The sequence below is a fragment of the Peribacillus sp. NPDC096540 genome (genome assembly GCF_050278525.1).
Classification (GTDB): domain Bacteria; phylum Bacillota; class Bacilli; order Bacillales; family DSM-1321; genus Peribacillus.
The window spans coordinates 115,343-173,013 of sequence record NZ_JBNNTG010000006.1 but is presented as its reverse complement, the minus strand read 5'-3'; the positions used below and the strand labels follow the sequence as shown (position 1 = coordinate 173,013).

Annotated in this window: 55 protein-coding genes, 1 pseudogene and 1 riboswitch (2 of these 57 running past the window's edge); of the genes and pseudogenes, 24 read left to right on the top strand and 32 right to left on the bottom strand. The window is 38.3% G+C overall.

What is annotated here, in order from left to right; translation table 11 throughout:
• Positions 1-521, bottom strand: the 5' portion of a protein-coding gene (locus ACQKMR_RS08710) for an ATP-binding cassette domain-containing protein (protein ID WP_427696942.1). The gene continues 385 nt to the left of window position 1, outside the view; 521 of the gene's 906 nt are visible here — the first part of the coding sequence; it begins with the start codon at positions 519-521; its stop codon lies off the left edge, out of view.
• The gene (locus tag ACQKMR_RS08705) at positions 518-757 is read right to left on the bottom strand and encodes a PLD nuclease N-terminal domain-containing protein (protein WP_427696941.1); all 240 of its coding nucleotides are present in this window, start codon (positions 755-757) and stop codon (positions 518-520) included. Before ACQKMR_RS08705 ends, ACQKMR_RS08710 begins: the two co-directional genes overlap by 4 nt.
• Positions 758-1,228: 471 nt before the next feature.
• Between ACQKMR_RS08705 and ACQKMR_RS08700 the strand changes: the two genes are divergently transcribed.
• Positions 1,229-1,774: a helix-turn-helix domain-containing protein gene (locus ACQKMR_RS08700; RefSeq protein WP_427696940.1), complete on the top strand. Its 546-nt coding sequence runs from the start codon at positions 1,229-1,231 to the stop codon at positions 1,772-1,774.
• Positions 1,775-1,998: 224 nt separating this feature from the next.
• On the opposite strand, the gene ACQKMR_RS08695 is transcribed toward ACQKMR_RS08700, so the two are convergent.
• Positions 1,999-2,559, bottom strand: coding sequence for a thioredoxin family protein (locus tag ACQKMR_RS08695; protein ID WP_427696939.1), 561 nt, complete (start codon positions 2,557-2,559; stop codon positions 1,999-2,001).
• Between the two features lie 589 nt (positions 2,560-3,148).
• Here ACQKMR_RS08695 and ACQKMR_RS08690 point away from each other — a divergent pair.
• Positions 3,149-3,361, top strand: a complete 213-nt coding sequence (locus ACQKMR_RS08690) for a hypothetical protein (protein WP_053344397.1) — start codon at positions 3,149-3,151, stop codon at positions 3,359-3,361.
• Positions 3,362-3,455: 94 nt separating this feature from the next.
• Here ACQKMR_RS08690 and ACQKMR_RS08685 read toward each other — a convergent pair whose 3' ends face one another.
• The gene (locus tag ACQKMR_RS08685) at positions 3,456-4,820 is read right to left on the bottom strand and encodes an FAD-binding oxidoreductase (RefSeq protein WP_427696938.1); all 1,365 of its coding nucleotides are present in this window, start codon (positions 4,818-4,820) and stop codon (positions 3,456-3,458) included.
• Between the two features lie 347 nt (positions 4,821-5,167).
• Here ACQKMR_RS08685 and ACQKMR_RS08680 point away from each other — a divergent pair, with 347 nt between their 5' ends.
• From ACQKMR_RS08680 to ACQKMR_RS08665, 4 genes are all read left to right on the top strand, one after another.
• A complete protein-coding gene (locus ACQKMR_RS08680; protein WP_427696937.1) occupies positions 5,168-5,851 on the top strand; it encodes a hypothetical protein in 684 nt (227 codons plus the stop codon).
• A gap of 711 nt (positions 5,852-6,562) precedes the next feature.
• Positions 6,563-6,641: riboswitch (glycine riboswitch) on the top strand.
• A 178-nt stretch (positions 6,642-6,819) separates the two neighbouring features.
• On the top strand, positions 6,820-8,160 hold the full coding sequence (locus ACQKMR_RS08675; protein WP_427696936.1) for an amino acid permease: 1,341 nt from the start codon (positions 6,820-6,822) through the stop codon (positions 8,158-8,160).
• A 188-nt stretch (positions 8,161-8,348) separates the two neighbouring features.
• The gene (locus tag ACQKMR_RS08670; RefSeq protein WP_427696935.1) at positions 8,349-8,549 is read left to right on the top strand and encodes a DUF3311 domain-containing protein; all 201 of its coding nucleotides are present in this window, start codon (positions 8,349-8,351) and stop codon (positions 8,547-8,549) included.
• Positions 8,546-10,009 (top strand): sodium:solute symporter family protein, encoded by a 1,464-nt coding sequence (locus ACQKMR_RS08665; RefSeq protein ID WP_427696934.1) that lies wholly within the window; start codon positions 8,546-8,548, stop codon positions 10,007-10,009. The genes ACQKMR_RS08670 and ACQKMR_RS08665 overlap by 4 nt, the downstream gene beginning before the upstream one ends.
• 331 nt (positions 10,010-10,340) lie before the next feature.
• Here the strand turns inward: ACQKMR_RS08665 and ACQKMR_RS08660 are convergent, their stop codons facing one another.
• The 6 genes from ACQKMR_RS08660 to ACQKMR_RS08635 form a co-directional block, all read right to left on the bottom strand.
• On the bottom strand, positions 10,341-10,934 hold the full coding sequence (locus ACQKMR_RS08660) for a MepB family protein (protein WP_427696933.1): 594 nt from the start codon (positions 10,932-10,934) through the stop codon (positions 10,341-10,343).
• 289 nt (positions 10,935-11,223) lie between these two features.
• Positions 11,224-12,708 carry an argininosuccinate lyase gene (gene argH, locus ACQKMR_RS08655; RefSeq protein WP_427696932.1) on the bottom strand — a complete coding sequence of 495 codons (1,485 nt, stop codon included), beginning with the start codon at positions 12,706-12,708 and terminating at the stop codon, positions 11,224-11,226.
• Positions 12,709-12,723: 15 nt separating this feature from the next.
• Positions 12,724-14,412 carry an ABC transporter permease gene (locus ACQKMR_RS08650; RefSeq protein ID WP_427696931.1) on the bottom strand — a complete coding sequence of 563 codons (1,689 nt, stop codon included), beginning with the start codon at positions 14,410-14,412 and terminating at the stop codon, positions 12,724-12,726.
• Entirely contained in the window at positions 14,409-15,521 is a 1,113-nt protein-coding gene (locus tag ACQKMR_RS08645) for an ABC transporter ATP-binding protein (RefSeq protein WP_427696930.1), read from the bottom strand. Before ACQKMR_RS08645 ends, ACQKMR_RS08650 begins: the two co-directional genes overlap by 4 nt.
• Before the next feature lie 15 nt (positions 15,522-15,536).
• A complete protein-coding gene (locus ACQKMR_RS08640; RefSeq protein ID WP_427696929.1) occupies positions 15,537-16,628 on the bottom strand; it encodes an extracellular solute-binding protein in 1,092 nt (363 codons plus the stop codon).
• Complete coding sequence (locus tag ACQKMR_RS08635) at positions 16,628-17,854, bottom strand: ROK family transcriptional regulator (protein WP_427696928.1); 1,227 nt, start codon at positions 17,852-17,854, stop codon at positions 16,628-16,630. Before ACQKMR_RS08635 ends, ACQKMR_RS08640 begins: the two co-directional genes overlap by 1 nt.
• Before the next feature lie 270 nt (positions 17,855-18,124).
• On the opposite strand from ACQKMR_RS08635, the gene ACQKMR_RS08630 reads away from it, so the two are divergent.
• Positions 18,125-20,632 (top strand): NEW3 domain-containing protein, encoded by a 2,508-nt coding sequence (locus ACQKMR_RS08630; RefSeq protein WP_427696927.1) that lies wholly within the window; start codon positions 18,125-18,127, stop codon positions 20,630-20,632.
• Between the two features lie 397 nt (positions 20,633-21,029).
• On the opposite strand, the gene ACQKMR_RS08625 is transcribed toward ACQKMR_RS08630, so the two are convergent.
• From ACQKMR_RS08625 to ACQKMR_RS08615, 3 genes are read right to left on the bottom strand one after another with little or no spacing between them, the layout of a single operon-like run.
• Positions 21,030-21,764 (bottom strand): amino acid ABC transporter ATP-binding protein, encoded by a 735-nt coding sequence (locus tag ACQKMR_RS08625; RefSeq protein ID WP_427696926.1) that lies wholly within the window; start codon positions 21,762-21,764, stop codon positions 21,030-21,032.
• Entirely contained in the window at positions 21,761-22,405 is a 645-nt protein-coding gene (locus tag ACQKMR_RS08620) for an amino acid ABC transporter permease (RefSeq protein WP_427696925.1), read from the bottom strand. Before ACQKMR_RS08620 ends, ACQKMR_RS08625 begins: the two co-directional genes overlap by 4 nt.
• A 57-nt stretch (positions 22,406-22,462) precedes the next feature.
• The gene (locus ACQKMR_RS08615; RefSeq protein ID WP_427696924.1) at positions 22,463-23,239 is read right to left on the bottom strand and encodes a transporter substrate-binding domain-containing protein; all 777 of its coding nucleotides are present in this window, start codon (positions 23,237-23,239) and stop codon (positions 22,463-22,465) included.
• 596 nt (positions 23,240-23,835) lie between these two features.
• Here ACQKMR_RS08615 and exaC point away from each other — a divergent pair.
• The 3 genes from exaC (at position 23,836) to ACQKMR_RS08600 (ending at position 28,045) form a co-directional block, all read left to right on the top strand.
• Positions 23,836-25,356 carry an acetaldehyde dehydrogenase ExaC gene (gene exaC / locus ACQKMR_RS08610; RefSeq protein WP_379154879.1) on the top strand — a complete coding sequence of 507 codons (1,521 nt, stop codon included), beginning with the start codon at positions 23,836-23,838 and terminating at the stop codon, positions 25,354-25,356.
• Between the two features lie 21 nt (positions 25,357-25,377).
• The gene (locus ACQKMR_RS08605) at positions 25,378-25,740 is read left to right on the top strand and encodes a DUF779 domain-containing protein (protein WP_427696923.1); all 363 of its coding nucleotides are present in this window, start codon (positions 25,378-25,380) and stop codon (positions 25,738-25,740) included.
• Between the two features lie 529 nt (positions 25,741-26,269).
• Entirely contained in the window at positions 26,270-28,045 is a 1,776-nt protein-coding gene (locus tag ACQKMR_RS08600) for a sulfatase-like hydrolase/transferase (RefSeq protein ID WP_427696922.1), read from the top strand.
• A gap of 7 nt (positions 28,046-28,052) precedes the next feature.
• Here ACQKMR_RS08600 and ACQKMR_RS08595 read toward each other — a convergent pair whose 3' ends face one another.
• From ACQKMR_RS08595 to ACQKMR_RS08565, 7 genes and pseudogenes are all read right to left on the bottom strand, one after another.
• Positions 28,053-28,490 (bottom strand): hypothetical protein, encoded by a 438-nt coding sequence (locus ACQKMR_RS08595; protein ID WP_427696921.1) that lies wholly within the window; start codon positions 28,488-28,490, stop codon positions 28,053-28,055.
• Positions 28,491-28,492: 2 nt separating this feature from the next.
• Positions 28,493-28,753: pseudogene (locus tag ACQKMR_RS08590) on the bottom strand (alcohol dehydrogenase catalytic domain-containing protein); the annotation flags it as partial.
• A 311-nt stretch (positions 28,754-29,064) separates the two neighbouring features.
• Positions 29,065-29,589: a DUF1456 family protein gene (locus ACQKMR_RS08585; RefSeq protein ID WP_427696920.1), complete on the bottom strand. Its 525-nt coding sequence runs from the start codon at positions 29,587-29,589 to the stop codon at positions 29,065-29,067.
• A 117-nt stretch (positions 29,590-29,706) separates the two neighbouring features.
• Positions 29,707-31,089 carry a 23S rRNA (uracil(1939)-C(5))-methyltransferase RlmD gene (rlmD, locus tag ACQKMR_RS08580; RefSeq protein ID WP_427696919.1) on the bottom strand — a complete coding sequence of 461 codons (1,383 nt, stop codon included), beginning with the start codon at positions 31,087-31,089 and terminating at the stop codon, positions 29,707-29,709.
• Positions 31,086-31,970, bottom strand: coding sequence for a DNA-3-methyladenine glycosylase family protein (locus ACQKMR_RS08575; RefSeq protein WP_427696918.1), 885 nt, complete (start codon positions 31,968-31,970; stop codon positions 31,086-31,088). Before ACQKMR_RS08575 ends, rlmD begins: the two co-directional genes overlap by 4 nt.
• A 123-nt stretch (positions 31,971-32,093) precedes the next feature.
• Entirely contained in the window at positions 32,094-32,879 is a 786-nt protein-coding gene (gene pdaA, locus ACQKMR_RS08570; protein ID WP_427696917.1) for a delta-lactam-biosynthetic de-N-acetylase, read from the bottom strand.
• 272 nt (positions 32,880-33,151) lie between these two features.
• Positions 33,152-33,337 (bottom strand): hypothetical protein, encoded by a 186-nt coding sequence (locus tag ACQKMR_RS08565; RefSeq protein ID WP_427696916.1) that lies wholly within the window; start codon positions 33,335-33,337, stop codon positions 33,152-33,154.
• Positions 33,338-33,448: 111 nt separating this feature from the next.
• Between ACQKMR_RS08565 and ACQKMR_RS08560 the strand changes: the two genes are divergently transcribed.
• Positions 33,449-33,586, top strand: coding sequence for a hypothetical protein (locus tag ACQKMR_RS08560; protein WP_427696915.1), 138 nt, complete (start codon positions 33,449-33,451; stop codon positions 33,584-33,586).
• Positions 33,587-33,633: 47 nt separating this feature from the next.
• Here the strand turns inward: ACQKMR_RS08560 and ACQKMR_RS08555 are convergent, their stop codons facing one another.
• Both ACQKMR_RS08555 and ACQKMR_RS08550 read right to left on the bottom strand, forming a co-directional pair.
• Positions 33,634-35,202 (bottom strand): fumarate hydratase, encoded by a 1,569-nt coding sequence (locus ACQKMR_RS08555; RefSeq protein WP_427696914.1) that lies wholly within the window; start codon positions 35,200-35,202, stop codon positions 33,634-33,636.
• Positions 35,203-35,519: 317 nt separating this feature from the next.
• Complete coding sequence (locus tag ACQKMR_RS08550; RefSeq protein ID WP_427696913.1) at positions 35,520-35,708, bottom strand: SE1561 family protein; 189 nt, start codon at positions 35,706-35,708, stop codon at positions 35,520-35,522.
• Between the two features lie 155 nt (positions 35,709-35,863).
• Between ACQKMR_RS08550 and yfkAB the strand changes: the two genes are divergently transcribed.
• Complete coding sequence (gene yfkAB / locus ACQKMR_RS08545) at positions 35,864-36,985, top strand: radical SAM/CxCxxxxC motif protein YfkAB (protein WP_427696949.1); 1,122 nt, start codon at positions 35,864-35,866, stop codon at positions 36,983-36,985.
• Positions 36,986-37,029: 44 nt separating this feature from the next.
• Here the strand turns inward: yfkAB and ACQKMR_RS08540 are convergent, their stop codons facing one another.
• Complete coding sequence (locus tag ACQKMR_RS08540; protein WP_427696912.1) at positions 37,030-37,845, bottom strand: YfkD family protein; 816 nt, start codon at positions 37,843-37,845, stop codon at positions 37,030-37,032.
• A gap of 470 nt (positions 37,846-38,315) precedes the next feature.
• Positions 38,316-39,383 (bottom strand): calcium/proton exchanger, encoded by a 1,068-nt coding sequence (gene cax, locus ACQKMR_RS08535; RefSeq protein ID WP_427696948.1) that lies wholly within the window; start codon positions 39,381-39,383, stop codon positions 38,316-38,318.
• Positions 39,384-39,573: 190 nt separating this feature from the next.
• Here cax and ACQKMR_RS08530 point away from each other — a divergent pair, with 190 nt between their 5' ends.
• Complete coding sequence (locus tag ACQKMR_RS08530; protein WP_427696911.1) at positions 39,574-40,743, top strand: MFS transporter; 1,170 nt, start codon at positions 39,574-39,576, stop codon at positions 40,741-40,743.
• A 321-nt stretch (positions 40,744-41,064) separates the two neighbouring features.
• The gene (locus tag ACQKMR_RS08525) at positions 41,065-42,999 is read left to right on the top strand and encodes a heavy metal translocating P-type ATPase (RefSeq protein WP_427696910.1); all 1,935 of its coding nucleotides are present in this window, start codon (positions 41,065-41,067) and stop codon (positions 42,997-42,999) included.
• Positions 43,000-43,225: 226 nt separating this feature from the next.
• On the opposite strand, the gene ACQKMR_RS08520 is transcribed toward ACQKMR_RS08525, so the two are convergent.
• Both ACQKMR_RS08520 and ACQKMR_RS08515 read right to left on the bottom strand, forming a co-directional pair.
• Positions 43,226-44,065 (bottom strand): YihY/virulence factor BrkB family protein, encoded by an 840-nt coding sequence (locus tag ACQKMR_RS08520; RefSeq protein ID WP_427696909.1) that lies wholly within the window; start codon positions 44,063-44,065, stop codon positions 43,226-43,228.
• Positions 44,066-44,081: 16 nt separating this feature from the next.
• Positions 44,082-44,483, bottom strand: coding sequence for a YtxH domain-containing protein (locus tag ACQKMR_RS08515; RefSeq protein WP_427696908.1), 402 nt, complete (start codon positions 44,481-44,483; stop codon positions 44,082-44,084).
• Between the two features lie 232 nt (positions 44,484-44,715).
• Between ACQKMR_RS08515 and ACQKMR_RS08510 the strand changes: the two genes are divergently transcribed.
• The 4 genes from ACQKMR_RS08510 to ACQKMR_RS08495 all read left to right on the top strand — a co-directional run bounded on the left by ACQKMR_RS08510 (position 44,716) and on the right by ACQKMR_RS08495 (position 47,068).
• Entirely contained in the window at positions 44,716-44,940 is a 225-nt protein-coding gene (locus tag ACQKMR_RS08510; protein ID WP_053344366.1) for a DUF1128 domain-containing protein, read from the top strand.
• Between the two features lie 104 nt (positions 44,941-45,044).
• Positions 45,045-46,310, top strand: a complete 1,266-nt coding sequence (locus tag ACQKMR_RS08505; RefSeq protein WP_427696907.1) for a molybdopterin molybdotransferase MoeA — start codon at positions 45,045-45,047, stop codon at positions 46,308-46,310.
• Positions 46,298-46,813 (top strand): molybdopterin-guanine dinucleotide biosynthesis protein B, encoded by a 516-nt coding sequence (gene mobB / locus ACQKMR_RS08500; protein ID WP_427696906.1) that lies wholly within the window; start codon positions 46,298-46,300, stop codon positions 46,811-46,813. The genes ACQKMR_RS08505 and mobB overlap by 13 nt, the downstream gene beginning before the upstream one ends.
• A gap of 12 nt (positions 46,814-46,825) precedes the next feature.
• A complete protein-coding gene (locus ACQKMR_RS08495; protein WP_201183026.1) occupies positions 46,826-47,068 on the top strand; it encodes a DUF2164 domain-containing protein in 243 nt (80 codons plus the stop codon).
• A 70-nt stretch (positions 47,069-47,138) separates the two neighbouring features.
• Here the strand turns inward: ACQKMR_RS08495 and map are convergent, their stop codons facing one another.
• From map to ACQKMR_RS08465, 6 genes are all read right to left on the bottom strand, one after another.
• Positions 47,139-47,885 (bottom strand): type I methionyl aminopeptidase, encoded by a 747-nt coding sequence (gene map / locus ACQKMR_RS08490; protein WP_427696905.1) that lies wholly within the window; start codon positions 47,883-47,885, stop codon positions 47,139-47,141.
• A 112-nt stretch (positions 47,886-47,997) separates the two neighbouring features.
• Positions 47,998-48,513: a type 1 glutamine amidotransferase domain-containing protein gene (locus tag ACQKMR_RS08485; RefSeq protein WP_427696904.1), complete on the bottom strand. Its 516-nt coding sequence runs from the start codon at positions 48,511-48,513 to the stop codon at positions 47,998-48,000.
• Positions 48,514-48,723: 210 nt separating this feature from the next.
• Positions 48,724-49,014 (bottom strand): late competence development ComFB family protein, encoded by a 291-nt coding sequence (locus ACQKMR_RS08480; protein ID WP_427696903.1) that lies wholly within the window; start codon positions 49,012-49,014, stop codon positions 48,724-48,726.
• A gap of 46 nt (positions 49,015-49,060) precedes the next feature.
• Positions 49,061-49,816 carry a flagellar motor protein MotB gene (motB, locus tag ACQKMR_RS08475; RefSeq protein WP_427696902.1) on the bottom strand — a complete coding sequence of 252 codons (756 nt, stop codon included), beginning with the start codon at positions 49,814-49,816 and terminating at the stop codon, positions 49,061-49,063.
• Positions 49,809-50,600, bottom strand: coding sequence for a flagellar motor stator protein MotA (gene motA / locus ACQKMR_RS08470; RefSeq protein WP_427696901.1), 792 nt, complete (start codon positions 50,598-50,600; stop codon positions 49,809-49,811). The genes motB and motA overlap by 8 nt, the downstream gene beginning before the upstream one ends.
• A 353-nt stretch (positions 50,601-50,953) precedes the next feature.
• Complete coding sequence (locus ACQKMR_RS08465) at positions 50,954-52,051, bottom strand: AbrB family transcriptional regulator (protein WP_427696900.1); 1,098 nt, start codon at positions 52,049-52,051, stop codon at positions 50,954-50,956.
• A gap of 563 nt (positions 52,052-52,614) precedes the next feature.
• Here ACQKMR_RS08465 and mreBH point away from each other — a divergent pair.
• The 6 genes from mreBH to ACQKMR_RS08435 form a co-directional block, all read left to right on the top strand.
• The gene (mreBH, locus tag ACQKMR_RS08460; RefSeq protein ID WP_427696899.1) at positions 52,615-53,622 is read left to right on the top strand and encodes a rod-share determining protein MreBH; all 1,008 of its coding nucleotides are present in this window, start codon (positions 52,615-52,617) and stop codon (positions 53,620-53,622) included.
• Between the two features lie 311 nt (positions 53,623-53,933).
• Positions 53,934-54,497 carry a tyrosine-type recombinase/integrase gene (locus tag ACQKMR_RS08455; protein ID WP_427696898.1) on the top strand — a complete coding sequence of 188 codons (564 nt, stop codon included), beginning with the start codon at positions 53,934-53,936 and terminating at the stop codon, positions 54,495-54,497.
• Positions 54,498-54,549: 52 nt separating this feature from the next.
• Positions 54,550-55,047: a cation:proton antiporter regulatory subunit gene (locus ACQKMR_RS08450; RefSeq protein ID WP_427696897.1), complete on the top strand. Its 498-nt coding sequence runs from the start codon at positions 54,550-54,552 to the stop codon at positions 55,045-55,047.
• 6 nt (positions 55,048-55,053) lie between these two features.
• A complete protein-coding gene (locus tag ACQKMR_RS08445) occupies positions 55,054-56,280 on the top strand; it encodes a cation:proton antiporter (protein ID WP_427696896.1) in 1,227 nt (408 codons plus the stop codon).
• Between the two features lie 124 nt (positions 56,281-56,404).
• On the top strand, positions 56,405-56,857 hold the full coding sequence (locus ACQKMR_RS08440) for a hypothetical protein (RefSeq protein ID WP_427696895.1): 453 nt from the start codon (positions 56,405-56,407) through the stop codon (positions 56,855-56,857).
• Positions 56,858-56,972: 115 nt separating this feature from the next.
• Positions 56,973-57,671, top strand: the 5' portion of a protein-coding gene (locus ACQKMR_RS08435) for a YihY/virulence factor BrkB family protein (RefSeq protein ID WP_427696894.1). The gene runs 168 nt beyond the window's last position; the window shows 699 of its 867 coding nt (coding positions 1-699); the start codon lies at positions 56,973-56,975; its stop codon lies off the right edge, out of view.

Here is a 57,671-nt window from a genome sequence, read left to right as displayed (position 1 = left end):
TCTTCTATTATATTTAGAACTTCTCTTCGACCAATTGGATCTAATGCCGAAACTGGTTCATCCATTACAATCAAAGATGGTTTATGTAACAATGCTTGTGCAATTCCAAGTCTCTGTTTCATTCCACCTGAAAAGGTTCTTACCCTTGAATTCTCTTCCCCACTTAACCCTACTTTCGACATGATTTCTGGAATACTCCGTGTTAATTCTTCCTTCTTTATTCCTGATAGCTCCCCCATAAAAGTAAGGGTTTCTTTAGCAGTCATCCATTGAAAAAAGTTTGGGTATTGTGGTAAGTACCCTATTTCCCTTTTCATTTTTGAAATTTTCTTACCTCCAAGTAAGACTTCTCCCATACTTGGATCTATAATATTTGCAATAACTTTTATTAGTGTCGATTTACCTGCCCCATTAGGCCCTATCAATCCAACACATTCCCCTGATTTTAGTTCCATTGAAAAATTATTAACTGCTGTTTTTTCTTTGAATTTTTTAGTAACATTTTTGATTTCTAATTTCATATTCTGTCACTGTCCTTTCTACCAATAACAAAGTACAGTATTGGACCAAGAATATTTACAAAAATAATAATGAGAGTCCACAATAAAATATATTTCCTCGTTTTTCGATGTCTGTATAAATCAATTAAAGCTATAAGGACTAAAATCATTTCAATAGCAATTACCGGTAAAATAATCGGCAGAAAAGACATGAAATCAATATTTTTAAATTCGTCCCATCCGTAATGCAATTGCATACCAACCACTCCTATAATTTAAAATAACTTGAAATAAAGTGTTATCATTATCAATAATGGTAACATGATAATTGGAATATTACACCTATTTTTTTCTTTTAAAAATATTGTTTTAGTATTATTTATAATGATAATATTATCATTATAAATAATACTATTATATAGTGGGATTTATGTAAGCTACAACCTAGGGTTTTTTATCCTATTGTAGAACACATTTCATCTTTTAAAAAAATTACATATAAATTTTAAAAAATGCATTACTTTCTTCAAAATATATTAAGTTAAAAATTCCTAAATTGATTAAATGTATTCTTTTACTATTATTTTACTTAAATGAAAACGATTTAACCATTACACTATATGACAAAATTAAGTTATTATTCGGGATCTATATGATAAGAAAAGAACACTGATTATGGAATTGATTAGCATTACGTAGTAACAAATTTCTAATGTAAGGAGAATAAAATGGTTAATAAAGCTGAAATTCTAATGCACCCTGTAAGAATTAAGATCTCCCAAGCTTTAATGAGAAACAGAGAAAATGGATTAACACCACTGGAAATGTTAAAAATCATAAAAGATGTACCTCAAGCAACATTGTATCGACATATACAAGTTTTGCTAGATTCTGGAGTTATTCGCATTGTGAAAGAGAAAAAAGTGAGATCGGTTTCCGAAAAATACTACGTTTTAAATGAAGAAGAAGCACGACTTAGTGGAGAAGAATGGAAAAAATCTTCTAATGAGAACAAATTGAACTATTATTCTTATTATCAATTATCACTTATGACTCAATATCAAAATTACCTTACTAAATTAGAAGAAAGAGATTGCTCAGAAGATGGTTCAACCTTTTCACTTTTAGAACTAAAGCTTGATGATGAAAGTTTTATTAACTTTCAAAATGAATTAAACGATCTAATGTTAAAATACTACAAAGCCACGAAACAAAATGCTAAACAGGATTCTCCAATTCGAACCATTGGCGTTACCATTATTCCAGAATCATAATCAAATGAAAAAGGTTGCCCCAAAACCAAAGTATGAACCATGTCCTTACCATATAGAAAAACCCCTGCAAATAATAAAACGAGTGTAAAACAGCTTACGTTTTACACTCGTTTTTATTGGTCTACACCCCCGCCTCTCTTCTTATCAAAGACGCTTTAAGTGAGGTATTCGAGTTTATAGAACAATAAAATATGCACGTATAAAACGAGGAGGAAATCCAAAGTTTATATTTTTGCTAAGGTTTCTTTTATACTGCTGTATACTTCGTTCCAAAGCTGTTTATCTTCAGAAAAAGCTTCTGTCATTTTTTTAAATACTTCTTTTTGCTCTGCCTCAAAGCTTTCGTCATCCCTAGCTGGCAGAACTGATCGAAACTCCATTACGTACTCTTGTACCTTTGGTGCACGAGGCCCCCAAACCGCTTTTTCTTCACCATTCTTATCAATAAATATAAAAATAGGAATTGAACGCGCCGTTCCATTTGTTAAGTATTGGTCTATAAGCTCAAGGTTTTGATCACGTAAAACCATGTGAGTTTCAATATTTGAGGCCTCTGCAATGTTTAAAAAAATAGGTATATTCATCATCGCATCTCCGCACCAGTCTTCAGTAATGATAATAACTCGAAGGTCTTTTGCTTTTAAATCATAAAAAAAATCTTGGTCTACCTTCGAAATAGAAAACCGATCATAAATCGATTGTAAGCTTTCTTTATGAACTTTCATCGAAGCAACAAAGTCTTTAGCAGGAATCCCCTTTTCAAACCATTCATTCAAATCCGTCATCATATTACTCCTACCTTTTTAAATTAAAAGTACCATAAACAACTTATTATTTCATTGTTTCCACTCTAATAATCAACAAGATTTTCCGAGTTGTGGATCACTAACAGCAACCTGATTGTTTAACATATCTTGTTTTTTTGTCTTACCAAAAATCGTATTTTATTATAGGAAAAATATGTTGTAAAAGCTCAAGACATAAACTATTGATTTTTAATCCTGGAAAGGATGATACATTGACTAAAAAATTATTAATAACTTTTCAACATTGTGTTTCTAAAAGTTATACACTAATTTTGCTACGAGGCTTGAGGGATGAGAATTACTCCATATCCTCTTTGCATTGTCCACAAGTTATACACTACATTTTGCTACACTCTTTATTTTCGCTACGACTAGTTTATCTATTCGTTACACATTTAACTTCATTTATGTAAAAATACCCAAATTCCCAACTTATATGTTCCAATGATTTGGGTGGGGAATTCAGGATCATCGTGTTTTACGTTTTATATTTTTTCTCCTTATAAAAAAGAAAAGAAAGGTCATCCTAAAGGAGTATTCAAAAAAGGAAATAAGGAGAGAAAAATTAATGCCTCAACAACAAATCGATGTCAATCAATTAAATCAAGCAAAAGCAAATGTCACTCTTACACAAACTTTACTTAGTCAAGCAATTGAAAAATCTTCGTCGGACCCAACTTTGGCACAAGAAGCAATTAAACAAGCTGCTTCGGAAATCGCCCAAGCCCAATCATATGTAAGTCAAGTTTACAGTGTAATGCAAACTCAAAAAACGGAGTAAATAAGAACAGAATGTCACAAAAGCTAGATGATAAGAGGCCTATACCCATAAGTGGATTAGGCCTTTTTAGTTACTCACATAGATTAGGCAAACCTTATAAAAAAGGAGCGCCCCTGTTTTTCTTAAAACCTGGGATGCTTTGAAGGAATTTAAACGTATTAAATGGATCATATGCTGTTTTCACTTCTCGAAGCCGTCTAAAATTTTCTCCATAATACGCTGTTGGCCAATCTTTGATTTGCCGATCAGGCCAATTCACATAGTCACCATTCGTATAAGGTGATAAGGCACTCCTTAATTCTTTGATCCAGCGTATGTTTTCCCGTTCTTCTTCAGGATTGTTCCATGTAGCTAGGTACTCCTGGGCTATAATGGCGTTCCTGTAATAGAAAGCCGTTTCCCTTGGTTCGACCTTGCCTGCTGCTCCTCCAAGAGATTGTTGCCAAATGCCTGAATTTTCATTTGGTGCTTTTTCTAAAAATTGTTTCATCGTCAAGATCGCTTTCTTCGGAAAAGGTTTATTAATAAAAGATCCTGATCTCTTTCGATGGGCTGATTGATTTCCACTCGGATCGTCAAAGAACCGTACAGCTTCAATATATGGGACTTCCTTTATCAATACACTAGTTGGTGAACCAGTTCTCGTTAACGGCTGAAGAAGTTGCTTTAACTTAGATGACGTACCTACAAATTCACCTTGAGCGATAATTTGGTTTACTTCCTTTGACTTAAATTCTATTTCTGATGTTAGTCGTTCATCCGTGTGAGGTGCCCAATTTTGCCATGCATTAAATACTTCTTCGAAATCTTCCCATCCCCATGTAATGGAGAAGACTGAAACCCTAGAAATGGGGTGCACCTTGAATGTAAAGGATGTGACAATACCAAAGTTCCCGCCTCCCCCACCGCAGCAAGCCCAAAATAAATCACTATTATGATTCTTGTTTGCTTTAATGAGTTCAGCACCTTTACTCCCACTCGCTCTTACCATTTCTAGTTCAATCAGATTGTCACAAGTAAGTCCAAACAACCGCGTTAACATGCCAATTCCCCCGCCAAGCGTAAGGCCGACAAGGCCTACACTGCTTTCGGTACCTGCAGGGATAGTCGTGCCGTATTCCCATAATTTATTATATACCTTCCCTAAATTAGCTCCGGCTTCTATTTTCGCAATCATTTTTTCACGATTGACCTTGATTCTATCCATTTCGCTGACATCAATAATAAGACCGCCATTTACTAATGAAAAATTTTCATAGCTATGTCGGCCGCTCCTCACCCGAAAAGGTATATGATTCTCCCTCGCCCACTTCAATGCATTTTGTACATCCTTTGTATTCTGACAAAATACAATTATCTTTGGGAATTTTGGGAAGCTTAAATTATTATTTATTCTTGCCTGCTCATATTCAGAATCATCAGGTGTAACGATCCGTCCGGTAAGCTTTGTCTTTTCCAAAATATAACCCCCTTTCTCAGATAATGTAGAGAGGATGTTATATACTATGAAAATCTTTAGGAGTAGACACATTCTTTAGCGAAAAGGTTTCAATTAATCTAATACATACTTTTAACTCAACATTCGTACCTTAAAAAGTAGGATATATAGTTTTTCTATATAATAGAGCACACTTAACTCGTGAATTTTCATGTTTTACTCGTGAATTCCACCAATTTACTCGTAACAATTTCAATAAACTTAACAGGTGATGACTGTATGCACTCTACTCGCCCCCCTTCTTTGTTGATTCACGCAGCTAAAGTGAGTACGCTAGAAATAAACGGGAACAAAAGGGAGATGGGCTGATGTTGAAAGAAAAGATCATAGCTTGTTTTAGTGGTGGCAAAGATTCCACGTATATGCTTCATAAGCTGTTAAAAGAAAACAAATATGAAGTCGTATCATTAATTACAACCGTTACGACTGATGATGAAACATCCGGACACATGGTTGATTTTAAATTGATCCAAGCTCAAGCAGCATCCATTGGAATTCCATTATACAAAATTCAATATCCTTTATATGATGGAAAAGGTTTTGAAAATGGCCTAATTGGCGCCATGAATTTTTTTGGCAATCAAGGTATCTCCAAAATTGCATTTGGAGATCTTTTTCTGGAAGATTGTATCGAATACAAAAAGAACTTAGTTGAGTCTAATGGTTATGAACTAATCCTTCCTTTAGCCGGAATCAACCCGAAACAGCTAGTCCAGGAGTTTCTTGATTTAGGGTATAAAGCGAAAATAGTCAGCATTCGTTTAGATAAGCTCGATCCTTCTTTTTTAGGAAGAGATCTGGACCATAAATTTATTAAAGATTTACCAGAGGATGTAGATCCATGTGGTGAGTTTGGTGAATATCACTCATTCGTATATAACGGAGATATTTTCTCTCATCCGATACAACTAGACTTAGATGATGAAATGTTTGTACTTCCTGCAAATCCATTATTCAGCGAGGTTGGCTATAAACGTGTGGTAAAAGTTTAATTTCCTCATTAATATTGTCAGGGATCTTTGGGGACATAAACCCAAGAGGATGCCTGACACCTTTTTTATGATCTCAATTCAGCTTTTATTTGCGGATTCATTCTTAACGGAATGAATCTCCATTTTCCATTATAATTACGATGAAGGTTTTGCATTCCAGTTTATAGTTCACTTTTAACTGATTATGGATTGGTTTTATATCGCAAAATACGCTATTGTTATTAACAATAAAATTTTCTATGCTCATCAATAGGACTACTGTTTCAATCGCCTGCACTTTTAATAAACTAAAAAAACATGGTCATAAGGTTGGCATTTCCTTTGATAAATGTTGTCCATATAAAATGCCCAGTGCTCCTAATCCAATAATTGATACTGTTTTTATCTCCATAATTCCTTTCACCTTTTCAGCTAAAATTTATCACGCTATTCAGATAATAACCGCGATTAAAGTGCCAGTTCCTATGGCATGGATTGTATAGAAAAAAACAACTAGAAAGCCTATAATATTGTGAAATACCAAGAATGACGGCCTAACTTTCCAATTCCATATTGACCTATAGAATAAACAATGATAGAATTCCAATATTATATTATTGTTATTTAAATATAATGACAAATGACCGAAAGAAGATTCATTTCTTCCACAGACGGACATTTATTACAACCGCATACTAGTAAGCGTTGAATGCTATGGATCACACTATAGCAGGAGCAGCTTCTGGAGAGACTGTACATAGTACAGCGCCGAAGGATTCACAATCTCAGGCAAAAGGACAGAAGAGTAACGAATGATGAATTGTTATTCTTTAACCTGACGAGATTGGTAGTATCCAATCTCTTTTTTTATTGTCTAAAATCCAAGATATTGCCATTTAATGGCATAAGCGAGGTGAAAAAACGAGCTATACGGAATATAGAATCACGCTCCACACGACTAAGATGAAAAACAACGGGAGATGCTCAAATTGGCTAAACAGGAATTGAAAAGAGATTTAAAAAATCGCCATATACAATTAATTGCAATAGGAGGAACCATTGGTACCGGTTTATTTCTTGGATCCGGTAAAGCCATCCAATTGGCCGGTCCATCCATTATCTTTTCCTATCTTATTATAGGGATTGCCTTATTTTTTGTTATGAGGGCTTTAGGGGAATTACTTTTATCCAACGCAGGTTATACGTCATTCACCGAATTCGCTACCGAATATATCGGGCCGTGGGCTGGATTCGTGACCGGATGGACCTATTGGTTCTGTTGGATCATGACAGCCATGGCCGATATCATCGCGGTTGGTGTCTATATGCAATATTGGTTCAATATCCCTCAATGGATACCGGCTCTTGCCTGCCTGGTCATTCTGTTAGGATTGAATTTATTGACCGTTAAATTGTTTGGAGAACTTGAATTCTGGTTCGCGCTCATTAAGGTTATCACGATTGTTGCCTTGATTATTGTAGGCATCATCCTGTTAGTCATTGGCTTTAAAACAAACACGGGAACCGTTTCACTCACCAACCTTTGGAGCCACGGAGGCATGTTCCCGAACGGCGTATCCGGCTTCCTGCTATCCTTACAACTGGTTGTCTTCTCCTTTGTAGGGGTCGAATTAATTGGTGTTTCTGCAGCAGAAACAGCAAACCCGAAAAAAAATATACCGTCTGCCATCAATAAAATCCCGGTCCGAATTTTACTTTTCTATGTAGGTGCTATACTCGTCATTTTATGCGTCAATCCTTGGACACAGCTGGATTCATCAAGCAGTCCATTCGTAGAAGTCTTTACACTAATCGGCATACCAGTCGCTGCAGGGATTATCAATTTTGTCGTCCTAACATCCGCTGCATCTGCCGGCAACAGCGGTTTATTTTCAACAAGCCGTATGCTTTATACGTTAAGCAATAATAACGATGCTCCTGCAAAATTAGCAAAATTAAATAAACATGCTGTTCCAAGTAATGCCTTGTTTACATCGGCAATCGTCGTCTCCCTAGGGGCATTGCTAAGCAAAATGATCCCGGAACAGGCCTTTACAATAGTGACAACAATCAGTGCCATCTGTTTCATTTGGGTTTGGAGCATCATCTTGATTTCTCATATCAAATATACGAAAAAACGTCCGGATTTGAGAGCCCAATCAACTTTCAAAGCTCCTTTTACACCCTTTATCAATTACGTTATTTTAGGATTATTTCTGTTCATCCTAATCGTTATGCTATTCGCTGAAGCTACACGGGTATCACTGTTAATGACGCCAATCTGGTTCATTCTTTTACTCGTACTCTATAACTATCAGAAAAAGAAGTAGCCATTTTTCATGTTCGAAGGAATTAAAAGGAAGGGACACTCCCTTCCTTTTTTCAGTTTATTTTGCTAACACAGAGAAGTGCTACTAAAAATATACTGCATCCACAGTAAATTTTATATTAAAATAGTGAGGTACTTTAAGTCGATATGAATGACTTTCATTTAGAATAGAATGGAGGGGTTTGATTAATGAAGATTATATATATACTTACTCTAGTTCCGTTTATAGGCATATTAGGATTTCTTCCTTTTGTTAACAGAATAGAACCTTATGTATTAGGGTTGCCTTTTAATATGTTTTGGATGGCTATGTGGGTGGTCCTTACTTCCGTTATTTTGGGCATTATGTATAAGTTGGACCCCAGAAATCGGGAAGGTGACCAGGAATGAATATTTCCCTCTTAATTATTTTAGGATTTTTACTTTTATCAATCTTTTTAGGTATTCGATCTTCAAAAGGAAAAGACATGAATTTGGAACAATGGACAGTTGGAGGCCGTGGTTTTGGTGCTATATTCGTCTTTCTATTGATGGCTGGAGAAATTTATACGACTTTTTCCTTTCTTGGCGGCAGCGGCTGGGCTTATGGTAAGGGTGCACCCGCTTTATACGTCCTTATTTACATTACTTTGTCTTATGTATTGTCATATTGGCTTCTTCCGGAAATATGGAAATATGCCAAAGAAAATAGTCTAATGTCTCAATCTGATTTCTTTGTAAGCAAGTATAAGAGCCCAAGTTTAGGAATTCTGGCAGCACTTGTCGGTGTGGTATCGATGATTCCAGTGATTGTCGTGCAACTTAAAGGATTAGGGATTATTGTTTCAGAAGCATCTTATGGAGCAATTTCAATGTCTACCGCGGTTTGGATGGGAGCAATCAGCCTTACCATTTATGTTATGATTTCTGGAATACACGGCTCAGTTTGGACAGCAGTCATTAAAGATATCATGATGATCGTGATTATAGGATTCTTAGGAATTTATCTTCCTATTCATTACTTTGGTGGTTTTCAACCGATGTTTGAGGCCGTAAATGCAGCCAAGCCTGGTTTTCTAAAGCTTCCTGAACAGGGGCTTAGTGTTTCATGGTTTATCTCCACGGTAATATTGCTTGTATTTGGTTTTTACATGTGGCCCCAAGTTTTCAGCGCTGTCTATTCGGCGCGCAGCGGGAAAGTATTTCGTAAAAATGCTATTATCAGCCCGTTATATACGCTCATGTTGTTATTTGTCTTTTTTGTAGGATTTACAGCTATATTGAAAGTTCCTGGACTCGTTGGGGCAGATGCAGACCTCTCATTACTGCGCCTTTCGATCGAGACCTTTGATCCATGGTTTATAGGCATAATCGGCGGAGCTGGAATGCTGACCGCATTAGTACCAGGATCCATGCTTTTAATGAGTGTTGCTACACTGCTCGCGAAAAACGTCTATAAGGAATTTGCACCTGCAGTATCCGATCGGAACGTTGTAAGATTAGCAAAGTTCCTCGTTCCTGTTATTGCATTAATAGCAGTCTACTTTACCTTAAACGGCGGCGAAACGATGTCTGCATTAATTCTCATGGGATACAGTCTTATCACACAGTTATTTCCGTCTCTTCTCTTTAGCCTGAAAAAAACTAATACCATTAATAAATATGGAGCAATTTCCGGGATCATCTGCGGATTGGCTATCGTAACCTACATTACGCTTAGTCATTCAACAATAGGTACCATGTTTCCATCCTTACCACAGGCAGCGAAAGATTTGAATGTTGGAATCATTGCCTTAGTGGTGAATTTCTTTGTTATGATTACGGTAAGTCTCGCATTCAGAAAGCTCTCGGTTCTAGATCCCGCAAAATAATCTAAATCTGTTAACGATATATGAAGTACTTCTTTGATGTGGTTTTTGGGGATTAAAAATGCACCGTAAATTATACAATCGAAAGGTTCAAAAGACTGAGCCTTTCGATTGTTATGTATCCCATACCCCATAAAGGATACACACTTCTTTTTTTGGAGTTTTTCTCCCTTTACCGTCTATTTTTCTCTTAGTACATGAGTAATGAGTGACAGCATGAGTCATGGTAATCAGCAGATTCTTTTATTCTTTACTATGTTAAACGATAATGTTGAAAATTCATCAAATTATTACGACTCAATTGTACATATTCCCAAATCCATAGAGATCATAATTATTTTTCTAATTGACTTGCGTGATTTGGACTGTAAAGCATTTGAACACGAACACAGTCTATTGGTGTATTTATAGGTATCTCTATGAAATATTTTAGCTGCCATATCTGAGTTTTTTGTGCCTGACGGCTAGTAGGCTTGTCCCAAGGTGGGTAAACGCGTATTGCTCGTTTACCACCTTTACCTTTATTAGATACTATATTCTGATCAAATAAAACAGCTTTTGGAAATACAAACTGACCAAAGTTATTACCTTTGCGAGTACTAATAACAAACAAATCAACTGGATCTGATATGTCATATGGTTGAATCGCTCCATCCCCAATTCTCTCCCACAAAGTCACAAATTGTCCAACCTTTGTAGGTGTGATTTTAGCCACACGAAATCTAATGGAAAGGGTATTCAACTTGAATATATAGGCTCCATATTCAGCGTTTTGTGCCTCTATTAGTGGTTGTGAGAACTCAAACCTGCAAGGGCTATAAACAAGTTCCTTTGTTGCAAGAAGGTCACTATGAATTGTGTCAGAGGAAGCCCCCGAATTTTGAACGCTGAGATCTGATTCTAATAATTCTTGATTTTTCTCATCCATCTGTTCTAATCCTCCATTTTAAAGCTTTCTAGTCATTTTACTATATTCTCTTACAAAGCCATTCGATACACCTCACTCTCGTTCTGTTCTTTCATTTTAGAACATTCGTTCGCTACATTCAATTATCAACAGCATTATTTATCAGAGCCCTAGCCCTGTAAATAGTTAGATGACATTTAAATAAAATGGAATGAACCTAAAAAAACCCAGGCAACTTCCTCCCAGGCCTTTAATCATTATGCTGACTTTTCCACTTGTTCTGATTACGGGATTTTCCAAAGCTGCAACCTCAATACTCCACTAAAGCCTTCCTTCTATCATTCAAAGCTTTAACAATTTCTTTATATTCCTGCACCTGTTTTTCTAGTTTTTGTTTTCTATTCACAATCATCCTCGAAACCTCTTTCGGGCTAGGCCCTCCTTGAATGCTTCTAATCTCCACAAAATATTCGGGAGAGATGATTTTTTTCCATTCGTCTTCTGCTATATTCACTGAAACGAATTCATTAATAATCTTGTTAATGTCTTTTGTGTCCCAGTCATATAACTCTTTCCCTTCACTTATCGACCGTTTGGCGATATGACTAGCTATGGAATGAGCTTTCCTAAATGATATCTCATAATCTCTTGATAGAGTATCTGCTAATTCAGTAACCGTGATACTAGATTTTGCGGCCATTTTTTTTGTATGTTCTTCATTTACTTTCAAGGTTGATATGACTGCATACATTAGTTTCATGACACGGCCTGCATTCGAAAATGCTCGATATAAATGGGGTTGTAAATCATCTTCCGTATCGACGATATCGCCAAATGGAGTATTGTGGATCATATTTATTGCGGCAAGCGCATCTCCATACGCACTGCTGGCAATCGATCGGGAATGTTCAATTGATACTGGATTTCTTTTTTGCGGCATGATACTGCTTACTTGAACATAAGGATCTGCTACATAAAATGTACCAAACTCCCTTGTCACATGCTGTAAAAAATCTTGAATCCATCTTCCAGTATTGACCATGCACGTCATAATTGCAGTTGCAGTTTCTAATAAATAATCGGCCCCTCCAATCGAGTCATAGGAATTTTCAACAACCGCCTCAAAGCCAAGCAGTTCAGCGGTACGATCCCGGCTGATTGGAAAACCAGTTGTGGTTAATGCGGCCGCTCCCAGAGGGGATTGGTTCACCGTTTCATAAGCTGCCCATAACCGTCCAATATCTCTTTGAAGTACATCATAAATGGCTAGAAAGTAATGGCCTAATGTAGTCGGCTGAGCTGGCTGAGTATGCGTGTAACCGGTAATATAGGTTTCTATATGCTTTTCAGCTTGCACTAATAATGACTCACTCAATTGGTCTGCATAGCCAATTAATTGAAGAAGATGGCCTCTCAAAACTAGCCGATACATTGCAACTCCCATATCATTACGACTGCGACCGATATGAATCTTTCCTGCAAGCTCATGACCGATTTCTTCGCCAATCTTTGCCTCCATCATGAAAAATAAGTCTTCGAATTGAGGTTGATAGGTCAGGAGAGTGAGATCTGTTTGAGCCACTTTCCGAATCCCCTTCAGCATAATTTTTGCTTCTTCTTCTTTAATAATCTTTTGTTCTGAAAGCATGATCACATGTGCGCGATGAATATCGAACATCACATGAAATAAGTAATCTCTTTGATCATTAAAAACGGGCATTAAAAGCTCTTCTACATATGTTTTTCCTGGAAAAACACTACCTTCATTTTTGATAAATTCATCCAGCTTGCTCATCTTTGTACCCCCGATTTATAAGGCTTTTTCTGCTTTGATTCCAAAAAACTTGTTCGAAATAAAGAGAACAATAACAATCAGCGTGATTTGAATCATCCCATAGGCAGCAGCCTGCCCCATATTGAACATCCGAAGCTGATTCATAATTTCAATAGATATAGGTCTGTTAGAAATCGTATACAATAGGACTGAGGTTGGGAATTCTCCTACAGACTCGATAAAGGCTAATAATGTCCCTGATAAAACACCCGGCATAATAATCGGTAAAATGACCTTTCTGAAGGTATAAAACCACTTTGCCCCCAAGTTTCTTGCTGCTTCCTCAATCGAGTCATCAAGCTGCTCCAGAACGGCGTTAGTTGAGCGGACAACAAGTGGAATATGTCTAATGAAATAGGCAAGGGGTAAAATCCAAAATGTTCCTACTAATATATGACCGAAAGAAAAAACGCTAGGTTCATTAAATGCGAATATCAAGTTCATCCCAATAACCGTTGCAGGCAAGGCCCACGGAATCATGACTAGAATATCAATAAAGCTTTTCCCAACGAATTTCCGTTTGACAAGAACATAGGACGCGATGACCCCAAACACCAAATTTGCTAGTGTGGCAATAACAGCCATTAGTAAACTATTTCGTAACGGTTTAAAGATATTAGGATCTTCAAACAAAAGCCGGTAATTTTCTACATTAAATACTGTTGGATACGTTTGAAACGTCCAGGTTCCATCCGGCACAAGTGAAAGTAATAGAATCGTAAAGTGCGGTAAAAGCAGAATAAGTACGCCGATGATACCTGTTACAACCATCACCCACTTCATAAGCGGATTTTTCACTTCACTCCTATGTGCCCCGATTCCTTTCGAAGCCATACGGTAATCTTTTCTATTCTGATACCAACGCATAAATAATAGAAATGAAATCGAAACAATGGAAAGTATTACAGATTGAGTAGCAGCAATTTCCATATCCCCATTAATCTTTGAAAAATATATTTGCAAGCTCAACACCCGGTACCCACCGGCTAATAAAAACGGGGCACTGAATGAAGCCATTGAAATCATGAATACAAGTAAAGATGCCGCAACGATGGCAGGTGTTAATAATGGAAATGTCACCCTCCAAAATACCTTGAATTTATTCGCTCCTAAGTTATAAGCAGCTTCTTCTAGAGACGGATCAATTTTATTGATTGCAGCGGATACGGTCATATAAAAATATACATACATCGTATAGGCATGCACGATCAGGATTCCCGAAACCCCGCCAATTTTAAAAGGAACTTTATCAAGACCAAACAAATCCTTAATAGCATTTGGAATTAATCCTGATTCTCCATATAAAAACATAAAGGCCATTACCCCCACCAATGATGGAAGAACAATCGGCAAAATCGCTGCTGTTGAAAAGAAGCTTCTGCCTGGAAAATCGTAACGGTTAAAAATAATCGCAAGCGGAATACCAATCAAGGCACTAGCCAATACACTCAAAATAGATATATAAACAGAGTTCCAAAGAGCTTCTAAGTTCGTTTTCGATTCCTGCACGAAGAAATCCTGATAATTTCCGAAAGATATCGATCCGTCTTTTTGCAAACTTTCGAAAAAGGTTCTCAATGATGGATAAAGAACATATGCAACGAGCACTAATACAACTGGTATAAGAAGCCAAATCGTCAACCTTGTATCACGATTTTTAATCATGGAGCATCACCGCTTATGACCGGGATGAGGCGCAGTTGTTTCTCCGGAAGTTGTACATACACTTCCTTCCCTTGATAAAAGTATCCGAATTCATGCGTGTTTAACACGTCCACCCTCAGTAACACGTTATGAACATCCACCATCACATTCACAACAGATCCAAAGAATTGGACAGATTCGATTTTTCCTTTTAAAATATTTGTTCCTTTTTCGACCGTATCAAGAATACGGATTGCTTCAGGACGAATCGAAACTGCAAGGTTCTCTTCATTCTGTTGAATTAACTCTCCTTCATTAGTGTGATTATGTACAATTAATTTTACCGGTTCTTCACCGTTTTCTAGGGTAACCACTATATTCTCTTGTTGAACGTTCTTCACTTGAACGGACAATAGATTAATCTCACCAATAAAACTCGCCACAAAATCATTAGCGGGCTGATTATAAATTTCTGCCGGAGTCCCGACCTGGTGACACACGCCAAAATTGAACACGGCGATCCGATCACTCATGGATAATGCCTCTGCCTGATCATGTGTGACATAAATGGTCGTAATCTTATAATCACGCTGCAGCCTTAAGATTTCTGCTCTCATCTCATCACGGAGCTTGGCATCCAAATTACTTAATGGTTCATCCAACAGTAATATTTCCGGTTCAATAACAAGTGCTCTCGCAAGGGCTACACGCTGCTGCTGTCCTCCGCTTAACTGACTCACTTGACGATCCGAGTAGTTCTCCAGCCTGACTTTGCGAAGTGCATCCAGCACTTTCCCCTTTAAATCGCTTGAAGAAACTTTTCTCACGCGCAATCCAAAGGCTACATTTTCAAAAACCGTCATGTGAGGAAAAAGGGCATAGTTTTGAAAAACCATGCCAGTATTTCTTTTCTCCGGAGGTACTCGCGTCATATCTTTGTCACCAAATCGGACGACACCCTTTGTTGGATAATAAAACCCAGCAATCATCCGAAGGGTTGTCGTTTTGCCGCAGCCACTTGGACCTAAAAAGGTAAAAAACTCACCGTCTTTGATTTCCAGATTTAAATGATCGATAGCTATCGTTTTTCCGAAGGCTTTTTGGACATTCTCTATTTTTATTGACGCCATCCCAACGACACTTCCTTATTCTTTAATTTCTTTATCTCCACTTTTAATATTTTCGTCCCAATATTTCATCCACTCGTCACCTTTTTCTTGGAAAACATCCCAATCAATATCCATCGTTTTAATATCTGTGTCCGTGATCCATTCAGGTAAATCCGTCACATCACTTCTTGTCGGAATCCGGTAAAATTCTTCAGCTAAAATTTTCGCAGCTTCTGGTGAGTTCACAAACTCATAAAACGCTTCAGCTGCTTTTGGATGCTTGGCACCTTCAACGATGGCAATTCCTTCTGTCAACACCGGTGTTCCGCTTTCTGGAATAACAAACTCAAACGGATAGTTTTTATTTTCTTTAAGCATGACAACGTCCGGCATTGCCCAAACAGATAGTGAGCCCTCTCCTTTGGCTACTTTGTTATACATCATTTCCGGGTTGGCTGAATATTCTTTTGTATTTTGGTCGAGCTTCGTTAACCATTCATAGCCCTCTTGAGGATCATTTGTATCCTTATACGTGCGATAAATCATTGAAGAAAAAATCGTCCTCATCGTTCCGGATGCTAATGGATAGCGAATGATAATTTCATCTTTCCATTTCGGATCAAGCAGCTCATCCCAATCTTTTGGTACTTCGTCTTTTGATAGTTCCTTGCTGTTATACATGATGACTTCTGGAGTCTGGCTCGTTCCTGTCCAATACCATTCTGAATCGTGGAACCCTTCATCAAGACTATCAGAATAGGTAGGTTGGTAAGCAGCTAGCAGCCCATCATCCTTTGCTTGGTTAAAGTTCGTGGAAGGTGCTCCCCACCAAACATCTGCCTGCGGATTATTTTTCTCTGATCGAACACGGTCAAGGATTTCCTGAGACCCCATGTCAAGCCACTCAACATCAATGCTATATTTTTCTTCAAACTGAGTCTCGAATTTTGATAAAATATCTTTTCCATGCGGTGAATAAACTACAATCTTATCTTCTAATTCACTTTTTTCTTCTTTGGCACCGCCTGCATTCGAATTCGTTTTTGTATCTGTACTGCTACATCCAGAAATCAATAAAGCTGCCGATAAGGTTAGCACTGAAACAAACGACTTTTTCTTATTATTCATTAATAATCCCCCTCATTATGAAAATTCAAAATGCTATCATGTTCTCTTAAAAATAGGGAAACCGCTCCCAAAACTCCTGCGTTTTCTCCCAGTTGTGAAGTTTTCATTTCTACTAAACTTGGAAGATATCGATCAACGATCTCTCGAATTCTAGGTAAAATGTATTCAGATGAATTTAATACACCACCTCCTAAAATAATGACCTCTGGATTTAGCAAGCTAGCTGCATTGACAATTCCGTAGGCTAAATGTTCGATGGCGTCATTAATGACAGCTATAGCTGTCGAGTCTCCTTTTTTTGCGAACAAAAAAGCATCCTCACCTGATAGTTCCGAAGACTGGGCCCGTTCAAAAAAAGAATGATGAGGATCCTTGAGAACTGCTCTAGTAAAATGAGCACCAATGGACTTTCCTCCTGCAACACTTTCCAAATAGCCATATCTGTGGAAAATCGGCTTGAATTCACGCTTCATATCCTCTTTATTAGTTACCATATATCCCATTTCTCCAGCTGCACTCGAAGCTCCTCTGTATAACTGGTTATTCAAGATAATGCCGCTTCCTATCCCTGTGCCAACTGCAATAAACAGCACATTTCGCTTATTCTGTGCGTTCCCTAGCCACTGTTCACCTAAAGCAGCAGCATTTACATCATTGTCGACAAAAATAGGGAAATCAAAATACCGTTTCGCTTCGGCTATAAACGGATACTGTATCCACCCTAAACTCGGTGCCTCAATTACTAATCCACTTGCTGTTTGCGTAATACCAGGAATCCCAACTCCCATCCCTAAAATCCTGTCTTTCGGGATCTGATTCTTTGCAATTAACCGATCTGTTTCAATAGCCATTTGTTTAAGAAGACCTGATTGTAGATAAATATTTGTTGAAAAACTAGTATCAGCAAGGATGTTGCCACTTAAATCACATAAAACGATTTTCACTTTTGTTCCGCCAATATCGGTTCCTATGATATATGCGGCTCGCTCATTGAAAAAGAGCTGGATTGGCCGTCTCCCCCCTTGAGAAGAGGACTCTCCTATTCCTTTCTCAAATACCCATTTCTCCTGTATAAGTTCATCTACAACCAGAGAAACAGTCGGTTTACTAAGCTGAAGCTTAACAGCGATTTCAGCCCTTGAAATGGATGAACATTCTTGGATGCATTGGATAATTCTTTTTTTATTTACGTATTTTTGATGATTGGGTGTTCGCTTAAAACTCATAAAATCACGGCCTTACATTATTTAGTTAGTAAATCTTACTAATTAAGTAAAAATATAACTTAAATAAAGTTTAAGTACAAGGTGTTTTTTGATTATTATGAATACTCTGTTTTTAATAGTTATTTCGATTCATTTACAATTATAACCTATTATGTTAATTATTAGATAAGCTTTTTATCAAGTTAGTTAGGTAATATTACTAACCTACTTTTCATATTCTTCAAAGAAGCTTAGGTTTTTTATTAAAATTGAAAGGGGTTAAAGGAAGGCATGAAAAAAATTTTGGTACCTTTGCTTTCACTTTTGTTAGTTTTTTCTCTATTGCCACTCGCAGGTAGCGCAGCAAAAAAAGAAAAACCTAATGTTGAGTTATGGAATGCGGTCAAGCCACTCGAGACAACTGTTACATTCTTAAACAGCGGTGCCCATCCAGATGATGAGCGCAGCGACTTTCTCGCCTATTTATCGAGAGGGTTAGGTGTGAAGACATCCAGCCTGATTGCAAACAGGGGTGAGGGCGGACAAAATGAAATTGGGGATGAACTGGACAATGCTCTTGGAATTATCCGTTCAAGAGAAATGATAGAAGCTGCAAAAATTACCGGGGTTAAAGCCTATCATCTCAGTGAAACAACCTCTGATCCCATCTATGATTTCGGCTTCTCGAAAACACCAGAAGAAACATTAGAAAAATGGGGCGAGGAACTCACGTATGAACGGCTTATCCGGTTTATCCGAACATATCAGCCTGATATATTGATGCCATCCTTCCAAAATGATGATACCCAGCATGGACATCATCGCACAATGACAATCTTAAGTGAAAGAGCTTTTAAGGATGCGGCCGACCCATCTATTTTTCCACAACAATTGAAACAAGGTCTATCGGTATGGCAAGTTAAAAAGTTATATTTACCTGTTTCCTTCGCAGATAAAGCCACCACATCCATTGAAATCGGTACCTATGACCCAATATACGGCATGACTTATCCACAGCTTGGAGAACAATCCCGCTATCTGCATAAAAGCCAAGGAATGGGCTCTGATATCCCTGCAGCACCTCGCCAGGTTCATCTAGATTTGAAACAAAGTGCCGTTGATACGAATGGACAGTCAGACCTTTTTGCAGGCGTACCTTATAATTTTACCGACTGGGCTGATAAAATCCCAGTCTCAGCTTCAAAATTAAAATCTGAGTTTAAAAATGTACAACGGGATTTAAACGATGTTGTTGCGGCATATCCGAATGAACAACGTGTTTTCACAACATCCCAAACAGCTCTTTCTCATGTACGATCACTTACTTCGCAAATTAAAAAGGCAAAGCTAGGCCCTGAGTTGAAGAACGACTTGCTTCATAAGCTTTCATTAAAAGAAGAGCAATTACAAAACGTTAGTTATGTCTCCTCAGGGCTATATGTTCAAGCAAAATCAGACTCCACGATCCTTACAAAAGGTCAAAACACAAACGTAACCGTAACAGTGAAGAATACCGGAAAACAAACATTGAAAAAAGTCTCTGCTAAATTGAACGTGCCTAAAGGATGGAAAGCTAAAACAAAAACTAAAGCAGTCAATCTAGCACCAAATAAATCAGAGACCATCACCTACCAGATTAACGTTCCAAAAGATGCTACCTATTACCATGCTTATGACACATCAGCAATTTCAACCAACATTTCATATGAATCCGGTAAAACCAAGACTACCATCACAGAAGAATTGGAAGGAACAATCGCTGTCCTTCCTGATGTAGGTCTTACCCTTTCTCCTGAAGACATCGTGGTAAACACAGCAGATGTACAGGAAGAAATACCAGTAACCGTAACTGTAAAAAATTATACAGAAGGAAAAACATTAGCAAATGTGGCTTTAAACATCCCTGAAAATTGGAAAGTTTCACCTAAAAAAGCAACCGTATCATTTAATGAAAAATCAGAAGAAAAACAAGTAAAATTCATCCTTACACCACCGAAGACAATTCAAAATGGTGAATATCAGCTTAAAGCAGAAGCTACTGTCAATGGAAAAACCTTTGATTCTACCATTCAAGAAATTTCCTATGACCATATCGGAACATTCTATTACCAATATCCAGCTGCAATCAACACCGTTGCATTTGAGCTTTTAATGCCTGCTAAACTAAAAGTGGGTTACATTGAGAGTGGATTTGACAAAGTAGCCGATTACTTAAGCAACGCAGGTCTTAATATTACAAAGCTAACAGCTGATGATTTAGCATTAGGTGATTTGAGCCAATACGACACCATTGTTACAGGCATACGTGCCTATCTATCTCGAGAGGATCTAAAGACAAATAACGCACGCTTACTAAAATATGTAGAAAATGGCGGTCACCTTGTCGTGCAATACCACAAACCGGGTGATGGATGGGATGCCCTGACGACTGCTCCATATCCACTTACAATCGGAAATCCCTCCATTCGCTGGAGAGTAACCGATGAAAAAGCGACAGTAAATATATTGAAACCAGAATCAGCGCTTTTCAATTATCCAAACAAAATAACAACGGACGATTGGAACAATTGGGTTCAAGAAAGAGGATTGTACTTCCCAATGAAATGGGACGAACGATTTGAAACTTTCATTTCTATGTCTGATCCAAATGAAGAACCATTTGATGGCGGAATCCTAATGGCTAATTACGGTAAAGGAACCTATCTCTACACCAACCTTGTCCTCTACCGCCAAATTCAAAGCCAGGTTCCAGGAGGATATCGAATCATGACGAACTTGATTAGTTACGGGGCCCAGTAACTAGAGAAGTAACCTGTGCAGGTGTTGAATGCATAGGTTACTTTTTTGCATTAATGATTGAAGCTAGGCGCGCTTTCTGATAGATCCTGCACCTTATATCACTTGTCTATTTTCAATTCGATTATTTATTTGACAAAATCCCCAACCTCCCTTATCAAAGAAATACATTTGAAAAAATTTTCAGGGAAAATTGAAAACTGCGGAACACGATTAACCTTTACCTCTAAAACAAAAAAAGTTATGCACAAGGATAGGAGAAAGTCTTGAGGGATTAGGATTGCTCCTTTTTCTCTCTTTCCTTTGTCCACACGTTATGCACAACTTTAATTTATTTTAACTTCAACGTCGGTGAGTTTTATAAGCTATTACCTCTTAAGTGATATGCATTTCTACCTGCCTAAAGCACCTTACTTAAGAAGGCTTTGGTTCTCACATGCTGAGGGTTACCGAATAATTCATTCGGTTCATTTTCTTCTACAATATACCCTCCGTCCATGAATATGACACGGTCTCCAACTTCCCGGGCAAAGCCCATTTCATGGGTAACAACGACCATTGTCATACCTTCTTTAGCAAGTTGTTTCATTACTTCTAAAACATCTCCGACCATTTCTGGGTCAAGTGCAGAAGTCGGCTCGTCGAATAGCATAATCTTCGGATTCATGGCCAATGCCCTTGCGATGGCAACCCGTTGTTTTTGTCCTCCGGATAGTTCTCCTGGATAGCTATTTGCTTTTTCCCTTAGCCCAACCTTATCCAGTAACTCAAGCGCTAATCTTCCCGCTTCCGCTTTTTCAGTGGCACGAATTTTAATAGGCCCCAACGTAATGTTTTCCAACACGGTTTTATGAGGGAATAGATTGAAATGTTGAAAAACCATTCCCACCTCTTGTCTAACTTTGTTTATATTGATTTTCGCTTTAGGGTCAGTAATATCATGTCCGTTAATGACCACCTCACCGCCCGTAATTTCATCAAGAAGATTCAGGCAACGCAGAAATGTACTCTTACCAGATCCAGAAGGTCCTATTACACAAATTACTTCCTTTTCTTTCACTTCTGCATTAATATCTTTTAAAACCTCGACAGTTCCAAATGATTTTCTCAGGTTTTTTACAGTAATGATACTCATCGAACTTGTACCCTCCTTTCTATGAAGTTAGCAACAAGGGTTAACAAATAGATGATGATAAAGTAAATCACGCCAACAACTAGCCAAATCTTGAACGCTTCAAAGGTGGCCGAGGCCTGAATCTGCCCTTGCTGTGTTAAATCCGCTATACCGATGACGGATAATAGAGAAGTATCTTTTAAACTAATGATCGATTGGTTCGTAATCGTAGGAAGCATCCTTCTAAAGGCTTGTGGCAGCACTACATATCGCATTGTTTGAGTACCAGTGAAACCGATTGATCTTGCCGCTTCTGTTTGTCCTTTATCGATGGATTGAATCCCTGCTCTTATTATCTCAGCAAAATATGCCCCTGCATTAACGGCAACGGTAATTATTCCAGCTGTAGTACTGTTTAAAGAAATCAAATTTAGTGAATTCACACCGAAATATATAAAGAACAATTGCACAATAAATGGCGTTCCTCGTATTGCATCCACATAAACCTTTGCAATCCAGTTCAAGATCTTGATGGGAGCAAGTCGCAGCAAGGCCACCACTAAACCAATCATAAAACCTAGGATAATGGCAATCACAAAGATATAAAGTGTCACCTGAAGTCCTTTTAATAACATAGGCAATGCCGCAACAATTATATCCATTCTATTCACCCCTTAGAAAAAGAAAGCGCGCTATAAGCGCGCCTAATGAGCATAAATCTATTCACCAAGATAAGTTTTTATTATTTCATCGTATGTTCCATCTTTTTTAAGATTAGCAAGACCATCATTTATTTTTTTCAATAAATCCTGGTTTTGCCCTTTCAATACAGCAATACCATACTGATCTCCATTCAAACGATCACCTACAATTTTTAATCCAAGGTCTTTTTGAGCAATTGCATAGGAGATAACAGGATAATCTTCTATAAGAGCATCAGCATTACCGTTTGCTACTTCCTGGAACATAGCTGGACTATCATTAAATTGAACAACTTTAATACCTAGTTTCTTAGAATTATCCTGTGCATATTTAGCACCTGTTGTCCCTTTTTTCACTGCTATGGTTTTTCCTTTAAGATCTTTAACTGATTTAGTACTTGTATTATCTTTTTTAACAACTACTGTTAATCCTGCATCAAAATAGGGCGATGAGAAATCAACTACCTTTTTTCTTTCCTCTGTAATACTCATTCCTGCAATAGCCACATCAAGCTGATTGGCTTGCATTGCTGGAATGATTCCACCGAAATCCATTGGAGAAAATTTGATTTTAAAATCCTGGTCTTTCGCTATCGCATTGATTAATTCAATATCAATACCTTTATAGTCGTTCCCTTCTTTAAATTCAAAAGGAGGATAAGTCGTATCCACACCAACTTTATATACCTTTTGACTTTTCTCTTTCTCATCTGCATTTTTTTCATCATTGCTTCCACAAGCTGAGATAAAGATTGTAAGAATCAAAAACATACTAATTAAACCAAGTTTCTTCATTCAAATCACTCCAATTCTTAGATTATTCAGATAATAAATAATTCTCCCTATAATATAGCATAAGTATAAAGTATTATAATAGTATGAATTTTCTGGATAAATATTATTTTCTTTAAATAATATTTATGAGTGATTTTCCTAATCTTGTATATAGATGGTAATTAGAAACTATTCTTTTCATTTCGAATATCCCCCCTGAATAGATTCCTTTTACATGAAGGTTCCGCTATTTTCTTTTATAAATGTTTTTTTCATAGTTGGCCTTATCTATAGAAAGAGCCAATAATACAGGAATAACTACTATTATAAAAACATCGTATCTATTAACTTCTAGCTTAAATTGTTCATGTAAAGCAAAATTGCATTAGAGGGTGAAATGATATCTATAGCTAGTGGGGATATCCTTTCCATCAAAAATCTATATCCATTTTATCCAATAACACTAATTATCTTTAAATTCATATTGCTTGAGTTTTTCTATACACAAGGACATTATAGAGATAGAGAACATATCCAGATAGCAACTTCACACTAAATAATGCAAACGTATACATCCGATATGTTTTCAATACGAAAAATGGGGGAGAAATACAACTATGATCTATGCAAATCCTAATACAGAAGGTGCAGTTATCCATTTCAAAGAAAAGTATGATAACTTTATTGGCGGAAAATGGGTTACACCAGTAAATGGCCAATACTTTGAAAATAAGTCTCCAATCACTGGCGAAGTATTTACTAAAGTCGCTCGTTCTTCTGCAGAAGATATTGAAATAGCATTAGATGCAGCACATGCAGCAAAAGAAGCTTGGGGAAAAACTTCTACTGCTGAACGTGCTCGTATTTTAAATAAGATTGCCGATCGTTTAGAAGAAAACTTAGAAATGATCGCTGTAGCCGAAACTTGGGATAACGGTAAAGCAGTGCGCGAAACATTAAATGCTGATATTCCATTAGCAATCGATCACTTCCGTTATTTTGCTAGTGCCATTCGCTCTCAAGAAGGCCGCACTACTCAATTGGATAATGATACAGTAGCCTACCACTTCCAAGAACCACTAGGTGTTGTTGGACAAATCATTCCATGGAACTTCCCTATTCTAATGGCTGTGTGGAAAATCGCCCCAGCATTAGCAGCAGGTAACTGTATCGTATTAAAACCAGCTGAACAAACTCCAGCTTCCATCATGGTTTTAATAGAGTTAATTGAAGACATTCTTCCTGCAGGTGTTCTTAATATTGTGAATGGTTTCGGTATTGAAGTTGGTAAACCACTTGCTACAAACCCGCGTATCGCTAAAATCGCATTCACTGGTTCAACTGCGGTTGGTCGTCAAATCATGCAATACGCAACTGAAAACATAATCCCTGTAACGCTTGAACTTGGTGGTAAATCACCTAACGTATTCTTTGAAGATGTTATGGATAAAGATGATTCATACTTGGATAAAGCAATCGAAGGTTTAGTCATGTTCGCATTAAACTCTGGTGAAATCTGTACTTGTCCTTCTCGTGCATTAATTCAAGAATCTATTTATGATAAATTTATGGAACGTGCATTAGAACGTGTGAAAGCTATTAAAGTTGGTAACCCACTTGATACTGAAGTAATGATGGGTGCTCAGGCTTCTAATCAACAAAAAGAAAAAATCCTTTCTTACATTCAACTTGGAAAAGAAGAAGGCGCTGAATGCTTAATCGGCGGTGAAGAAAACCATCTTGGCGACACCCTTGAAAATGGTAACTACATCAAACCAACCGTATTCAAAGGTCACAACAAAATGCGCATCTTCCAAGAAGAAATCTTTGGACCAGTACTTGCTGTTACTACATTCAAAGACTTCGATGAAGCAATGGAAATCGCAAACGATACTCTTTACGGCTTAGGAGCTGGTGTTTGGTCACGTAGTGGCGATCTTGCTTACCGTGCAGGCCGTGGAATCCAAGCTGGACGTGTTTGGACAAACACTTATCACCAATACCCAGCAGGCGCAGCATTCGGTGGTTTCAAATTATCAGGTATCGGTCGTGAAAACCATGCAATGATGTTAGACCACTATCAACAAACAAAATGTCTATTAGTAAGTTACGATAAAAACGCGCAAGGATTCTTCTAAATCGAAAGGATACGATCGAACATGATAGAACGTGTTACAGCAACAGACGAAGCACTTACATTAATAGAATCTATTAAAAAGATACATGGATCTATCATGTTTTATCAATCTGGTGGCTGTTGCGATGGCTCTGCTCCGATGTGCTACAAAGAGGGAGATTTTCTCTTGGGAGACTCAGACATCCTTCTCGGTTCAATAGGGGATATCCCTTTTTACATGCATAAAAGCCAATACGATTATTGGAAGCATACGCAACTGATCATCGATGCTACGGAAGGGCGAGGCCCAGAATTCTCGCTCGATAGCGTAGAAGACAAACACTTCATCACACACTCACATGTTTTCACTGATGAAGAATATGAAGAAGTAAAAAAACTTCTCTAAGATGAGAAAGGGCTGTCCCAAAAGTCGAGGGAAAATTGACTTTTGAGGGCGGCCCTTTTATTTACGACCCACCTCTACAGCTTCATGACCTGCTAATATGCAGTCTCGCATGTATAATAGAACTATTTTATTACTATTTATTTATCATAAAGCTGTTTTTAAACCGTTTTTTTGATCCTTCCTTCATGCTGAAATGAAAATATAAGTCAACAACAGACTAAGTAAAAAAACACCTTAATTGGTTCAGGTCTAGAAATAGACAAGTATATGTCCTTTGAAAAAAAAGTGGAGCAGATGCTTATTTCAGCTTGTCAACAACCTAATTACAATACCGTAGAACTTTTAAAGCGTTACAAAAATGGAGTTGAAAAATAGATGAAATATAGTGAGTTTATTGACCCTGATAACTGGATAGGTGGTTTTTAAGAACTCTCGATTGAGTTTCACCTAGTTGGAAACAGGAAAACGATACTATTATGGCCATTCACAACATAAACCTTAATAAATATCTGACCTAGGATGTGTTTTTATGAATAATATGCAACGTTCTTCTAGATTACTTGAACAACCTAACATTCTCGTATTCCTCGTGGATGAGGAACGATATCCTCCCGTTTATGAAAACGTAGAAATTAAGGAGTGGCGCAAACAAAACCTCATTACACAGGAACTATTGAAATCACACGGACTAGAATTTCACAGGCATTATATAGGAAGTGCTGCCTGCAGCCCCAGTCGCGCAACGTTGTTGACTGGACAATATCCTTCACTACATGGCGTCAGCCAGACAACCGGAATTGCCAAAGAACCTTTTGACTCTGATATGTATTGGCTGAATCGAAACACCGTCCCGACGATGGGAGATTACTTTCGCGCTGCCGGTTACCAAACTTACTATAAAGGAAAATGGCATATTTCTTTTGAAGACATTATTATTCCAGGTACGCACACAAGTCTCTCAAGCTATAATCCATTAACAGGTGTACCGGACAAAAGGGAGGAAGAGTTATATTTTCGTACCAATCGTTTAGTCAACTTTGGTTTTTCAGATTGGATCGGTCCGGAACCCCACGGCAAAAATCCTCGAAACTCCGGCTCTTCGGCTGGTATTGGTCTAAGCGGAAGAGACGAAATCTATGCTGATGAAGTAATTGAGCTAATTGAGTCTCTCAATCACCAAAAAAATAATGGTAAAAATAATAAACCTTGGCTAGTCGTCGCATCATTTGTGAACCCGCACGATATTGTTTTATATGGCTCTCTTACTGCACATCTGCCTCTGTTTCGGTTTGACGTGGAATCTATTATTCCAGAAGTAGCTCCTCCTCCATCTATAAACGAGCTTCTTTTTACGAAACCTCAATGTCAAGCAAGCTATCGGGATATTTATCCCAAATGCCTGCAACCTATTCTTGATCAGTCTTTTTACCGTAAGCTTTACTACCAATTGCAAAAAAAAGCAGACCAGCAAATGTTAAAGGTATTTGAAGCCCTTACTCGCTCTCCTTTCTATGACAATACTATTGTTATATTTACTTCTGATCATGGTGATTTACTTGGTGCACACGGAAATCTGCATCAAAAATGGTACTGTGCATACGAAGAAATTTTGCATGTTCCTTTCATTATCCATAATCAACATCTCTTCCCCCAGCATAAACATTTTCATTCACTCACCAGCCATGTAGATCTCCTACCAACCTTACTTGGACTTGCGAATGTTGATATGGAAGTAATTAATGAAAGATTACAAAGAAATTTTTGCGAAATCCATCCCTTTGTAGGACGCGATCTGACTCCCGCTATCTTGGGGCAGAATCAAACTGCAATAACTGATGAAACAATATATTTCATGACCGACGATGATGTAACACGAGGACAGCACCACATAAATCCATTGGGAGAACCATATCCATCTGTTGTTCAACCTAACCATATTGAGTCCATTATTACAGCACTGCATCGAAATGGAAAAAAGGAATTATGGAAATTCTCCCGCTATTTTGACAACGTTCAATTCTGGAGTCATCCTGGAATCAGAGATGAAACCATCCAACCTATTTGGGATAATACAGCTTGTGATCAGGAGATTCATTGGATTTCTCAGGTCAAAAAGGAACCCATACAAGACGAATACGAGCTATATAATTTAACAGTTGACCCCTTAGAAACATGCAATCTTGCACATCCTTTATACGCAACGGAACATACAAAAGGCATTCAGGCTTGGATGATGAATCTATTGAAAGAGCAGCGGAAACAGAAGCGTTTATCCCCATTTAATCAAGCGTGTAATAAAGCTTAGTTGTACATTAACTAAGCTTTTTTCTTAGAAGTGATTCACTTCTAAACAATACTTCCATGTGGTCACCTTGCATTAAATATTTGTCTCCATCTAGTACAAAAACACTACTCACCATAACATTTCCATCTCCAGCATTACTGCTTATAGCACTCCATACAGTGCGCTCCATCCTTATATTAGGTAAAGGGTCGTTAACAGATTCAAGATATTGAGTGGTGTTTCTCCCTATCCCAGCAATCAGTGTAACATCAATATTTCTCATGCTAATGATCTCTTTATGACCGTTTAACTCATCAAGAAATACATTCTTCACTTGCATTATCCTATAAGGAATTACCTTCATTAAATCTATTCCAGCTACTATCAAATAATCTCCATAGTCTTTACACGGCACAAGATCTAATACACTTGGAAAATAAACATGAATCGACTCTAATTTATTCATTTAAAACCGAAGTATTCACCTGTGTCTACATGTGGATTGCGGTTTGAATTGTCACATTGACTCTCCATTCGTGTTCACAGTAAAAAGAGTGACCACAAGCAAAATTGAACGGTAATACTACTCTGTCGCCTTTTTTCACATTTGTTACTTCGGGCCCTACTTCTTCAACGATTCCCATTGGTTCATGACCGACAACATAGTCTTTTTCCTTGGATAGCTCCTTGATAAATATGAAGATCAGATCCACAGATTGCTGTTGACGTAGTTAAGCAAACTGCTCACTGTCCCCTGCTTCATATTAGATGTATAGCGTATACTCGCGAAGATATTTGTATCATTCGCCTCAAATAGCCAAGCGTCCCTCCTCATTTAGATTCGCTCCTATGCATCTTAAAAACCCAGTCAAATGACTGGGCCTAGTTAGTAATTTCAGCGTAATATTCGCCACACACTCCACATGTCCGGAGAATATGTGACAACATATGTGACGCTAGTTAAATTTACATAAAATCCCAATTACTTCAACAGCTAAGTAGATATCAGCAAGTTTTAGTTCAACTTATTTGCTGCTCCCTTATCCCCTATATTTAAAAGCTAACCCTTTTAAGAAATTCCTGGCGTATTTATCCCCGCACTCTTTATAATTCCTATGACCTGCTTTTCTTAATATAGCGCTTAATTCTCCTTTGGTTATCATGACTCCTGCCTCATCCAAAATATCAATCATATCCTCACTTGTTAATGTCAGTGCGATTTTCAATTTCTTTAGAAGGGTATTATTCACACTTTCCGAATTCCTTGCAGTCGGTGCAGGGCTTTCCGGCTGTCCTGGTTTTGGTTCTTGTTTCCCTCTTTTGAAAATGATCAAGCCATTTAAAAATGACTCTAACATCAAGTTATTGCATTTTATTTGGTTTTCATCTTCATCTATAACATCGTGGTCATATTCATCATAGTATCCGTCTTTTGGTTTTGTGAGCATCTGCATGACTTCTTCTCTTGTTACTTCAATATCCCCAAGTTTAAATATCTCTACCATATCTTTATTTTTTATATCCAGCGCATATCTTAATCGAATTAATATATCATGATTATGCATCCATAAACCTCCTGTATATTTCTCATTTTTTACAGTACCTTCATTATTTCACAAATGGATTGAAATAAACGCAGATGAAAATCCGAGAATCTTTTACAGATTCCCGGATCCTTCTGCTTATTCTTTCCTTTTCAACTTCGTCACAACTTCCACATGACTCGTCTGTGGGAACATGTCCACAGGCTGCATGGATTCTACTTCATATAATGCACTCAATTCTTGTAGGTCTTTTGCCAATGTGGATGGGTTACATGATACATACACAATGGTTTTTGGTTTGACCTTTAGGATAGTTTGCAGTAAGGATTGGTCCAGGCCAGTTCTTGGCGGGTCGGCGACTAGTACGTCCGGTTTCCATCCTTCTTTGGTCCAGCGCGGCAGGATGTTTTCGGCTTTTCCTGTTTCGTAATGCATGTTGGTGCGTTTGTGTTTGATGGCATTTTTCTTGGCGTCTTCTATGGATTCTTTGATGACGTCCATTCCGCGAACCTCTTTTGCATCTTCAGAAAGCCAAAGTCCGATGGTTCCTACGCCGCAATAGGCATCTACGACTTTTTCGGTACCGGTTAGGGCTGCCGCTTTTTTCACTTCGTCATACATGCGGACTGTTTGGACCGGATTAAGTTGGAAGAAAGTACGGGCCGATAGTTCGTACGATAGATCACCCAATGTTTCGTTGATGACTTTTTCGCCAGCAAGATGGATCGTCTTTTCGCCAAAAATAAGTGATGTGTTTTGGTTATTAATATTTTGAACGACTGATTTCACTTCCGGCAGTTGGTCACGAATTTGTTTAAGCAATTGATCTTTTTGTGGAATTTCTTCCGCTCCTGTAACTAAGACCACCTGTACTTCACCTGTTTCAAAGCCAACTCTTGTAATGACTGTACGGATCACACCTTTTCTCTTTCTTTCATTATAGATCGAGATATTCAGGTTCTTTAGGATCTTCTTCACCGTACGTGTTACTTTATTAGTAGCCTTGTGTTGGACAAGACAGTTGGGAATATCGATCAAGTTATGGGAGTTTAAGCCGTAAAGACCGGCAATCAATTTGCCATCTTTCTGACCGACCTGGTACTGACTTTTGTTGCGGTAGTTCCAAGGATCTTCCATGCCGATTGTTTCTTGTATATTTAATGAAGAAATCGGGAATTTCGTATGACGCTCCATAGCTTGAATGACGATATCGCGTTTTTCAATAAGCTGTTGACTGTAGCTTAAATGCTGTAGTTGACAACCACCACATTCTGCGTAGATGGGACATGGTGCGGCAATGCGGTGTGGCGATTCTTTCCGGATGGTTTTTATTTTTGCTTCAGAAAAGTTCGGCTGTACTTTTGTTATTAAAGCTACAATTTCTTCACCTGGTAATGCTCCAGGGACAAAGACGACTTTCTTTTTAAAGTATCCGACTCCCTCTCCGTTTATGCCGAGACGTTTAATAGTTAATGGAAGGGTTTGATTTACTTCTAGTGTTGTACCTTGCATGTTTGTCATTTCTTTTCACTCCGTTTTTCGATGCTTCTCCACAAATAGAGGGAAGCGTAGCTTAGATATGGAGCCCATTTTTCACTGTAGGTTTCCATTTCTTCTTGGGTTGGCTTCTGCGGTAAGCCGTATAAAAGTTTTATTGCATTTTGGATGCCAATATCGGCTTTTGGAAAAAGGTTCGGCCTTCCGAGTCCAAAAAGCAGGAAGTTTTCAGCCGTCCATCTACCGATTCCGCGTATTTTTATTAGTATATCCATAACCTCTTGATCGGATAGCTTTGCCAACAGATCAAGATTAAGAAGGCCATGAGTGATTTGCTGAGATAGTCCGATGACATATTCAGCTTTTCTGCCGCTGAATTGAATGGCTCTTAACTGTTCCACCTGAAGTTTTGAGGTCGTCTCCGGTGTTGGATAAAACCACACTCCATCTATTTGGTAGCCAAATGTTTTCACGAACCGTTCCGTGAGTATATGCGCAAAAGACAAGTTTAATTGCTGATGTATGATGCATTTGACGAGGCAACTGTAATAATCGAAATCCAAGACTATGGCTGTACCGCGGTGCTCTTCGAAGATTTCTCGCAAATCGGATTCTCGGAAATGCTGGGAAACGCCTTCTAATGGCAGATGCCAATGAAAAACTTTTTTTAACCGTTCGATTGCTTTAGACTTGTATTCCTCTGATTGACCTCTAATGATAAAGGTCGGTTCTTCGATGTTTCCTATTACCTTAACATGCAAAACGACTGGTTCTTTTTCTATATAAAGCGGAACTTTTACCGTTCTGTTAGTAAAATCAACTACTTGAAGTGGGTCTAACGATAATCGTTCGAGAACAAGGTCGAAATTATATGGTCCCTGGACCTGTAATTTTTCCGTCCACACAAGCGATCCATCCTTTAGCAGTTTTCCACGTATTATAGCATGTTTCCTGAAATATTACTTAAAAAATGAGGAGAATGGAAAAAAGCGGGACCTGTAATTTCACTTCAGGTTCCGCTTTTTATTTTAATAAAGCATTCGATTTGGCAATTGTTTTTTTATCATTAAATCATCAAGGGAGCTGAATGTGTATCCTTGTTTTTCAAGATCAGTCAGAATCGAGTCAAGCGCCTCTGCATTATCTTTTGAAACAGTATGCAGTAATAAAATCGCCCCTGGATGAATCTGTTTAAGCACTTCATCATGGGCGAAAGCAGCACCCTTTTGTTGGTCAACGACCCAGTCTTTATAAGCAAGCGACCAAAAAATGTGGTAATATCCTTCTTTTTGTGCGACTTTCATTGTTCTCTCATTGAATACACCACGCGGTGGCCTTAGGTAGTTCATCCCCCGTTGACCGGTTAATTTTTCAGTTGCCTTTTTAACCCGTTGCAGTTCGGTGCGAATGACTTCGTCTGTCACACTGGTCATATCAGGGTGGTTCCAGGAGTGGTTTCCGATGATATGTCCTTCATTCGCCATACGGATAACAAGCTCAGGTGCGGTTTTTAAATAATGACCAGTGACGAAAAAAGTTCCCGGGGCTTTATGTTTTTTTAACACATCTAGAATCTGGGCGGTATAGCCATTTTCATAACCATTATCAAACGTTAAGTATATGTCTTTTTTCGTTGTGTCACCTTTATAAATTGCCTCATATTTAGGTAGCATTTCATTGAAGTTCTTTCCTGCATCGGCCGGAGTTCCATTTTTCCCTTTATTGAAGCCCCAATTATAGGACTCCGCTAGAGCTGGGCTTGCCAAAGACCAAATCAAGCATATAAAAGCGGATAGAATCGCGATTTTTTTCATTGGATTATCCCCCATGTTCTTTTTTCTTAGTGTTTGAAACATGGTGATTTATATACATGATATTGCCGTAGGTCGAATTATTCGTGACAACGGTCGAATTATTGGTCTGTAGGTCGAATTATTCGTGATGACGGTCGAATTATTGGTCTGTAGGTCGAATTATTGCCATGTAGGTCGAATTTTATCCACAAAGGACGAATTATCATCCCACAACGAGCGAATTCCACGCAAAAAAGGCCTTTCCTCCTAAAAGGATAGGCCCCCCTATCTATTTAACCTTTAAATAACGTCTGTACCGCCTTCCAAATGATGACGATGGCAAAAACGATAGCGGTTATAATTCCAATTACGTCTAGAGTTGGTTCAAGTCCGGAGAAAATCGTGCCTGCCACAGGAAGATGGATGAAAGCAAAACCTGTTAACATTGCGACAAAAAACAATAAGAAGTTATTTTGCATTTTACTCCCCCCTTTCTCTTCTAATGTATGAGCAAAGGTGCAAAAAGATTGTACTTTTTTAAGGCAATAATAGCCTTTTTTTTCATATACATTAGCAAGGGGGCGTATACAATGCTGGAATGGGTGATTACGTTAGGCTTTATTGGTTGTCTGGGATTAGGCGCGGGACTGTTTGTTTATTTTGTGAAAAGTGGATTGGATTTAGAGGATTCAAAAAGGATTGATCCATTGCCGAAAATAGAAGAGTAAGGTAAAAAGACGCTCAACTAAATTGGTGAGCGTCTTTTGCATACTTCTTATTTAAATACAGGTTCTTTGAATTGTGACAGTTTTTCTAATGAAGATTGCTGTACGTCTTTATGCAGGCTGTTTCCATGTGAATCCATGGTAACAACTGCGGTAAACCCTTCAACGTTCAGATGCCACATTGCTTCAGGAATACCAAATTCAGTGAAGTTCACACCTTCGACTGATTTAATGCAGTCTGCATAATATTGAGCTGCTCCGCCGATCGCGTTTAAATAAACACCACCGTGTTCGCTTAGTGCTTCTAGTGTTTTTGGACCCATTCCGCCTTTACCGATAACAGCGCGAATGCCGAATCTTTTCATGATATCGCCTTGGTATGGTTCTTCACGAATACTTGTTGTCGGACCTGCAGCTTTCACGTGCCATTTGCCTTCTTCGTCCTTCAGCATAACCGGCCCACAATGATAGATAACCTGTCCATCAAGGTCAATTGGTGCAGGGTTTTCAGACAAGTGCTTGTGTATCGCGTCACGGCCAGTATACATTCTTCCATTAATCCGGACTACGTCACCAACTTTCAGCTCACGGATTTGTTCTTCCGTAATTGGTGCCTGAAGGATAATTTCACGCGGTGCTTCAACTTCAGCTTCTATTGCTGCGGCTACTTCTTCTTTCGCTGCTTTTTCTGCTTCTAGAGCAAAGTCAATTTTCTCGCCATCTTGATATAACCATTCATTGATTTCGCCTGTTTCTGGGCTAACTTTCACACCTAAGCGACGGAAAGCCCAACAGTTGTAAGCAACCGATACGAAAAAGCTTGCCGGAATACGGTGCATGACACCAACCTTACAGCCAAGCAGTGTTGTTTCGCCGCCAAAGCCCATTGTGCCAATTCCTAATTCATTAGCCGTCTCCATGATATACTCTTCTAGTTTACGGAGATCCTCATTCGGATTCACATCTTCGTTACTGCGGAAAAGTTGAGCCTTAGCCAAATCATATCCGGATGAACGGTCTCCCCCGATACCAACGCCAATGAACCCTGCGCTACAGCCTTGACCTTGCGCTTGGTAGACGGAATGAAGAACACATTTACGGATTCCATCTAAATCACGGCCGGCTTTACCTAATCCTTCAAGTTCCATCGGCAGACTGTATTGAATATTTTTATTTTCACAGCCGCCGCCTTTTAATATTAGACGCACATCAATGTAATCTTTTTCCCATTGATCGAATTTCATGACAGGAAGACCTTCCCCAAGGTTATCCCCGCTGTTTTCACCTGACAAAGAGTCAACGGCATTTGGACGAAGCTTTCCGCCCTTTGTTGCTAAAATGATTGCATTTCGAATTGCTTCTTTTATTTCAAGTTGGTTCACACCAACTGGAGTTTTAATTTTAAATGTCGGCAGACCTGTATCTTGACAAATCGGTGATACATTGTCGTCAGCCATTGTAATATTATTCGTAATTGTTGTTAGGCTCAACGCTGAACGCGTACCTGCATTTTCACGTTGTTTCGCACTTTTGACCGCACGACGAACATCCTTTGGAAGATTCGTTGAAGTTTCAACGATAAGACTGTACATACTTTCTTGGAATTTTTGAATATCCAAATTTCTCTTCCCCCTCTTATTTCCCCTAGATTTAATCATTCACTGCTTCTCTATTAAGTTCGAATGATACAACACCCGTTTTATTATACATCTAACATAATCTTTCGAAAACAAGTAATTAATTTTCTTAATGGAAATCGGTGTGTAGAAAAATAATCAAGGCGCAAAGATTAGCATAAAGTAAAAAAATATTACCAATCATTACCTAATACTGAATAGCCATTTTTCATCATTACATATAAAAAGAGATGACGAGTAAATGGCGTCATCCCTTTTATGAATATTAATTATAAAAAAATCATACTATCGTACAGATATTATCCTTCTTTGCGCGTTTTAAATTGTTCTACTTTAACTTCCAAATCATCAAGCATGCCGATTAAGCGATCAATATCTTCTAATTCTGTATTTTCTGGTTCAATATGGTCAAGAACCTCCATGAACATCGTGAGGCGTTCTTTTAAATATGTTAATTGTTCGTTTTTACCTGTAATGGATTTTCCCATGAGGCACTCTCCTTCCGTTCTTCTTCCATCGTAACGAAATCCTCTTGAAAGTGCAATGGCAAGCTAAAATGAAGCACCACGCCATTTGACAATTTTTGTGCCCATTGTTCATAATGGGTTAGTGCATTATTACGTAAGGAGTTTTAAACATGTCTATAATCAAGCAAGATCTTTTAACACCAATCACACCCAAGTATGATCCTTGGGAAGCATATATGGACGTTGAACAATACGGAAAGCTCAGTCTTACCAATGTTGAATTCACAACCACTACCCTTTGCAATATGCGTTGCGAACATTGTGCAGTCGGTTACACACTTCAGCCAAAAGACCCGGTTGCTCTTCCTTTAGAATTAATAATTCAGCGCCTCGATGAGATACCATTGCTTCGCTCGCTAAGTATAACTGGCGGTGAACCAATGCTTTCTAGAAAACAAGTGAAAAATTATGTTTTACCTTTATTGAAATATGCTCGTAGCCGTGGAGTTCGTACCCAAATCAATTCTAACTTGACCCTTGACTTGGAACGGTATGAAGAAATCATACCCTATTTGGATGTTCTTCATATTTCCCATAACTGGGGAACGATCGATGAATTCATCGATATCGGTTTTGCCATGATGGACCGCAAGCCTTCGCGCGAGCAACGAAAAAAATTATTTGATAAAATGATTGAAAATTCCCGTGCCCTGACAAAAGCTGGTGTGCTAGTTTCTGCAGAAACGATGCTTAATAAGCGCACCTTGCCGCATCTAGAGCATATCCACAGACAGATTGTCGATGAAATGGGATGTCAGCGCCATGAAATACATCCGATGTACCCAAGTGATTTCGCCTCAGCACTTGAAACTTTATCATTGGAGAACATGCGTGAGGCGATTCATCATCTACTTGATATTCGGGATGAAAATGTATGGATGCTTTTCGGAACGCTCCCATTCTATCCATGTAACAACAGCAAAGAAGATTTAGAGTTGCTTAAGCGGCTTTACAGTGCTAATAAAGTGACAGTTCGGAATGACCCTGATGGACGCTCTCGTTTGAATGTCAATATTTTTACTGGAGAAGTCATTGTTACCGATTTTGGGGATGCACCTACATTGGGAAATATCATTGATCAGCCGTTGACCGAATCCTATAAAACATGGATGAATTCGAAGCTGGCCAATGAATTAAACTGCCACTGTTCAGCAGTTAAATGTCTCGGTCCGAATGTTCTTGTCAAAAATGCCTATTACCCTAAAGAAGACTTCAGTGTAAGAAAGTCAAATATATGAGAAAAAACTCGCCAATTAGGCGAGTTTTTTTTACTTCACCTTCATTACCGTGGCTGTTGCGAAACAGTGAAGCTGAAGGAAACATGGTCCTGAACTGGTATCCAAGCGCCTATACCTTGTGAGGTGATATTTTTAATCGTAATCGAGCGTTTATTTCCTTTAAGCTTCAAATATACTTCTCCATAGGTGACCTTACCTTTTTCATTGACGGCAGATGCATAGCTAGATAAATAACCAATCCGATTTGAAGCAACATTGTATACTTCGTCTTTTTTCGTACCAGCGCCAATAATCGTTTCAAAAGCGAGTGGCAAATGGGTCTTTTCCGTAGCTTTTAATAGCATCATCTTTTTAACATCCTCGGCCTTAGGAATTTTCGCTGTTAATCCACCACTCACTGCCTTTTGGTTTTCTTGGACATAACGGATTCTGTATGGAACATCACCGCCTCGATTATCATAGTAATTCATATTGATCTTTTGATATTCCCAATTGGGGGCCGTTTCGGAAGACTCGTAATTCAATGCCCAATTGCCAAGGTAAATGGTCGCCCTGTAACCAAAAGCAAGCGGCGCTTTTGCAATTGCTGATTCATTCAACATATGAATGAGTTCTGGATTTTCAATCTTTATATCCGATGAATCAATCAACTGTTTGGCGAACTCACTCGGCTGCAGCATTGGAAGATCCTGAGTCGAGTTCGGATACGTATTCTCCTTCGCAATATTTAATACGGAAGGCGGGATATTCACCTTGTTCGGAGTTGTTTTATCTCCGGCTGATATATGGGCTGCAAAACTTACATTCGCCTGAATAAAGGCAGTTAGGGCAAACACTGTAATAAGAATAAGACGTCTCATGCTGTAGCACTCCTTTAAAAGGTTCAATCATTTTGTTTATAGATTTTGTTTTTACTCAACATTCTATACATTTCAATAACATGTTGATTTTGTAATAAATTTGTAAAGTTCAGAATATTTACTTTTCTATACAAATCGGTTATACTTAACTTACATTATAAAAAGGAGGCGAAATCGTTCATACCTAATAAACGTTCAGGAGGTATGCTTATCGATCTAAGACACCCTTTTCAAGGATGACAGAAAACGAATTCGCCACTTACTTAAATTTGATGTAAAAGGATGGTGTAACACTCTAGAATTATTTCTCAACTTTAACAGAAGCATGAAGAAAAATTTTGGATTAATTTATGAATGGTAATTTACTAATATAGAAATGGCTCTGCTAAAATAACCTGGGCAGAGTCATTTTTATTTGTATCCGCGTTTCTCATAAAGAAAGACCTCCCGATTCGGAAGGCCTGACACTCTTATAATAGGTAAAATCCAATCCCCATAATAAAATACGCAGCTAACAGGGTAAGTCCTTCAAACCAGTTCGTTTCTCCGTCATTCGAAATCATAATCATTAGAAAGACAGCTGTAACCATTGAAATCAACTCAGGCAATGTGAAAACAAGCGGCATATGTGTTGGATACATTAATGATATCAACACTAGGACAGGAGCAACGAACATCGCTACTTGCAGCGTAGAACCGACTGCAATCTCAACTGCCACATCCATTTTATTTTTATATGCCATAATAACGGCTGATGCATGTTCAGCTGCGTTACCTACAATGGCAACGATAATGACCCCAATAAATAACTCTGTCCAGCCAAACGTTTCTCCGACTTCACTGAAAGTATGAACAAGTTTTTCCGATACATAAGCAACAGCCAATGTTGCAATAGCAAGGATAGAAATGGCCTTTTTCTTGCTCCATTCAGGTACTTCCTCTTCATGTTCCTCATGGGCTTCTCTTTTTTCCGCATGCTTATAAACCCCGCGATGAGTAACTAATTTAAAGAATAATGCCGCTAAGTATAATAAGATTAAAATAATGGAAATTCCGACACTTAACGACATCGTACTTGATTCGCTCATGTTTTGAGTGAACACTTCCGGTATCACAAAAGCAACAACAACGGCGAAAATTAGCAGACCAGCATTATGCCTTGCATCGAACACATTAAATTTCTGCCGTTTGTACCTCGTCCCCCCAATAAAGAAGGAAAGTCCTGCAACCAACAATAAGTTCCCTAATACCGATCCAGTCAAAGAGGCTAATACAACGCCCACTAGCCCTGCCTTCAATGAAAAAATGGAAATAATAAGTTCGACTGCATTACCAAAGGTTGCGTTCAACAGTCCGCCAATCCTTGGGCCCATCACAATCGCTAGACTTTCCGTTGCCCGTCCCATAAAACCTGCAAGCGCGATAATTGTTAAACAATATACGATAAACATGATTACACTTGGCCAATGCATCAAAGAACCAATAACCGATAAAGGGACACCTAAGAAAACGAGTCCCATAAATATTTTATCCACGATATTTCTCCTCACAATCCTATATGCAATTTAATATGTAACAAAAACTATCATACATAATCTTCCTGAAATGAAAAAGAGAATTTTTAACGATATTCTCTTCATGTCAACATTTACCCAAATTTCTGTTGCTTAATCCTCTATCCTGCATGTAACATCAACAAGGTATACATATCTTAGGAGTCGAAAACTTATGAATCAAAAGCTGCTTATTAGTGTTCTAATTTGTATGGTCGGCATATCTGGATTTTCTCAAGGAATGCTTCTGCCAATTATCGCAATCATTTTTGAAAATGACGGAATTAGCTCTTCCTTAAATGGATTTCATGCTGCTTCACTTTATATAGGGATTCTTTTAATTTCTCCCTTCATGGAAGCACCTCTCCGCAAATATGGCTATAAGCCATTAATATTATTTGGCGGAATAACCGTAATTCTTTCACTTGCTTTATTTCCGGTCTGGAAATCATTCTGGTTTTGGTTTGCTCTGCGTTTTTTCATCGGAATTGGTGATCATACTCTTCACTTTGCTACCCAGACATGGATTACCGCTGTTTCCCCTTCAGCAAAGCGCGGAAGGAATATTGCTATTTATGGATTATTTTTCAGTCTTGGTTTTATGGTTGGTCCGCTAATGACGAAGCTTCTGGAGATTAATCAGTCTTTGCCATTCATCATTACATCCATACTAAGCTTGCTTACGTGGATGACTGTATTCCTGATTAAAAACGAGCTTCCTGAACAGGATGAATCAGAAAGCACATCATTCTTAGGTACACTCAAACGGTTTACGAAAGTGAGTCGCATTGCTTGGGTCGCCTTTTTACTCCCTTTCACCTTTGGCGTGCTTGAAGCCTCATTGAATAGCAACTTTCCAGTATTCGCATTGCGCTCTGGAATTGATTTAACCGCAGTATCGCTTATCATTCCAGCATTTTCAGGTGGTACTTTACTTTCACAGATTCCGCTTGGAATGCTCAGTGACCGATTTGGCAGACGAAAAATCTTGCTGATCATTCTTTTTTCAGGCTTTACCGTATTTACTCTAGCTGGGATTGTTTCATATTCCGTAATCGGTCTGTTCATTTGCTTCCTGCTTGGCGGGATGATGGTGGGTTCGACTTTCTCTTTAGGAATCAGTTATATGGCAGACCTTTTGCCTCGCAACCTATTACCTGCAGGAAATCTGTTATGCAGCATCTTCTACAGTCTCGGCAGCATTGGTGGTCCATTTTTCGGTGGTTTAGTCATCGAATACTTACAAGGAGGTAATTTTTTCTATTTAATCAGTATAATGCTTCTTCTTGTCTTTATTTCACTGGTACTATTTAAGGAAAAAAAAGTGCCTGCTTTAAGCTTGTAGTATAGTTTATTATCTGAACTACTCCATTTATTATTCAATTTGTAGTGTTTTTATCATATAGTGGTCAAATGATTCAATTTATTGTTATTTATATTTTTTCCTAGATTAGAATCATTCTTCTTTATTTTTGAATAGGATATGTGGTATTATAATATTAGTAAAAGGAACACTACATTAATAAACCTTTGCAATCGTTGCTGTCATCGCAATTTCGGTGACAGCTTTCATATTTTATTCAGAAAAATGATGTTGATTATCTTTCTCAATTAGATATAATACAAATGATAATCTATATCAATTACACACAAAATAAAGAAGAATATGGGAGGGAATCTTATGACTACTAATACTAAACAATTAACCCAACCGGCTCCATGCAAAACCTCTTGGTTGGAAAAAGTAAAACCCCATCTAGAACTTATAGCCGCATTGTTTAGCGGTGTATTAATATTATTGGGCTGGATGTTGTCCAACATTGGGCTGGAAACTCCTTCTATCCTTATATATTTAGCATCCTTTGTGATCGGCGGATATGCCAAGGCAAAAGAGGGATTTGAAGATACGATTGCCGATAAGGAATTGAATGTAGAGATGCTAATGATTTTCGCGGCCATCGGTTCTGCGATTATCGGATACTGGACGGAAGGTGCGATTTTAATTTTCATCTTTGCTTTGAGCGGGGCGCTTGAAACATACACAATGAATAAAAGTCATAAAGAAATTTCAGCACTTATGGATTTACAGCCGGAAGAAGCGCTGCGAATCACAAATGGATATGAAGAAACTGTAGCCGTTTCCCTGCTACATGTCGGGGACCTAATTTTAGTAAAGCCAGGTGAAAGAATACCCTCTGATGGAAAAATTACGGACGGACGTACCAATATTGATGAAGCGGCGATCACTGGCGAATCTATTCCCGTTAGTAAATCATTGGATGATGAAGTATTTGCGGGAACAGTGAATCTGCGTGGAACGATTACCGTAGAAATTACGAAACCAGCAAACGAAACATTATTTCAAAAAATAATTACTCTCGTTCAATCGGCTCAAAGTGAAAAGTCTCCTTCTCAGCTGTTCATAGAACGTTTTGAAGGGACCTATGTAAAAATTGTATTAACCGTTGTCGCTTTGATGTTGTTCGTACCGCATTTTGTATTAGGGTGGAGTTGGACCGAAACATTCTACAGGGCAATGATTTTGCTTGTTGTTGCTTCACCTTGTGCCCTCGTAGCATCTATTATGCCCGCCACGCTATCTGCCATCTCTAATGGTGCTCGTCATGGAATTCTATTTAAAGGCGGTATCCATCTTGAGAATCTTGGTAACTTGAGGGCAATTGCCTTAGATAAAACCGGAACATTAACAAAAGGAAAACCAGAGGTAACGGATGTCATTATCCGTGAAGATTTAAACGAGGAAGATTTCCTATTCCATATTGCATCTGTTGAAAATTATTCGAACCATCCTTTGGCAACATCAATTGTGCGCTACGCTAAAACTAAATTAGCAAAAGACATTATCAAACCGGATAATATGGAAGATATCTCAGGTAATGGGGTTCAAGCATATTTCAATGGAGTGCTTTGGCAAGTCGGAAAAGCTGATTTCGTTGGTAGAAGTGAAGCCGAACAATTTCAAAATGGTATTGCACTAACACTAGCTGAACAAGGAAAGACGATAGTTTATGCAAGAGACAATCAAGGTATTGCCGGTATTCTTACATTGAAAGACGTGGTGCGTGAAGAAACGATTACTGCCATCGAAGCATTGAAAAATGAAGGCATTCATACCGTTATGCTGACAGGCGATGGTGAAAAAACCGCTAAAGCGATAGCATCTGAGAGCCATATTGATGCATATATTGCTGAATGCTTACCTGAAACTAAGGTTACTGAAGTGAAAAAGTTAAAAGAACAATACGGTACTGTAGCAATGGTTGGAGATGGAATTAATGATGCACCTGCACTTGCAACTGCTTCTGTCGGGATTGCAATGGGCGAGGGCACAGATGTTGCGCTGGAAACAGCGGATGTTGTCCTGATGAAGAATGACCTACCGCGTATTGCCGAAGCCGTAAGGTTATCTAAGAAAATGAACCGAATCATCAAACAAAACGTCGTTTTCTCGATTTCTGTCATTATGGTTCTGATTGCATCCAACTTCCTTCAATTCCTCGACCTTCCTTATGGCGTCATTGGCCATGAAGGTAGCACCATTCTAGTTATTCTGAACAGTTTAAGATTATTGAGAAACTAAACAAAAAAAGGGAGCCTATAAGGCCCCTTTTTTTGTGTGTTCATTCTATTTAGTGATAGCCGTTTTTCCCATTAGCAGAACCTGACGTTTTATGGTTCGAACCTTTTTTTCCTTTTTGCTTTTTGTTGCTTTTACCCATGAAAGAACTCCTCCCTACTACTAAGTTGTCATTTCTTGATTAGTATTAGCTGCAGGACTTATAGCTATTACGGGAACTTTAGGCAGCTCATTCACATTTTGGCTGTTCTTTATTACTTATGAGGGCATTAATTTCCCCACCTAGAATTATGATTAGCCCTGATAAGTAAAACCAGACCATTAACACGATTATCCCACCAAGGCTCCCATATGTAGCCGAATAATTTGCGAAGTACTGTACATAAAAAGAAAATAAAAAGGAAACGAGACTCCAGCCAGCCGTGGCAAAAATAGCACCCGGAATCACTGTTAGACATTTCAACTTTTTGTTGGGCGCAATCAAATAGAGGATAGTAAACACGATGAATAATACAAGTGTGCTAATCGCCCAGCGCAAATGATTCCAAATCGATAAAAACTCGTCAGATAGTCCAAATTCGGCAAATAAAAATATACCTATCTGCTTTCCGAATACAGGAAGCAACAAAGCGACAATAAAAACAAAAATCATCGCTAATGTGAGAATAATCGACATTCCCCGGGAAATAAAGAAAGTTCGACTTTCTTTTACACCATACGCATGATTAAAGGCTTTAATAATTGCATTCATTCCATTAGATGCCGACCATATTGTTCCGATGACACCAAACGACAATAAGGTACTATTCCCTTTCATAACTTCTGCTAGATTTCCCTCAATGATTGCCATAGAACCATCTGGTGCATATGAACGGACTATACGTAAAATATCTTCCTGTGAAAATGGCAGGTAGGCCAATAAAGTAAATAGGAAAATAAGTAACGGAAACAGGGAAAGTAAAAAGAAATAGGACAGCTGTGCGGCAAGCCCCGACACATCATCCACCTGTAACCGTTTTATGAAAGCTTTGAAGAATGACCCTTTCAGCCATTCTTTTTTATTGGCCATACCTCCACCTCATTATTTAATTTAAGGGAATACGCTCTTCTAAATCATGATTAGAAGACGATTCTTGATGCCCTTCCGCAGAGAAGACCTCTTTCGTCTCCATCACGACATGGGCAACTTGCGATGGAATATCTTTCATCTCCTCTACCCTTTGGGAAATGAAGGAAACATCATCGGAAATTTTTTCAACTGTGGCACGGACTTTTGAAGATGTTTCACGTACTTGAGTTAGAATTCCATTGGGGTTTTTCACAAGTTCTTTCATATTATTCATGCAACTTTTGCTGTTTGCCAATACGGAACTACGCGTGTTTTTATCAAAAAGACTAACTGCAGCCCCAGCTAGAGCCCCTATAAAGACCGCTTGCATAAATTTACTTTTCTTTGCACACTTATATTCTTCACGAATGTTGCTCATATATTCTCCTCCTCGTCATATATTAGTTGATGGGTAATAGTGGCTATCTCCATTATACAGTGTTTAAAAAAGTTTTTTCCTATCTTTTCCCAAACAGGCTCACTTTAAAACGTCGAGACGAATCATGTAAAAAGGAGATAATGCCTCGTTTTCCTACCGAATTTTCATTGACTTATAGGGGTAATCATGCAAAGATGAAAATAATTTAGAAACGAGTGAAAGGATGAGGGAAATGGATTTAACACAAAATACAGCCGAAAGTGTCGAGTTTATGGTAGAAGCAATCAAGGATAAACTAAAAGTAATGAACTTCGGAGCAATCAAATCCACCCATTTCGATATCGAAATGTATGAAGAACTTCATGATATTTATAAAATGGTGATGAAAAAAACAAATTTCAGTGTCCGTGAAATGGAAGCAATCGCTGAAGAACTTGGAAGACTCCGTAATAAGTAATATCCAAATCCTCCCATACCGGTGAGGGTTTTTTTATTTATTAAACAATTCTACTAAATTTGTTATAGTGAATATTATAGGACAATCAGACAGGAGTTGTAGGTATGGTCGAAAGAAGAACACCCATTAGTCTCGCAGATGCAGTAGAAAAAGTGATGAAACATAAATTAGAAGGCCAGGTGGAATTAGTCGCTCTTGAGGAAAGTCACTATCGTTTTTTAGCTCAAGATATTACAGCTACAAATGATGTTCCACATTTCAACCGTTCACCATACGATGGTTTTGCCCTCAGGTCTGAAGATACTGCTGAAGGTTCCCTTAATAATCCGCTCGAATTCGAAGTGATAGAAGAGTTGGCTGCAGGGATGGTTTCTACTCTTCCAGTGCAACAAAATCAGGTAGCAAGAATCATGACAGGAGCCCAAATGCCAGACGAATGTGATGCAGTTATTATGCTCGAGCTTACCAAGGAATTTGAAAAAGACGGGAAGAAATACATATCCTTCAAACGCTCTCTTAACTCAGGCGAAAATGTGTCTTTCAAAGGAGAGGATGCAAAAAAAGGTGATATTCTTGTCAAAAAAGGCACAATGATTAATCCAGGTATCATCGGCTTGCTTGCTACATTCGGTTACGCTGAAGTTCCAGTTGCCAAAAAGCCTGTCGTTGGCTTATTTGCTACAGGGTCAGAACTTCTAGATGTCAGTGAACCATTGCAACCGGGAAAAATTCGCAACAGCAACTCTCATGCCATCTCCGCCCAAATTCAGAGAGCAGGAGGAGAAGTTCGTTTTTATGGGAAACTTAAGGATGAATTTGACTTAAGTTATGAGGCGATTTCCTCAGCCTTGGAGGAAGTCGATCTTCTCATTACAACAGGGGGCGTCTCCGTCGGTGATTTCGATCTTCTCCCTGATATTTACAAAAAAATAGGAGCTGACGTATTATTCAATAAAGTAGCTATGCGCCCAGGCAGTGTGACAACGGTAGCTTTATTTAATAATAAATTTCTATTCGGCTTATCTGGTAATCCATCTGCCAGTTATGTCGGCTTTGAATTATTTGCCAGACCGATTATTCGAACCATGCTGTTTTCTGAAAAGCCTCATTTACGAAAAGAAAAAGCACAATTGGCGGAGGATTTCTTAAAGCCAAATCCCTTCTCACGTCTTTTGCGAACGCGTTTATTTTACGAGTCTGGCCAGCTGTGGGTAATCCCTAGCGGTGTAGATAAATCCAATATAACAACAAGTCTTGCAGGAGCAAATTCTCTAACGGTCTTACCTGGAGGCACTCGTGGATTCAAGACTGGCGATATCGTGGACGTCCTTCTTCTTGATGACCAAGAAGGATGCGTATGGCCTTGGTGAAACCATTTATATTTCAAGTGGTCGGCTACCAAAATAGTGGAAAAACAACTTTCATTACGAATTTAATTGAGAAGCTTCGCGAAGTAAATTTGGAAACAGCCGTATTAAAGCATCATGGGCATGGTGGAAAACCCGATCATACAGGTATAAAGGATTCCACCAAACACTTTCAGGCTGGGGCAGCTGCTTCACTTGTTGAAGGTGACGGGACGATTGAATTGCTTGGCAATTTTAGAAATGGAACCTCTATAGCAGAGCTAATTCAATTGTTGGGTCTTTTTCATCCCGACGTGATTTTGATCGAAGGATACAAGCAAGAAGACTTTCCTAAGATAATTCTAATCAAAGAGGAAAATGACCTTCTATTACTAAAACAGCTTAACAATATCAAAGCAGTTATTGCTTGGCCTGACTGTCTGGAGCAAACAAAGAGCTATGCTCCAGTACATGTCTTCCCTCTAGATTCGGATCATTTCATTTCATGGTTTTTAGAACAGATATGAAGGAGGTTTTTTATGTTTATTCAATTTCCCTTAGAAAAACGACGCGCGATGATTGAACGCATTCAAGAGTATGTCTATCAGGAGAATGGTGAAAAAATCGGCGAAATTGCTGCTGAAAACCACTTACAATTTATTCTCGACAACATTGCTCCCTTTATATATAATGAGGGCATCAAAGATGCTAAAACAGTAATTGAGGACCGAATTGGGAACATCGAAGAAGATTTATATTCATTGGAACGGCCAATTAAATGAGATGAAAAAACAGCATCAATTCTCGATGCTGTTTTTTCGTTTTTTTGGAGATAAGATGACCAAATCATCATTATTGTTCGGTTAATATAAGCGGACCGTTCTTTGTGATGGCAATCGTATGCTCATATTGAGCCGAGTATTTTCCGTCTGCAGTAGAGGCAGTCCAACCGTTCGCATCCCTGCTAGCTTTATATGTACCTACGTTCACCATCGGTTCAATAGTGAATACCATGCCCTCTTTAAGACGCGGCCCTTTATTTGGCAATCCATAATGCGGAACTTGAGGCTCTTCATGAATAACATTTCCAATCCCATGACCGATAAAATCACGGACGACAGAAAAACCTTCCGCTTCTACATATAATTGAATAGCATGACCAATATCGCCAATACGATTTCCTTCTACAGACACTTCAATCGCCTTATATAAAGATTCCTTTGTCACATGCAGTAAGTGTTCCGTTTCATTTGAAATCTTACCGACCGGGTACGTCCAAGCAGAGTCTGAAAGCGCGCCGTTATAATTAACGACCATATCAATTGTTACGATATCGCCATTTTTCAACGGTGACCTTCGAGGAAAACCATGACAGATTTCTTCGTTGATGCTTGCGCATGTCGCATATTCATACCCTTTGTATCCCTTTTGTTCCGGCTTCGCCCCATGTTTCTTTAAAAATCCTTCAACAAATTCTTCAATTTCCCATGTCGTCACACCGGGTACAATTAATTTTGCAATTTCCCTATGACAAGCTGCCAAAATTTTACCTGAGTCATGCATCGCTTGAATCTCACGTGCAGATTTTAATACGATCAATCGTTACACTTCCTTTTTTTTCGTCTCTCCTTATATTTTACTGCAAAGATAGAAGTATATGAATCCTTAAAACCTTATTAAAGAAAAAATCCCGACGGCGTCGGGATTTTTTTTATTTCAATAATTTAAGTGACTCTCGATTAAAGGCTGGGATGTCTTCTGGTGTCCTGCTAGTGACAAGCTGATTGCCACAAACAACCACCTCTTTGTCTAAATATGTAGCACCTGCATACTCCATATCTACCTTAATAGATTTATACCCTGTTGCATGACGTCCTTCAAGTGTTTTAGCAGTAATCAGCAACTGTGGTCCATGACAGATTGCGAATACAGGTTTTTTTTCATCCATGAACGATTTTGCAAACGTTACGAAGCGTGCATCAGCACGTAGCTGATCTGGGGAAAATCCTCCAGGAATGAACAAAGCATCAAAGTCCTCTGGTTTCACTGAATCGATACTTTCATCTATCTTGACTTCGACTTCACCTTGTTTGCCTTTAACAGTCTTCCCTTGTACCATTTCAATCGTCGTTACCGTATGCCCTGCTTCCTCAAATACTTTTGCCGGTTCACTGTACTCCGAGTCTTCAAACATATTAGTTACTACACAAGCGATTTTTTTACTCATAAAAAATTCATCTCCTCAATTTTTAGATCGAATGAACTTACTCCATTTATGTTCCCTCATGTAGAATAAATAAAACACATCTCCATCAATATATATAAATATTGATCTCTCGTTTACGAAAAACCACCCCACTGTACCCACCATTTCTTCAGAGAGCTTGCTTATTATATTTATAGATGAATTTTGTGGTTAAAGACTCTTGAACTCTTATCATGTTCTATTCTGATTATGCTTGGGGAATTTACCTACCACGTATATAGCACTAATAATTCTTTTGTTAATCCATTTTCGGTTTTCATCTGTATTCAAGTTTTCAAATATCCGCTTCCGCCCCTCTTCAGTTGTTACATAATAATTAGGCATGGAATTCAAAGATAATGTGATTATGTCATTCTTACATTTTCTGCACGAACAAAACGTTTGATATTCCATTCCAGCCATTAAAATTTGCACCCAAGTCACAACAATCTCTTCCATCACATTTAAATATTCTCTTTCCATATATACTCCTTTAACAAAGAAAAACCCGTCCATTCCAGACAGGTTTTCACTCAGTTATTACCGTCCGCGGAACAATCAGAATTTCAACACGCCGGTTTTCCGCTCTTCCACTTTTTGTTTTATTAGAAGTAACTGGCTTAAATTCCCCATGACCTTTTGCGCTGAACATTTCGGGATCCAAGTCTTTATTTTCGAGGAGCAGTTTCATGAAATTAACCGCACGCATAACACTTAAATCCCAGTTCGAATCATACCGGTAAGTCTGGATCGGTATATTATCGGTATGTCCGCTTATTATAATGTTTCGGGGTAAATCCATAACTAGAAGATTTGAAATTTCATTAGCAATTTTTCGATCTTCACTTCTAACCTCTGCCACACCTGATTCAAACAGCACATTATCCCTAATTGATATCAGCATACCTTCATCCGTGAGGTTCGTACCCAATTTATCTGTTAATTTATTCTTTTCAATATATGCATTTACACGTTCCTGAACCTCTGTAAGCTGTTTCTGTTCGCTTTTCCCTAACCTCTTAAGATCTTCTGCCCCTGTACTTTGTTCCGGTGATGTTGGTTTATTGCTGGGAGAATCGCTCGGGAATTCCATAAATCCCGTCCCGCTCGTAAACACCTGATTAAACACATTGGATAATTGTTGGAATCTGACTGCATCAACCGAACTCGAAGCGAAAAGGACGATAAAAAGTGCAAGAAGCAAAGTTAAGATATCGGCATAAGGTACTAACCATGACTCATCGATATGCTCTTCATGCCGCTGTTTTTTTTTCCGCCTAGCCATCTTCTCTCACATCGCCTTCTAACCACTTTTTACGATCTTCAGCAGGCAAATAGGATGTTAGTTTTTGTTCAATCGTTCTTGGCGCTTCCCCTTCGATGATCGATAAAATTCCTTCTATCATCATTTCTTTTATCCGGACTTCTTGTTGTGATTTTCGCTTAAGCTTATTCGCAAATGGATGCCATAACACATACCCTGTGTAAATTCCCATCAAGGTTGCAACGAACGCTGCAGAAATGGCATGTCCTAATGCCTCGGTATCAGCCATGTTACCTAATGCGGCGATCAGCCCTATTACCGCACCCAATACTCCAAGTGTCGGTGCATATGTGCCAGCCTGACTAAAAATTGCAGCCCCGCTTAGATGACGTTCTTCCATTGCATCTATTTCTTCTGCTAAAATATCTCGAATATAATCGGCACTCTGACCCTCGACCGCAAGATTCAACCCATTCTTCAAAAAGGTATTGTCAACTTGATCCGAAATAATTTCTAAAGCCAATAAGCCTTCTTTTCTGGCAATGACCGCCCATTCAGAAAAGGTTTTAATTAATTCTTCAGGCTTTGTTAATTGTTGTTCTAAGAATAAAACCTTTAATATTTTTGGAAATCTTTTTAATTCTGAAAAAGGGAAAGCCGTTACAACAGAAGCTATTGTCCCTACAATAATGATCAAGATAGCTGCTGGGTTAATCAGCGCTGTTATGCTTACGCCTTTCAATACCATTCCCACTAAAATAGCCACAATCCCTAGAACTACGCCCAAAACCGATGTTATATCCATAATACTCACCCATTCATTAAAAGTCTGCCTGCTCTTTATATCGGATGCAGTTTGAAAAAAATGAGTATTATTTTACTATTCCCTTGGATAGAATTTAAAATTTCATTCTTTTATCAAAAAATCTACCTGCTTTCCTCCTTATCAGAGGACTGATTCCATCAGCATATTTCAGTTCAGACAAGGTTTCCGTTGAAAAGGGAATTTTAAGCCGTTCTGTTCATTAATTCTAATTTTTTCTACACCTGTCTAAATTCATAAGAAATTTGACGATATCTTCTCTATTGTTCCAATGTGCTCCGCTCCATCCATTAATCTATTAAATTGGAAAACATTAAAAAAAAAGACGAAGCGTGTCAGCCTCGTTCTTTTTTCTGGTACCCTTGATTTCTACCATCCAGCCATTTGATGATGGGTGAGAGTAAAAATAAAATGAATAAAATTCTGAATAAGTGGAAGCTTGTGACCACAGATAAATCCACATGAACAGACATTGCTGTAACTGCCATTTCTGCCACACCGCCTGGTGCCATACTTAAAAACAATTCGTTAGCCTGTATAGATAGGATGGGAGCAAACTGAATCGAAAGATAATAACAAAATCCAATTAATAGGACATTACTAACGAATACTGCTCCGAACATCTTTCTGAAAAGTCGAGGATTGTCGACCTTCAATGTATACCCTAAATGCGTGCCAATCAACAATTGTGAAAAGTTCAACCAAAAATCAGGAATTTGCGGTGCCCCAGGTCCTGCCAAATTAAATAGGGCTGCTGCCATGAGAGGCCCCAGTAAAAATGGCAGCGGGAAGTTTATCTTTTTTGTGATGAAAATGAATAATAGAAAGGTTACCATCATCAGAATGGCTAATTTCCCATCATAATCAAACATGAAAAAGGGTCGATCTGAAACACTTACTACCGCAACCGAATCAACTGTCATAACGTGAGTCACAAGCCAAGGAACAATGGATATAACAAGGATGACCCGAAGTGTCTGCATGAAGCCAACAACAGTTTCATCACTATCCTTCATTTCCTCACTTAGGACCACCATCTGAGACAGACCACCCGGGAAACTGCCAAGCATGGACGTACTCAAAGATAAATTCATTCGTTTCCCAACAAACCAACCAGTTAAAACCGTAAATAAAATGATAGCAACCGTCGTAAAAAGCATGATGGGCAAATATTCAATCATTTCATTTAACGATTGTTTTGTGAACGAACTCCCCAGTTGTAAACCAAGGATAACCAATCCAGTGCTTCTAAAGGGTTTAGACCAAAACATGTACTTCCCTAATTTGATTTTTGCAATCATCACCACAAATAACGGTCCGAGCATCCACGGTAAATATATTCCTAGACGATTGAACACAAACCCACCTAAGAAAGCTAGAAAAGCTGTGAAAATAACTCTAAAACTCTTACTTTCAACTAAACATGTTTTCATATTATTACCCTTCTTTATCTATCAAAATTTCATCTTTCATCTTAACATAAAATAAACTGATTCAAGGCTACTACCCTCTCTTGTTTTCGCCTGGGGCAAGGAGTCTGATGGTGGATAATAATTTAATAATTCGCCTTGTGGAGAATCTGTTGTAAATATATCACTTTGGATGTTTTCCCTATTTCTTGACATTTATTTTATTGGATATGGGGGTTATTTATCGCCATTGCTTTGTTTTCATTGGCTGAGATTTTTAACAGCAGGGATTTGTATCTAAGCCTGATCCGGCCAATATTTGCTGCAGCTTGCTTGCGTTTTACAATTTGCAGAATGTTGGCACCATTGGCCATTCCCATAACAGAATGGATTGGTTACAATTGGACAATTTGCATTCTTAGTGCGCTCGCTATCGCAAGCGCCGTTTAAAATTTCATCATGTTTTCCCTTTATGAAAAGGAACAGCACATTAATTCCACCATTTACTAGATTTGCCACCCCCACAAACTCACAGTTCAAGGTAGAATGAGTATATAGGGGTCAAACTCTTATGAAGGGGTGACTAAATGTTATCAAATACAGAAATAGGCATTGACTTAGGAACTGCAAATACATTAGTTTACAGTAAAAATAAAGGAATCGTATTTAATGAGCCATCTGTTGTGGCCATTGATATAGAGACTAATAAAGTATTAGCAGTCGGTGTGGATGCAAAAAACATGATTGGAAAAACACCTGGAAATATTGTTGCGATCAGGCCACTAAAGGACGGGGTCATTGCAGATTTTAATGTTACTGCACAAATGCTTAGGGAAATCATGAAAAAAGCAAGCAAGGCTTTAGGCTTATCAATTCGAAAGCCAAGTGTAGTAGTCTGTACACCATCAGGCTCAACATCTGTGGAAAGAAGAGCCATTCAGGATGCAGTCAAAAGCTGTGGAGCCAAGCAGGTCCACCTTATTGAGGAACCAGTAGCAGCAGCAATTGGGGCAGGTCTGCCTGTAGAAGAGCCAATCGCTAATGTCATCGTTGATATCGGCGGTGGTACTACCGAGGTGGCAATTATTTCTTACGGCGGCGTAGTTTCTTGTAATTCAATTAGAATTGGCGGAGATCAATTGGACGAAGATATCTCCCAATTCGTAAGGAAAAAACATAATGTGTTAATCGGGGAACGGACAGCTGAACAAATAAAAATGGAAATCGGCTACGCCCTCGTTGAACATTCCGTTGTGACCATGGAAGTCAGAGGTCGCGACCTTGTAACTGGTCTTCCAAAACCAATTACGATATCATCCAATGACGTCCAGGAAGCAATCCAGGAATCGCTTCTTCATATTTTAGAAGCAATCAGAGCTACTTTGGAAGACTGTCCTCCTGAATTAAGTGGAGATATTGTTGATCAAGGTGTCATCTTGTCTGGCGGAGGTGCACTCCTTAATGGAATACAAGATTGGCTAACGAATGAAATTGTAGTACCAGTCCAACTTGCTGATAACCCGCTTGAATCAGTTGCCATAGGAACTGGCCTTTCACTTGAGGTCATTCATAAATTACAAAAAGCAGTCTATTAAAAAAAGAATTTTAGAGAGGGAATTCCAACTTAGGGATTCCCTCTTTTTTTATGTTTTATGCTGCCAAACCATATTGTTTTTAGAAATGCCTTACATCCCTTCATTTTATTTAGATATAACACACTAAACTGATATATTTTTTCTTGTTTGGGTAGAGAATAAGTAAAAGAAGGTTTATTGGACACCACTTCTTTATTTCCACTTATGTGCTGCTTTTTTGGAAGAATATTTCTTATAGGACTTAATGCATGCAATGTAACATAACTTATGATATAATATAATTATGTTACATTGGTAAGAGGAGAAGATCTATGGAATATGTGGAAGCCTTTAAGGATATCAATCAAATCAGCAAAATAAAAACGTACTTGCGAGCTCACTCCAGTCGGGATTATTTATTATTTGTACTCGGAATTAATACGGGTATGAAGATAAATGAAATGCTGGAAATCACTGTTTCCAACGTTCTCGATGAAACAGGAAAAATCAAAGAGTTTTATGAACAACGAACGGAGAATGAAGAAGTCACTCAAGTTTACTTGAACTTGAAAGTTCGTACCGCCTTACAAGAATACCTCAAAGGCTCGAAGGTTATCGAAGGTCAATTTTTATTTCTATCCCCTAAAACAAAAAAGCCGATTACGCGCCAACAGGCTCACCGAATCATTCATGATGCTGTGGAAGGTGCAGGTCTGACAGGTAAATTCGGAGCAAGTTCAATGCGTAAAACATTTGGCTATCATGCCTATAAACAAGGGGTGTCTCTTGCTTTGATTCAAAAGCATTACCATCATTCAAGTCCATCAGAGACACTAAAATACATCGGCATTTCCAAGGAGAAGAAATTTAAAACGAATATTGACGTTAATTTATAAACATACTTCTATCTTCTAAAACTCTAACCAACTATATTAAGGAGGAATTCCAGTGAAAATTAGAGAAAGCGAACTTCCTGGTATTGGCCAAAAATTTGAAATCATAACGAGAAATGATGAAAAGTTAGTAATTGTCATTCACGATGATGGCCGTCGGGAATTGTATCATTTTGATAATGAACATGAAGAGGTTATATCGAGCATCACCCTTAACGATCAGGAATCGCGACAAATGGCTTCCATCATAGGCGGCATGGTCTACAAACCACAAGCGCTTGAAACGATTGAGATGTCATTAGGCGACTTGGTTATTGAATGGTTCAAAGTCGAACCAGGTTCCAAAGCAATAAATCAAACAATCGGTTCGATTGATATTCGGAGCAATTACAATGTAAATGTTATTGCCCATTCGAAAAATGGAAAAAAACAACTAAATAATCCTGGTCCAGACTCTATCATCGAAACAGGCGATACGCTAGTAATATCTGGTGAAAGAAAAGATATCCGTAACCTAACAAGAGAACTATTGACCGACGAAAGGAGTGACTAAGCACATATGGACCATTTAGTCTTTGAAGTAGGAACTGCCCTGCTTCTAGTAGCATTAGCTGCTCTCGTTGCAGGTAAATTTAAAATATCAAATGTTCCATTATTAATTATCATCGGCATGCTCGTTGGCCCCCATGCTCCAAACTTCGGATTAATTGATCTGCGCTTCATCGAAAGTGATGAAATCATAGCGTTCCTCGGAAGAATCGGGATATTATTCCTTCTATTTTACCTAGGTCTTGAGTTTTCCGTTAAAAAGCTAATGAAGTCAGGAAAAAATATAGTAACAGGCGGAACGTATTACATTTTAATCAACGCTGGAATGGCCTTACTATATGGTTTCCTACTCGGACTTCCTTTAAGAGAAGTTCTAATATTAACGGGGATTATCAGCTTTTCATCAAGTGCCATTGTAGCAAAGGTACTTGTCGATCTGAAAAGAACAGGTAATAACGAAACAGAGCTGATTCTTGGTATCATCATGTTTGAAGATATCTTCCTCGCTGTTTATTTATCAGTCGTATCTGGATTGGTATTAAGCGATTCCGGTTCCATTTGGGGAACGTTACTTTCTACAATCATGGCTATCGGATATATGCTGATATTTTTCGTAATAGCTCGGAAAGCCTCTGGTTTACTCAACAAATTATTTAATATATCCTCCGATGAGATTTTTATTATTGTTGTATTTGCCTTGCTATTCTTTGTCGCAGGTTTCTCAGAAACAATTCACGTGGCAGAAGCCATTGGTGCTTTACTGCTTGGTTTAGTCTTTTCTGAAACGGAACACAGCGACAGGATAGAAAAACTCGTCATTCCCTTTAGAGATTTCTTTGGCGCCATATTCTTCTTCAGCTTTGGCTTGAGCATTGATCCGACGACCCTTGGTGGAGCTGTCTGGATGGTCCTTGGAGCCGTAATCATCACTATAATCGGTAACTTTGTCGCTGGTATGATTGCCGGACGCAAATCCGGTTTATCTCACAAAGCCTCAGCCAATATCGGTTTAACTATTGTTTCACGTGGTGAATTCTCCATTATTCTCGCCAACCTAGGCATTGCAGGTGGTTTAATGCCAATACTAACCCCGTTTGCGGCACTATATGTTTTGACACTAGCGATTCTTGGACCAATCCTTACAAAAGAATCCAAACATATATATAATATCCTCAATAAAATCTTCAAATGGACGCCGCCAAAGGTCCAAAAGGAACAACAAAAAGAAGAAGTATAATAGAGAAAGGCCGGACAAGATGTTCGGCCTTTTTTTACACTTCTTCTCTTTACCAATGTTACCCTCGAAACCTTTTCCTTAATTTCCCGTATATTATAGTAAATAGACGGGGGGCTAACATATTATGAGCCATTCTTGGAAAAGAGCAATTAGCTATTTATCCTACTTAATTCTATTATTAAGTGTATTATTTTTTGGTTTAAAATACCAACATCATCTAGAAATAATTAGTAGCGAAACATTTGAGATTAAGGGATATTTTTTGTTTCAATCTTTCTTCCCAATTTTCATCGGAATCATACTCGCGATACCTAGTATCGTGCAAAACTTTTTGAAAAAAGGTCACTGGAAAGTGAATTGGCTAAGGTTACTCATTCTTGGATTACCGTTTATTTACATGTCCACTATTCCAATTCTGTATTTCACTGAAATAATTAAATTCGATTTACCTTTCTCCACATTGGTTTGGGTAGGATACTTTGGAGCAGATGGATCAATCACATTAAATTCAATTACTGGAATAATTGCGAGTTATATTGTTCTTACAAGTATTAGAAAACAAACAGATATACAATGAAAGTCAACCTGAAGTTTATCAAGACCTTTTTTCTTTTTAGATAGAAGGATTAACTTACCTGAACAGAGGGAAAAGAAGCAGATAACCTTAGTAACTATTCAGGAGTGATGCCCGGATGAATAAGTCGATAAAATTCAGCAAGCAGCTTATCAAAGAAATAAAAGAAGATCGTGTAACAGGATTGGCAGCAGAACAGGCCTATTATTATTTACTCGCACTATTTCCTTTGCTCATTTTACTACTGTCGATTTTACCTTATTTGAATATCGATATTCAGACAGCCATGGATACTACAAAAACCTTCATGCCAGCGGAAACGGTGGAAGTCATCGAGGAAAATATTATCAACATATTAAGTGAACGGAACGGCGGCTTACTAACTTTCGGTTTCCTAGGCACCTTATGGTCAGCCTCAAACGGTATGAATGCTTTTATTCATTCCATGAACATCGCTTATGATGTAGAAGAAACAAGGAACTTCATTAAAGCCCGCTTTATTTCTATTATCTTAACCTTAGGCTTGGTTGTAGCTTTTATCGTCATGTTAGGTCTACCCGTTTTTGGGAAAGTGATCATCGATTTATTACAACAAGTCATCTCGCTTCCTGAAGAAATGCAAAGTCTATTCAGCTTATTACGGTGGGGCATTGCAGTTGTTGTTATCTCACTCGTATTGACCTTTTTATATCACTTTGCACCGAATAAGAGTTTTCCAATTAAACACGTTATCCCAGGGGCTGTGACCGCAACCGTATTGTGGCTCGGAATATCACTTGGATTCTCTTTCTATGTCAGCAACTTTGCCAACTATTCG

What these genes read in the sequence shown, in the direction of transcription:
- ACQKMR_RS08705 (WP_427696941.1), bottom strand. Translation starts at nt 757, where the DNA reads ATGCAATTGCATTACGGATGGGACGAATTTAAAAATATTGATTTCATG.
- ACQKMR_RS08700 (WP_427696940.1), top strand. Translation starts at nt 1,229, where the DNA reads ATGGTTAATAAAGCTGAAATTCTAATGCACCCTGTAAGAATTAAGATC.
- ACQKMR_RS08695 (WP_427696939.1), bottom strand. Translation starts at nt 2,559, where the DNA reads ATGACGGATTTGAATGAATGGTTTGAAAAGGGGATTCCTGCTAAAGAC.
- ACQKMR_RS08690 (WP_053344397.1), top strand. Translation starts at nt 3,149, where the DNA reads ATGCCTCAACAACAAATCGATGTCAATCAATTAAATCAAGCAAAAGCA.
- ACQKMR_RS08680 (WP_427696937.1), top strand. Translation starts at nt 5,168, where the DNA reads ATGTTGAAAGAAAAGATCATAGCTTGTTTTAGTGGTGGCAAAGATTCC.
- ACQKMR_RS08670 (WP_427696935.1), top strand. Translation starts at nt 8,349, where the DNA reads ATGAAGATTATATATATACTTACTCTAGTTCCGTTTATAGGCATATTA.
- ACQKMR_RS08665 (WP_427696934.1), top strand. Translation starts at nt 8,546, where the DNA reads ATGAATATTTCCCTCTTAATTATTTTAGGATTTTTACTTTTATCAATC.
- ACQKMR_RS08660 (WP_427696933.1), bottom strand. Translation starts at nt 10,934, where the DNA reads ATGGATGAGAAAAATCAAGAATTATTAGAATCAGATCTCAGCGTTCAA.
- argH (WP_427696932.1), bottom strand. Translation starts at nt 12,708, where the DNA reads ATGAGCAAGCTGGATGAATTTATCAAAAATGAAGGTAGTGTTTTTCCA.
- ACQKMR_RS08650 (WP_427696931.1), bottom strand. Translation starts at nt 14,412, where the DNA reads ATGATTAAAAATCGTGATACAAGGTTGACGATTTGGCTTCTTATACCA.
- ACQKMR_RS08645 (WP_427696930.1), bottom strand. Translation starts at nt 15,521, where the DNA reads ATGGCGTCAATAAAAATAGAGAATGTCCAAAAAGCCTTCGGAAAAACG.
- ACQKMR_RS08640 (WP_427696929.1), bottom strand. Translation starts at nt 16,628, where the DNA reads ATGAATAATAAGAAAAAGTCGTTTGTTTCAGTGCTAACCTTATCGGCA.
- ACQKMR_RS08635 (WP_427696928.1), bottom strand. Translation starts at nt 17,854, where the DNA reads ATGAGTTTTAAGCGAACACCCAATCATCAAAAATACGTAAATAAAAAA.
- ACQKMR_RS08630 (WP_427696927.1), top strand. Translation starts at nt 18,125, where the DNA reads ATGAAAAAAATTTTGGTACCTTTGCTTTCACTTTTGTTAGTTTTTTCT.
- ACQKMR_RS08625 (WP_427696926.1), bottom strand. Translation starts at nt 21,764, where the DNA reads ATGAGTATCATTACTGTAAAAAACCTGAGAAAATCATTTGGAACTGTC.
- ACQKMR_RS08620 (WP_427696925.1), bottom strand. Translation starts at nt 22,405, where the DNA reads ATGGATATAATTGTTGCGGCATTGCCTATGTTATTAAAAGGACTTCAG.
- ACQKMR_RS08615 (WP_427696924.1), bottom strand. Translation starts at nt 23,239, where the DNA reads ATGAAGAAACTTGGTTTAATTAGTATGTTTTTGATTCTTACAATCTTT.
- exaC (WP_379154879.1), top strand. Translation starts at nt 23,836, where the DNA reads ATGATCTATGCAAATCCTAATACAGAAGGTGCAGTTATCCATTTCAAA.
- ACQKMR_RS08605 (WP_427696923.1), top strand. Translation starts at nt 25,378, where the DNA reads ATGATAGAACGTGTTACAGCAACAGACGAAGCACTTACATTAATAGAA.
- ACQKMR_RS08600 (WP_427696922.1), top strand. Translation starts at nt 26,270, where the DNA reads ATGAATAATATGCAACGTTCTTCTAGATTACTTGAACAACCTAACATT.
- ACQKMR_RS08595 (WP_427696921.1), bottom strand. Translation starts at nt 28,490, where the DNA reads ATGAATAAATTAGAGTCGATTCATGTTTATTTTCCAAGTGTATTAGAT.
- ACQKMR_RS08585 (WP_427696920.1), bottom strand. Translation starts at nt 29,589, where the DNA reads ATGCATAATCATGATATATTAATTCGATTAAGATATGCGCTGGATATA.
- rlmD (WP_427696919.1), bottom strand. Translation starts at nt 31,089, where the DNA reads ATGACAAACATGCAAGGTACAACACTAGAAGTAAATCAAACCCTTCCA.
- pdaA (WP_427696917.1), bottom strand. Translation starts at nt 32,879, where the DNA reads ATGAAAAAAATCGCGATTCTATCCGCTTTTATATGCTTGATTTGGTCT.
- ACQKMR_RS08565 (WP_427696916.1), bottom strand. Translation starts at nt 33,337, where the DNA reads ATGCAAAATAACTTCTTATTGTTTTTTGTCGCAATGTTAACAGGTTTT.
- ACQKMR_RS08560 (WP_427696915.1), top strand. Translation starts at nt 33,449, where the DNA reads ATGCTGGAATGGGTGATTACGTTAGGCTTTATTGGTTGTCTGGGATTA.
- ACQKMR_RS08550 (WP_427696913.1), bottom strand. Translation starts at nt 35,708, where the DNA reads ATGGGAAAATCCATTACAGGTAAAAACGAACAATTAACATATTTAAAA.
- ACQKMR_RS08540 (WP_427696912.1), bottom strand. Translation starts at nt 37,845, where the DNA reads ATGAGACGTCTTATTCTTATTACAGTGTTTGCCCTAACTGCCTTTATT.
- ACQKMR_RS08530 (WP_427696911.1), top strand. Translation starts at nt 39,574, where the DNA reads ATGAATCAAAAGCTGCTTATTAGTGTTCTAATTTGTATGGTCGGCATA.
- ACQKMR_RS08525 (WP_427696910.1), top strand. Translation starts at nt 41,065, where the DNA reads ATGGGAGGGAATCTTATGACTACTAATACTAAACAATTAACCCAACCG.
- ACQKMR_RS08520 (WP_427696909.1), bottom strand. Translation starts at nt 44,065, where the DNA reads ATGGCCAATAAAAAAGAATGGCTGAAAGGGTCATTCTTCAAAGCTTTC.
- ACQKMR_RS08515 (WP_427696908.1), bottom strand. Translation starts at nt 44,483, where the DNA reads ATGAGCAACATTCGTGAAGAATATAAGTGTGCAAAGAAAAGTAAATTT.
- ACQKMR_RS08510 (WP_053344366.1), top strand. Translation starts at nt 44,716, where the DNA reads ATGGATTTAACACAAAATACAGCCGAAAGTGTCGAGTTTATGGTAGAA.
- ACQKMR_RS08505 (WP_427696907.1), top strand. Translation starts at nt 45,045, where the DNA reads ATGGTCGAAAGAAGAACACCCATTAGTCTCGCAGATGCAGTAGAAAAA.
- mobB (WP_427696906.1), top strand. Translation starts at nt 46,298, where the DNA reads ATGGCCTTGGTGAAACCATTTATATTTCAAGTGGTCGGCTACCAAAAT.
- ACQKMR_RS08495 (WP_201183026.1), top strand. Translation starts at nt 46,826, where the DNA reads ATGTTTATTCAATTTCCCTTAGAAAAACGACGCGCGATGATTGAACGC.
- ACQKMR_RS08485 (WP_427696904.1), bottom strand. Translation starts at nt 48,513, where the DNA reads ATGAGTAAAAAAATCGCTTGTGTAGTAACTAATATGTTTGAAGACTCG.
- ACQKMR_RS08480 (WP_427696903.1), bottom strand. Translation starts at nt 49,014, where the DNA reads ATGGAAAGAGAATATTTAAATGTGATGGAAGAGATTGTTGTGACTTGG.
- motB (WP_427696902.1), bottom strand. Translation starts at nt 49,816, where the DNA reads ATGGCTAGGCGGAAAAAAAAACAGCGGCATGAAGAGCATATCGATGAG.
- motA (WP_427696901.1), bottom strand. Translation starts at nt 50,600, where the DNA reads ATGGATATAACATCGGTTTTGGGCGTAGTTCTAGGGATTGTGGCTATT.
- ACQKMR_RS08465 (WP_427696900.1), bottom strand. Translation starts at nt 52,051, where the DNA reads ATGAAAACATGTTTAGTTGAAAGTAAGAGTTTTAGAGTTATTTTCACA.
- mreBH (WP_427696899.1), top strand. Translation starts at nt 52,615, where the DNA reads ATGTTATCAAATACAGAAATAGGCATTGACTTAGGAACTGCAAATACA.
- ACQKMR_RS08455 (WP_427696898.1), top strand. Translation starts at nt 53,934, where the DNA reads ATGGAATATGTGGAAGCCTTTAAGGATATCAATCAAATCAGCAAAATA.
- ACQKMR_RS08445 (WP_427696896.1), top strand. Translation starts at nt 55,054, where the DNA reads ATGGACCATTTAGTCTTTGAAGTAGGAACTGCCCTGCTTCTAGTAGCA.
- ACQKMR_RS08440 (WP_427696895.1), top strand. Translation starts at nt 56,405, where the DNA reads ATGAGCCATTCTTGGAAAAGAGCAATTAGCTATTTATCCTACTTAATT.